Origin of the sequence: Maribacter luteus, from assembly GCF_009674825.1 — a bacterium.
Lineage (GTDB): Bacteria > Bacteroidota > Bacteroidia > Flavobacteriales > Flavobacteriaceae > Maribacter_A > Maribacter_A luteus.
In genome coordinates this window covers 173,014-230,684 of sequence record NZ_WKJH01000002.1, presented here as the reverse complement: position 1 = coordinate 230,684, position 57,671 = coordinate 173,014, and the positions used below count along the sequence as shown (strand labels likewise).

Below are 57,671 nucleotides of genomic sequence, written 5' to 3'. Positions count from 1 at the left end.
ACACTCCTTACCGCATTCGGTGTGTTTTGGGGTATTTTGATACTTATCATTCTTTTGGCTGCCGGAAAAGGATTCCAAAATGGGGTCATGGCCGATTTTGGTGATATTGCCACAAATACCATGTTCATGTGGTCAAGGAATACGACCAAGGAATATATGGGGTTGCCCAAGGGAAGACGTTATAATTTTAAGTTAGAGGATGTTCAGGCGATTCGCGATAATGTGCCGAACCTACGATTTGTTTCGCCAAGAAACCAATTGGGAGGTTTTCAAGGGGCGAACAATGTGACCAGGGGTATCAATACAGGGGCATTCAATGTTTATGGTGATTACCCGGAGATTATAAACCAAGATCCTATGACCATAACTTCGGGCCGTTTTATAAATCATTCCGATATTAATGAAAAGAGAAAAGTAGCGGTTATCGGTATCGGTGTCAAAAGCAGTCTGTATGACAAGGGGGAAGAAGCAATCGGGACGTATATCAAGATCCAAGGGGTAAATTTCATGGTCATCGGAACGTACAAAAAGAAGAGTAATGATGGCGATGGTGAAGAATCCCAAAATGAGATTTTCGTGCCTTTTACCACTTTTTCACAGGCATTCAATCGGGCCGATAATGTAGGTTGGATGGCGATTACCGCCCAAGATGGACATTCCATAACCTCATTAAAGGAAAGAATTGTATCTATCGTAAAGCAAAATCGAAAAATACACCCCGATGATAAAAGGGCCGTAGGGTACTTTGATCTTTATGAACAGTTCAATAGGGTAGAAAGTCTTTTTGCTGCTTTGAAGTTCATTGCCTATTTCGTGGGGATATTGGTGTTGATATCCGGTGTTATCGGAGTTAGTAACATTATGTTGATCGTGGTAAAGGAGCGTACTAAGGAAATTGGTATTCGCCGTGCTTTGGGAGAGGATCCAAAATCCATTAAACTACAGATTGTAATGGAATCACTTTTCCTCACGATAATTTCAGGTATGGCAGGTATTTCTTTTGGGGCATTTTTTATTTATGGCATTAATGCTTTGTTAGATTCCAGCGGACCGGTAGATATGTTTCTCAGTCCAAGTGTAAGCGTTGGGGTCGTTGCGGCGGCATTGGCCATTTTGGTCATTTCGGGACTTTTGGCAGGGTTCATTCCCGCACAAAGCGCTATAAAGGTCAGACCCATAGATGCTTTAAGAACAGAATAATAAATTCAATCAATCAATCATAAAATAGAATTTAGAATGAAAAAGTCAGTAACCTTAATTATTTTATTGGTACTCGTAGTAACCTTTGGTGGGGCTATGTACTATCTATATCAAAAAAACGCCGAGGATCCGGTGGTTTACGAAACCGAAGCGCCTAGTAAGAAGGATATAATCAAGAAAACGGTCGCAACGGGCAGCATTCTTCCTTTGGAGGAAGTACTTATAAAACCTAATATTTCAGGTGTTATAGAAGAGGTTTATGTTGAAGGTGGTGATTATGTAAAATCGGGGGATTTATTGGCCCGTATTAAAGTAGTGCCCAATCTTACTGCCTTGAACGATGCTAGAAATAGCATTGATGAAGCGCGGATTGATCTACAGGACCAGAAACGGAACCTTGATCGCCAAAAAAGCCTTTTTGATAAAGGAGTGATTTCTAAAGTGGACTTGGAAAGGGCACAAGTGAGTTTCGATCAGGCGCAACAGGCATACGGTGCGGCCAATAAACGTTATGATATTGTAAAGACCGGAACTACGAGCGGATTTGGCAATTCGGCCAATACAATGATAAGGGCAACGGTCAGTGGAATGGTTTTGGACGTACCCGTTGAGGTGGGCAATCAGGTGATTGAAAGCAACAATTTCAATGAAGGTACGACTATTGCTGCAATTGCGGATGTTGAAAAAATGATATTCGAAGGCAAGGTAGATGAATCCGAAGTGGGTAAAATATCGGAGGACCTTCCTTTGGAAATCACAGTGGGGGCTATTGAAAATAAGGTGTTCGATGCCGTGCTGGATTATATCGCACCAAAAGGTGAAGAGGAAAACGGAGCTATTCAGTTTGAGATCAAAGGAACGTTGAAAAAGCAAGATTCCGTGTTCATTAGGGCGGGGCTTAGTGCCAATGCATCTATTATTCTAGGGCGTGCCGATAGTGTTTTAGCCTTGAAGGAAGCCTTGGTGCAATTTGATCCGGATACTAAAAAACCATTTGTCGAAATAGAGACAGGGGAGCAGGACTTTGAGCGTCGGGATATTCAATTGGGTATTAGCGATGGTATTTTCGTAGAGGTGAAATCAGGTGTGTCGGATGGCGATAAAATCAAGGTCTGGAATGAAGTGAAACCCGATGAATTTAGCAATTAAGCCTAGCCACTTTATACACTATTAAGATTTAAAATATATTACCGTATATCGAGGTGGTCGATTAAGTTTTTAACATAATATTTGGAGTTATTGTTGTAACATTTTAACAACTTAGGTGTCTTATGGGGGTATTTGCATAGGGACGATTCCAAACAACAAACAAAACCAACATGATTGAAATAAAAGATCTTCACAAATCCTATAAAATGGGGAGCAATTCGCTTCACGTACTCAAAGGGATAAATTTTACGGCAGAATCAGGGGAATTGGTAGCGATTATGGGGTCTTCGGGCTCCGGAAAATCTACATTGTTGAATATCCTGGGAATGTTGGATGAGGCCGATTCTGGTGATTATACCTTGGATGGTGTTCCCATTAAGAATTTAAATGAGACCAAAGCGGCCAAGTATCGCAATAAATTTTTAGGATTCATTTTTCAGTCTTTTAATCTTATAAACTATAAAAGCGCCATGGAGAATGTCGCACTTCCGTTGTATTATCAAAAAATACCTCGTAAGGAGCGCCAAGAACGGGCTATGAAATACTTGGAACAGGTAGGTTTGAAAGAATGGGCTCATCACTTACCCAGTGAACTGTCAGGTGGGCAAAAACAACGTGTTGCGATCGCACGGGCCATGGCTGCCGAACCTAAGGTTTTGTTGGCTGATGAACCTACTGGGGCATTGGACAGTACCACTTCATATGAGGTAATGGATTTGATTCAAAAAATCAACGATGAAGGCAATACGATTTTGGTGGTAACCCACGAAGATGACATTGCCCATATGTGCAAGCGAATCATCCATTTGAAAGATGGCGTAATCGAAAAAGATGAAAAAGTTACCCAGGTAAGAGCTTCGCAATATGTTTAGTAGAGACAACTGGAAAGAAATATTCGAAACGATACAAAAGAACAAATTACGTACGTTCTTGTCGGGATTTACCGTAGCCTTGGGTATTCTCATCTTTGTGGTTTTGTTTGGCTTCGGAAATGGGTTGATCAATACTTTTGATGAGTTTTTCGGGGACGATGCAACCAATGTGTTCTATGTTTTTCCAGGTAGGACCTCAATGCCTTACAAGGGGTATAAATCCAATAGGCAGATAGAGTTCGATAATGACGACTTGGCCGAGATCAATAAAAATTTCGCGCCTTTTTTGGAATATTCAACACCTAGGATTTTTAGGAGTGGACTGGTAAAATACAAAGAGGAGTCGAATAATTACTCTACAAGGGGGGTAGGTCCTGCGCATCAATATGCCGAAAAAACCATTATGATGAAAGGGCGGTACCTTAATAAAGAGGATATCAAAAATAAAACCAAGTACGCCGTAATAGGTAGGTTGGTCGAAAAAGACCTATTCGGTGCCCATAAGTCCATAGGGGAGTACATTGATATTTCCGGTAGTGCATTTAAAGTAATCGGCGTTTTCCAGGATGATGGTGGGGATAACGAAGAACGGAATATCTATATCCCGTATACCACGCGGCAATTGATCGAAAAGAATACCGATAAAATAGATCAGATCGTATTGGCCTTTAAGCCCGAATTGGGCTATGCGGGGGCTATGGCCTTTGAAACGAGCTTGAATAAGTTTTTAAGGGAAAAAAAATACATAAACCCAAAGGATCGGAACGGATTGTTTATACGGAATGTAGCTGACCAATTAAAACAAAACCAACAGTTCGCAAGGGTGTTGCAATTGATTGTTGCTTTCGTAGCCTTTGGGACCATAATAGCTGGCATTATCGGAATCAGTAATATAATGGTCTTCGTGGTTAAAGAGCGAACCAAGGAATTGGGTATTCGCAAGGCTTTGGGGGCAACACCAAAATCGGTAATCGGGACAATACTTTTGGAATCTATTTTCATTACCACCATATCAGGGTTCATAGGTATGATGATCGGTATCGGTATCCTGAGTTCACTGGGTGAAAAATTAAAAGATTTTTTCATTACTAACCCTAACATAAACTTGGGTACGGCAATTTTTGCAACCGTGATATTGATAATTTTTGGAGCGTTGGCGGGTTATATTCCAGCACGACGGGCAGCGCGTATTAAACCGATTGTAGCATTAAGGGACGAATAAGATGAATTTCATATTTGATAAAAATACTTGGCAAGAGATTTTTGGTTCTATCGGAAAGAATAAGACCAGAACCGTCATCACCATAATCGGGGTGCTATGGGGAATCTTTATCTATATAGCACTTTCCGGATCGGCTAAAGGTCTGGACAATGGTTTTGAAAAGGCTTTTGAGACCGTGGCAATGAACAGTATGTTCGTTTGGGCCCAAAGTACAAGTATGCCTTATGAAGGGTTCAAGACCGGTAGGCAGCTCCAATTGAAAATGGGTGATGTGTCCGTTTTGGAAAATAGGGTGCCTGCCATTCAGAATATTGCTCCCAGAAATGCAAAAGGGGTATTTGGGGATGAACCGGCACTGGTCGTCAATGGTCAAAAATCCGGGAATTATGCCATTTATGGTGATTATCCGGTATTTACGAAAATCGCTACAAAGAAAATCTATGATGGCGGTAGGTTCATTAATGATGATGATATAGAACAGTCAAGGAAGGTATGTGTTATCGGTGAGCGAACCCAAAGCGAATTGTTCGATAAAGATGAAGACCCCATAGGGGCATATATCAGGGTAGACGATATTTATTTTCAAATAGTAGGTGTTCATAAATTCACTCCTGGGGGAGGGTTTGAAACCGATAGCGACATATTCATTCCGTTTACCACTTTTAGGAAACTGTATAATACAGGTGATAATGTAGGTTGGTTAACCATTGCCGCTTACGATGATGCTGATGTGGTACAGGCAGAGACCGATGTAAAGTCCGTTTTAAAAAGTATACATAGGGTGGATCCAGAGGATGAAAGGGCATTTGGTTCTTTTAACCTGGGAGAGGTTTTTAACCGAATCATGGGATTTGCAAAAGGAATGACTTTCTTATCCCTTGTAGTAGGTATCGCCACTATTTTGGCCGGGGTCATTGGTATTGGTAACATTTTATTGATATCTGTAAAGGAACGCACCAAGGAATTGGGCGTAAGACGGGCATTGGGAGCAACGCCTAATGAAGTAAAATCACAGATTATTCTCGAATCGGTGTTTTTGACCGTGATTGCAGGGATTATGGGTATAATCCTAGGGGCGGCGACCCTTAGTTTGATCAATAGTATAACAGAAGGAGGGGACTTTCCCTATGCGAACCCTACAGTTCCTATACCCTATGTTTTGGGCGCTTTGGTGATCATGGTCGTTTTAGGGACCTTGATCGGACTAATACCCGCCCAACGGGCAGTAAGTATAAAACCTATAGATGCCTTGCGCGAAGAATAATAGTAGAATAAACAATAAACCAGTATATAAATAAACACCTAATAAAATGAACAAAATTTTAAAATATTCGTTGATTGGACTTTTAGTGCTCGGGGCACTTTGGGCTACGGCATTTTTCATAAAATCCAATAGTAAGTCGGCCGTGACTTATGAAACCATGAAACCGTTCATTGCCAATATAGAAAAGAAAACCGTGGCCACTGGTAAAGTTGTTCCCGAGGATGAGATAGAGATCAAACCACAGATTTCCGGTATCATAGAGAAAATCTATATGGAAGAAGGTGCCAAGGTTAAATCGGGCGATTTGATTGCCAGGATCAAAGTTGTACCCAATGAGCAATCCTTGAACCAAGCTCGCGGTAGGGTCAGGAATGCGGAGTTGGCCTTGAGCAATACGACTATTGAATATAATAGAAATAAGGCATTGTTCGATAAAGGGGTCATATCCAGTCAGGATTTCAATAACCTTCAATTGCAATTTGATCAAGCCAAGCAAGAATTGAGTAATGCACAATCAGATTATCAAATTATACGTAGAGGGTCTGCTGGAGGATCTGCCACGGCAAACACCAATATTAGGGCTACTGTTGACGGTACTATTCTTGAAATCCCTGTTGAGGAAGGTGATCAGGTCATACAAAGTAATAATTTCAACGATGGTACTACCATTGCGACCATTGCCGATCTTACCAAAATGATTTTTGAAGGTAAGGTCGATGAAGGGGAAGTAGGCAAACTGCAAATAGGAACACCTTTGAAAATAAGTCTTGGTGCTGTGGAAGGGACCGAATTGGATGCAAAATTACGTTTTATCGCACCAAAGGGTATTGAAGAAACGGGGGCCGTACAGTTTAAGATCGAGGGGGATGTTGAGATTAATGACGATGTTTTCATTCGTGCAGGTTATAGTGCCAATGCTTCGATGATCTTGGAGAAAAAGGACAGTGTAATGGTCATACCCGAGGCCTTACTACAATTTGATAAGGAAACCGACAAGCCTTATGTCGAGGTTGCAGTTGGTAACGTTGATGATCAGAAATTTGAACGTAAGGATATTGAAATCGGAATTTCTGACGGAGTGAATGTTGAAATCGTATCCGGAATTTCGGAAGAAGATCAGGTAAAACAGTGGAACAAAACCGAGCCGATTAAAAAAGGAGAGGAAGAAGAAGGTTCCGAGGAAAGTGAAGAGTAAATCATCAATCAATAATCAAAAAATCAAGAAATGAAATTTAAACTAACCGCAATACTCCTGGTATTGACCATAGGATGGGCAACGGCCCAACAAAAAAAATGGACATTGGAAGAATGTGTTGCCTATGCCGTTGAGAATAATTTGAGTGTAGAGCAATTTGAGTTGGATCTGGAAAATGTAAAGATTGATAAGAAAGACGCTTTGGGAGATTTATTGCCGAGTCTAAATGCTTCTGCATCGGCTTCAAGTAATACGGGTTTCTCGATTAATCCGACGAACAACCTACCTACCAACAGCACGGCTTTTAATTTTAATGGTAGTATAACTGCCGGAATTACTTTGTACAACGGGTTGCAGAATATTAGGGCTGTGAACAGGGCGAAAATGGCTGCTATTTCGAGCCAATATAGATTGGACAATCTAAAGGACGATATTCGGTTGAACGTAGCCGATGCCTATCTTCAAATATTATCCAACAAGGAGGCTTTAAAAGTGTCAAAAGCGCAATATGCCGTTACCGAACAAGATTTGAAACGAACCAAGGAGTTGGTTGAGTCCGGAGTTGTTCCCAAAGGCGATTTATTGGAGATCGAGGCTACTGCAGCCAATCAAGAGCAACAAATCGTAAATAATGAGAGTTTGGTATTGATTTCTAGGATCAACCTTGCCCAGCTATTACAGATTACCGATTATGAGAATTTTGATGTAACCGATGGGGCCTTTGAAATACCACTTTCCGATGTTTTGAATAATTCTCCAAAAAGTATATTCGCAAAAGCATTGGAGTTTAGAAATGATATTAAATTCTCCAAATCCAATGTAGAGCTTGCGGAAAAAGACTTACAGATTGCCAAAGGGGCTTATGCCCCTACATTATCAGGTTTTTTTCAATACGGATCTAGATATTCGGATGTTACCGAAATTCCTGATTCAAACGGGGTTTATTATACCCCAAGTTTTAAAGACCAACTATGGGTTTTCGATGGTATTTCCTACGGGGTGCAATTAAGCGTTCCTATTTTTAATGGTTGGGGTACGCGCAATAACGTAACCCGGTCAAAAATCACTTTGGAAAAATCACGATTGCAGTTTGAGCAGGATAAATTGGATTTGGAAACGACCATAAACCAGGCTTATGTAGATGTGACAACCTTTTATAAGTCGTACGTGGCTGCGGAAAAAACCTTAGAGGCTAGAAGATTGGCCTTTGAATATTCCAAGGAACGTTTTGATGTTGGGTTGATGAATTCATTTGAATATAGCCAGGCGCAATCCCGAGTGGATAATGCAGAGGCCGATGTGGTTCGAACCAAGTATGCGTATATCTTTAGATTGAAGATCCTTGAATTTTACTTTGGTATTCCTATTACTTTGAATTAGGATCGTTAAAAGGATAAATAAGGCCCATTACGATTATAAGTAATGGGCCTTTTTATTTTTAAGGCTTTAGGTATATCTTTGCAAGCTATGGCTTTGATTCTGAATTTAGAGACCGCTACGACAAATTGCTCTGTTTCCATTGCTAAAGATGGAAAGATAATAGCGATAAAAGAGCATAATACCCCTAACTATTCACATTCTGAACAACTGCATGTCTTTATACAAGATGTTTTGAAAGCGGCAGCAATAAAAAAGAAAGACCTCGATGCCATAGCCATTAGCAAAGGACCTGGGTCTTATACAGGTCTGCGTATTGGGGTTTCGGCGGCAAAAGGTCTGTGTTATGCTTTGGATATTCCTTTGATTTCAGTCCCTACTTTGCGGAGTATGGCCGAACAAGCAACCAAAACAGACGTGGAATATATAATCCCTTTGTTGGATGCCCGAAGAATGGAAGTGTATTCCACTGTATTCGATAACTCATTCTCGGAAATAAGACCCACCAAAGCGGAGATTATAGAAGCAACTTCCTTTCAAGAATATCTAAGTAAAGGCAAGGTGCTCCTAATGGGTAGTGGCGCTGAAAAATGTATGGGGATAATTGATCATGAAAATGTCATGTTCAATACGACCACGGTACCTTCTTCCAGGGAAATGGGAAGCTTGTCCTTCAATAAATATAAAGATAACGACTTTGAGGATGTAGCTTATTTTGAACCGTATTATCTGAAGGATTTTGTGTTGCAACGTAAAAAGTCCTAAGCTTTCTCTTGGTGTAAGACCCTTTGTGGAAAAGGAATTTCTATTCCAGCTTCATCAAATCTGTTTTTTAATTCTTCCAGAACGTTGAAATGCGCTGCCCAGAATACTTCGTTTTCTGCCCAAAAGCGCAATGAGAGGTTAACAGAGCTGTCCGCCAATTCCCCAACATAAACTTCAGGTGCCGGATCTTTAAGGATGTCCTCGTTTTCAGCACAGATTTGGAGTAAGATATCTTTTGCTTGCTTTATATTGGAGCTATACCCAATACCTACCGTAATCTTGTCCCTTCGGGTACTTTGTGCGTTATAGTTAATGATGTTGTTGTTAGACAGTTGTCCGTTGGGTATTATGGCGATTTGGTTTCCAAAAGTGCTTAGTTTAGTCGTGAAAATGGTTATTTCCTTTACCGTGCCATCAACACCTTGGGCCGAGATGAAATCACCCAACTTAAAGGGTTTAAATACGAGAATAAGTACCCCGCCCGCAAAATTGGCCAAGGAACCTTGTAGGGCCAAACCAATGGCCAGACCTGCCGCACCAAGCATGGCTACCAACGAAGAGGATTGTACGCCCAGTTCGGTAATGACCAATACAAAGAGCACTATTTTAAGGCCAATATTGATAAAACTCTGAAGGAAAGACTCCAAAGACGGGTCGTAATCCGCCCTACTGAAGAATTTCCTGACCATCCTGTTGATGAATTTGATGAGCCATAATCCTAATATTAAAATCAATATGGCGGTAATGATAGAGGTGGCAAACCCTGGTAAAACTTCCCATAACCATTCTTGGGCTTTGGTAATACTTTCTTCGTAACCATTGATCATTTTCATGTATCTTAATTTTCATGCAAAAAAAATAAAATTCCAATCCCTTGGCAATTTATAAGAACTAAACAATTGTTAATCTTGTAGCGTGGTTGCGCTAACTGTCTTAGCAGGGGGCAGATATTGTATTCCATAAAAAAAGCGTCCCAATAGGACGCTTTCCATTATTCGTTTAAGCCGAAGGTTATTTGACTTCGAAAGTGATTTTCACATTGACCCGGAAATCGGATATTTCACCATCCTTGACACTGGCACTTTGGTCCTGAACATAGACAGAACGTATGTTTTTTACACTTTTGGATGCTTCTGCAACCGCTTTTTTAGTGGCATCTTCCCAACTCTTTTCTGAATTGGCCAATACTTCGATAACTTTTAAAACTGACATAATTAGTGTTTTTAAATTGTTCTCTTAAAGTTAACGAATAAAAAGAAGAATGACTAATCAAGTTGTGGAAAATCAACCGTTTAGGGCCACGACTTCATTCACCTTATCTCCCAACATGTTCTTAAGCATGGTTTCAATGCCATTTTTCAAGGTATAGGTAGAAGAAGGGCAACCGCTGCAGGCTCCTTGTAGGATTACGTTTACCGTTTTGCTTTCCGATTCATAGGATTGGAAAAGAATATTGCCTCCATCACTGGCCACGGCCGGTTTTACATATTCTTCCAGTATATCTATGATCTGTTTGGATGTGTCATCCATGAAATCTTCGGCGGAATACGTTTTTTCGGTCAGGGAATTTGCATTCGAAACACTATGCTCAGAGACTACCTCATTTCCGTCCGCTAAGAATTCACGTATCATTTCACGTAACTCCATGGTAATGTCTTCCCATTCGGCCACATCGTATTTGCTGACCGATACATAATTTTCATCCAAGAAGACTTCCTTTACAAAAGGAAATTGGAACAACTGTTTTGCCAATTTAGAGTCTTTGGCCTCATCTATGTTCTTGAACTCGAAAGTAGCGGGTACTATACGCTTGTTGCATACGAACTTCATTACCGAAGGGTTCGGTGTTACTTCGGCATATACAGTAATCGGGACTTTTTTACTTTTTTCCTCTTCGATGACCACAGGCTCACCGGAATTCAAATAATCGGTCAATTGCTGGGCGACCTCCTCCTCTACATCGGTCCATTCGATAATATTGTAGCGCTCTAGCCCAATAAAGTTTCCCGAAATATAAACGGTTTTTATAAATGGGAGATGGAACAGCTGCTGGGCCAAAGGGGAATTTTTGGCCTCATCTATATTTTTAAATTCGTAGTTATTGTTTTTTGTGATGAAATGGTTGGTCTCAAATTTTATAACCGCAGGGTTATTGGTTTGTTTAATAGTTATTGAGTACGCTTTCATAGAATTTGTTTTCCGCAAAAGTACGAACTTATTAGTACTTTGGTATATTATAATAATGTTGCGATTCAACCGTTATATGTAATGTTTGGTCGATTTTACATTAGCAATTCCCATTATCTATATGAAACTTCGTTTGGTTTTAATGTTTATCATCTTAACTTTTGGCCTTAAATCAATGGCACAAGAGGGTATTCCCGTATATTTTGATTATTTGTCGGACAATTACTATCTCGTTTACCCTTCAATGGCTGGTATCGGTGAAGGTGGGAAAATTAGGGGTACCATTAGAAAACAATGGTTTTCGGTTGATGAAGCTCCAAGCCTTCAGACATTAAGCGCTAATTTTAGATTAGGGGACAGCCCTAGTGGTGTTGGTGCCATATTCTTTAATGATGCCAATGGCTACCATTCCCAAACGGGACTTAAGTTGACGTATGCCCATCACTTGAAATTAGGGGGCGATGTCCGCTATTTGAACCAATTGTCTTTTGGGATCAGTGGGGGATTATTGCAAAGTAGTTTGGATGAAACCGAATTCCGTTCGGTTATTCCCGATCCCATTATAACGGGAGGTAAGAACAGTGTCAGTTATTTTAATGTGGACTTGGGCATGTCTTATAGCCTTATGGAATTTTATGCCCATTTTTCTGTATTGAATGCCTTGGGTAGTGGTAGGGATCTATATACGGCCATTGAGTTTGATAATCTGAGGAGGTACTTGATTTCTGCGGGATATGTTTTTGGTAAGAACGAATGGCAATACGAACCATCGGTCCTTTTTCAATTGACCGAGTTCACCGAGGAAAAAACCATGGATATCAATGCGAAGGTGTACAAAGATGTAGATTTTGGAAGAATCTGGGGAGGCTTGTCATATCGAAGAAGCTTCGACGGGGCACAGTTCTTGGTCGATGGGTCTTTTGGCGAACAACGTTTGCAATTGATTACACCGATCATAGGCGCGAACATCAAAAACTTCATGATTTCGTATAACTATTCCTATCAAATGGGCGATGTGCGTTTTGATAATGGAGGGTTCCATCAAATTACCTTAGGGTACGATTTTGGGCAATCTGAGCGTCGATACGATTGTTATTGTCCTGCAGCACAATAAAAAAAGGCCTATCCTTTTTAGAGGATAGACCCTTTACCAAACACCAACTAAATAAGTTCAAGAATTGACCACAGGTGATTAATCCCACTTATAGTTTTTCTTTTCTGCTTGTTTTTTAATGGCTTCCAGCATGGCGTTTTCCAATTCGCCTTTAGCATTCTCTTTTTGGTTTTCGGCAATATAAACCTCGCGTTTCGAATTGAGTTCCTGTATCTCTTTTTGGATATCGGCACGTTCTCTCTTTTTTGTTTCGATATAACGCTCTATTTCAGATGTTGATTTCCCTTGTAGTTCTGCGGGTAATTGTTCTTTTTTGATTTCTGAAACATCAAAATCCTTGTCATCCATAGCATCGACCAAGTCCCACGATGAATTCTTGTACATTCTAGAGCTTTTACTCACCGCTCTTTTAACGATGACCGTTTCTTCCAATGCTTCGGCATTAGCGTCCTGTTCGGCTTGCATGGCCATTTTAGAGGCGCCGAGACTACCATAGGATATATAGGTTTTGTTCAATTTACCGTTCAATTTAATTATGATGTCATCATAAGGTGTGTCTATATGCACTATACGCTTGTTATGGTCAATGGCCATGTATTCCCCTCCGGTCAAGGTGGCTCCTTTTTTCCAATCGCCATTTATGCCTTGTTCATAATTACCGCAGAAAATGGTATTGACCACCACATCTTTTTCAGTGGCATTGGTCACGGCATCCTTATAGTTTAATTTTCCTTGTGTAAAGGGTTCGTTTCCGGCAATGAAGATCATCTTTAAATTGTCGGGGTTTTTGCCCCAGTCCAATTGTTTTAAAGAAGTTTGTATCACCTGGCCGCAATATTCCTCACCTCCATTAGTGGTCAAGGAAAATAGTTTTTCCGAGATTTCATCCAGGTCATTGCTGAAATCCAACACTTGTTGAATATACCCTTCTTTTGAAGAAAGGTTATCATTGCCGTATTGGTAGAGTGCTATTTGCAGTTGCGGACGCGAATCATTGCCGCATTTGGCATGTGTAAACTTGTTTACGATATCCCAGAGTTGTGATTTGGCCTGATTTATCAATCCGTCCATACTGTTACTAGTGTCTAATAACAGGGCGATCTTAACGGTATTGTTGTCCGCTTTTTCCTTTTTATGGGTAATGGTCGCTTGGGCGATGATGGGTTCGATTTTACTTTTTTTCGGGGTCAATTCACAGGCATACGCCGTGTTGACCGTTGCTGCCAAAAGGCAAATTCCTAAAATGCGATGTACTTTTTTCATGATATTCTTTTTTGTTTTATTTCCCACGAAGTGGAAATCGGTTATGTTTCAATTATTTTTTTCTGAGTTTCTCTATGGTTGAAACAATTAAATAGGAGAAACCTGCTATTAATAGTAAGACGGTCATTAGTTGTAGGTAGGTGGACAGTGTCCATAAAAAGGCCGAGATTATCCTTTGTGATAAATCGGTATGGGTAACCTTTCTTTCGGTTAGTGAGAATTTTACGGTACAGAATTCATTTTCCTCATCAAAATTCCCCAAACTCACACCCAAGGCCTGTAGTTGTTGTTCTATTTCGAGTATCCTGTTCTCTAATTGAATGTATTCCTCGATTCGTCCTCCTTCTGCCTTAAGGTTGATCAAGGAGGTCCTTATCTTTTCGAGCGACAGTTTTTTGGCGCGTAGCTCCTTGTACTCATTGGTTTTGTCCTTCTTGGTAATTTGCTTGGCTTGTATGGTGCCTATCTGGATTAGTTGTTGGTAAATGGCATCGAAATGCTCTGGAGGTACGCCAATGGTGAGGTTTAAACTGCGATAACCGGAATTTCCATTTTTATTTTCGAACTGTATAAGTCCATTATAATCGGCTACATATTTACGTAACTGGTCTTCATCACGGTCAAAGACAGTTGATATTGATTGTATATCTGCGATTTTTTCGTATTTCTGGTCTACTAGCATAGGGGCTTGTCCCAGTGCTACACTATGTCTTTTGGTGGCGTAGTTTTTACGTATTTCAAGGTTTGACTCTAAAGATTCGGTTTGTTGGAAGATGGGTGTTGCAACAACGGTTTCTTCCTTTTCCGTAGTAAGACGAAATATGAACAGGATGATAAACCCTATGCTAAGTCCCAATGATAGTTTTCCGATTTTATTTTTCAAGGTTGTTTTCATGTCTGATTGTGTCATTTTATGGGATAAAAGTATTTCCTGATGTTTTGAAAAAAAATGGGGAATGAGTTAAATCGCCATTTCAATGAGTAAAGCGTCCCTTTGGTTTTGTAAAGGCTGTATTTTAGCCTTCATATTGCTTATTTTGGCTGTTTGGGCATTTTTTATTGCCGCATAAATCAGCTAAGTTTACGTTGTATTTCATAATAGATGAATAGAATAAACCACATACTTGCGATACTCCTTTTCGGGATCTTTACATGTATTCCCCAAATAGGATCTGCCCAAAACAAGATTGGGGTAAAGGGAACTGTTAAGGGATTCGAGGACGGTTCCCCGATAACTGGTGTAGAGGTGTCAACGAATTCAGGGGCCTATACGTTGACGAATGCCTTTGGGGAGTTTAAAATAGAGGTGACCATAGGTGAAGAACTGGTTTTTCAGAGCCCCCATTTCGAAACGGTAAGGTATCGTGTTCGCAGTAGTGAGGATGTAGATGTGAAGGTCAAAGGATATTCCGGGAAAAGGGAAAACAGCTACAGCAGTCGTAAAAGTACCAAAAGTGAGGTGTCGTTGCACGCCGTCTTTTTAGATTCGGCCAATTACTATAAAAAGACCGATATAGAAAAGAGTATAGATTTTATCACTAAATCCCTGGCACAATTGAATCAAAGGGGAGATAAGGCAGAACTCTCACAATCCTTGACCACTTTGGGCGAGGTCTATTATTTTCATAAACAGTACGATTTGGCCATTTCCAGTTATTTAGATGCCTTGGAGGCCCAAGAAAGCGACCGGACTTCCTTTTTGTTGGGTAGGGCCTATGTCGCGAACAAGGATTTTGAAAATGCCGAAAAAACGTTGACCCCGCTTTTAAAAGAGAGGAAAATAGTGCCCTATCAGAAAGTGCGGCTTTATGAATATTTGGGAGATGCTTATTTGGGAATGGGAAATAATGACAAGGCCGTGGCTTTTTATAGGGAAGGGTTGACAATTGCCGAAAAAAACCAAATTACACCAAAGGTGACCGACCTGAATTCCAAGATTGCCGATGCCTTTGTCAAGGACAATAGGAATGTAGAGGCGGAAGGGTATTACTCCAATTCGTTGAAATTGGCTAAACAACAAGCTCCACAGCGATCCATCCAGGAAAAGGAAAAAGTGGCCGATTTCTATAATAAAAAGAATAGGTACGATGAGGAAATTCAATTGCGGAAACAAAGTTTGAACGAGCTTGGGGAATTGTCGGTAGAATCAAAGGTCGCTGTAGACAAACCGGAATCTTTGGATTCCATCACCTCCCAGCGGATTAATTATAAGATCGCCAATGCCTATATTGCAAAGGATGATTATGACGAGGCCATTCCCTATCTTCAGAAAAGTATCGTTGAGGCAGATATTGACGATGACTTGGTCATTCAAAAAGATGCCACCCGAAAGTTATCGGAGGTGTATGAGTACAAAGGGGAATTCAACAAGGCCCTGGCGACGTATCAGGACTATGTGGCCGTCGTGGATACCTTGTATATACGTAAAGAGCAGGAAATTTCGCGGGCAGCGAGGCTGAATCGTGAAATCGCGTCAAAGCAAAGCCGTATTGACGGCCTGGAGCAAGAGCGGCAGTTGTCCCAAAGTAAATACGATTTGGCGGTAACCGGACAGCAATTGCAAGAGGAGAGCAACAAAAGAAAGAATTGGGTCATCTATTCCCTACTTTTCGGTTTGTTGTTGATGGGTTTGGCAGCCTTCTTTTTTTATAGGAGCAACCAGCAACAAAAATTGGCCAATAACCTTTTGGCCCTTAAATCCTTGCGGTCACAAATGAACCCGCATTTTATTTTCAATGCCTTGAACTCGGTAAACAGTTATATCGCAAAAAGTGATGAGCGAAGTGCCAATAGGTTCTTGAGTGAGTTTTCAACCTTGATGCGGGCCGTTTTGGATAATTCCGAAGAGGATTTCATCCCATTGTCCAAAGAGTTGGAACTACTTCGACTTTATGTGAAATTGGAACATTCCCGTTTTCCGGATAAGTTCGATTATAAGATAGATGTAGACAAGTCCATAGATATAGATAGTTACTGGATTCCGCCCATGCTCCTACAACCTTATATCGAAAATGCGATTTGGCACGGATTGCGCTATAAAGAGGATAAAGGCCATTTGAACATTCAAATACAACATCAAGGGAAAGATACTATTCAGATCAGTATTGAGGATGATGGGATCGGCAGGAAAAAATCAGCGGAATTAAAGACCCAAAACCAGAAAAAACAAAAATCGAAGGGAATGGGTAATATCAGAAAAAGAATCGCCATTCTCAATGAGATGTACAAAGACAAAGTAGATGTACATATTACCGATGTCAATAGCGACGGGCAAGGGACCAGGGTTCTCTTCACTTTAAAGAAAGATACATGAATTTAAAAGCACTTATTGTCGAAGATGAGGCCAATAGTAGGGAGATTCTTCAGAACTATTTGTCTAAATATTGTGAAAATGTAACGGTTTTGGGAGAAGCCGCATCAATAAAAGAGGCGCTGGCTTTTATTCAACAGAATGAGTTGGATCTGGTTTTTCTTGATGTAGAGATGCCCTATGGCAATGCTTTTGACCTTTTGGATCAATTACCCGATCGGGATTTTGAAACCGTATTCGTTACGGCCTACAACCAATATGCCATGGAAGCGTTGAATAATCATGCGGCCTATTATTTAATGAAACCCATCAATATTGATGAATTGATTAAGGCGGTAGCCTACGTTTCCGACATTAAAACAAAAGAAACCGCGTTGGAAGACCAAGTATTGAATGCCCAATTGCCAAGTGTTGAGGGTAAGATAACCTTGCCTCAGCAAGATGGTTTCCAGGTTTTGAACGTAAACGATATCCTGTATTGTAAGGCCGATGACAACTATACCGAAATCCATCTTGAAAAAAAGAAGATCCTGGTGAGCAAGACCTTAAAATATTTTGAGGAAGCACTTTCGCAGTATCCTTTTGCGAGAATCCATAAATCTTATTTGGTGAATGTAAACGAGGTCGTTAAATACCGGAAGGGAAAAGGGGGCAGTGTGGTGGTCTCAAATGGGAAGGAACTTTTGGTTTCAGCATCTAAAAAGAAGGAATTATTGGCGTATTTTTGAACTGTAAAATAAAAATACGATACAACCAATGTTAATTAAATCGGTTAGGGGCAAGACCCCGGTTATAGGAGAAGATTGCTTTATTGCGGAAAATGCGACCATAGTGGGCGAAGTGACCATGGGCGATCAATGTAGTGTTTGGTTCAATGCGGTTTTAAGAGGAGACGTGCATTTTATCAAAATGGGAAACAAAGTCAACGTTCAAGATGGTGCCGTGGTGCATTGTACGTACGAGAAATCGCCTACGACCATCGGGAACAACGTATCTATAGGCCACAATGCCCTGGTGCATGGTTGCACCATAAAAGATAACGTTCTGGTAGGTATGGGTAGCATCATCATGGATGATTGCGTGGTAGAGAGTAATAGTATCATTGCCGCCGGTGCGGTTTTGACCAAAGGTACCCACGTGCCAGAGGGTACTATTTTTGCAGGTATGCCTGCTAAAAAAATCAAGGATATTAGTCCGGAGTTGAGTTCAGGGGAAGTGGATAGGATTGCCAATGCGTACGTAAAATACTCAGGCTGGTTCAAAGAAGAATAGTCCTTCTTGAATTCAATACGGAACCTGTTATATGGTTTCGCCTGTACGTGAACCATTCATGGTACAACCATAAAAGGGAACGATCAAGGCAAATACTGTTTGCGTATTGCCGGCCAGGGTAGGTATTTTTAATGCCTACTTAGGGCTATGAGCTATTATTCCTTATTTTTGTCAATAAGAAATTAATCTAAAGGATTGGGTTTGGGCCACATAGGTGGTCATACGTAATCCATACTAAAAAATAAAAAAATGAAAGCATATATATTTCCCGGTCAAGGAGCCCAATTCGTAGGTATGGGTTTGGATCTTTATGAAAAATACCCATTGGCGCAAGAGTTGTTCGAAAATGCCAATGAGATTTTAGGTTTTCCCATTACCGATATCATGTTCGAAGGGGCGGCCGATGATTTAAAGGAGACCAAAGTGACCCAGCCAGCTATTTTTCTTCACTCGGTAATTTTAAGTAAGGTCATGGGCGATGCTTTTAAGCCCGAAATGGTCGCTGGCCATTCCTTAGGGGAATTTTCTGCCTTGGTGGCCAATGGCGCATTGAATTTTGAAGACGGATTGAAATTGGTGTCACAAAGGGCATTGGCCATGCAAAAGGCATGTGAGTTGCAACCCGGTACCATGGCGGCCGTATTGCGTTTGGATGATGAGGTCGTTGAAAGAATCTGTGGGGAAACTCAAGGTATTGTCGTAGCGGCAAATTATAATTGCCCTGGGCAATTGGTAATCTCGGGAGAGGTAGATGCCATTAACGCTGCCTGTGAAAGTTTAAAGGCTGCCGGTGCCCGTAGGGCCATGGTATTGCCTGTGGGCGGGGCGTTCCATTCCCCATTGATGAAACCTGCAGAGGAGGAGTTGGCCGCAGCTATCGAAGCTACGAAATTTTCCACACCGAATTGCCCAATTTACCAAAATGTGACCACGATTGCGGTTAGCAATGCGGATGAGATCAAAAAGAATTTGATTTCCCAATTGACATCCCCTGTAAAATGGACACAGAGTGTTCGTAATATGGTAAAAGATGGGGCAACTTTGTTCACCGAAGTGGGTCCAGGTAAGGTTTTACAAGGTTTGGTCAAGAAAATAGAGCCAACGGCAGAGGCTGTTTCAGCAGAAGTATCTTAAGGGGCATAGGTTCAATACATTGCATTTTAGCCAAAAAAGCCAGTTTTAATCTGAGTAAGTAAGGGGTTAGCTGTTTTTTTTAGTAATATTGACTCCCTATTTTTTGGTTTTAACATACGCAAGTGTCGATGATTTTGGCATAGTATGTGCAAAAAACAGTCTATGAAAAAGAAAATAAAGCGTACAATGGTTACCCCGTCATCTTCAATTACATCAAGGATTTTTAATAGGTTACTGCTATTGGTAACCTTTCTCTTCGTGTCTTTGAGTGGGTATGGGCAGACGGTCTCTATTTCAGCTTCTCAAGCAACTGCAGAGGAAGATGGGCCTGTGTCAGGTGAGTATACAGTAAGGGTAACTGGAGCTGGTGGTATTACTGGGTCAATAGAGGTTTTTTTATCTGTTGACCCAGCAAGCACAGCAACAGCTATTGATGATTATGCTGCTCTTCCAGCTTCTGTTACAGTACCTTTGTTTTTAGGTAGTGGTTCAATACTAGTATCTCTCGATGTAAACGATGACAACTTCATTGAGAACGATGAAAATGTAATTTGGGAGATAGATTCTAATATCAATTATACTATTGATCCAGCTAATTCTTCTGCTGAAGTTACTATTTTGGATAATGATTTTGCAGGGGTGAATGTGGATACTACCACAGGAACAACAACCGAAGCAGGAGGAACTGCAACGTTTACATTTACCTTGACGAGTGAGCCCACGGCCGATGTTACGATTCCCATAAATCAATATGATGCAACGGAGACATCTGGTCCCAATAGTGTTGTTTTGAACGCTGCAAATTGGGATACAGGCGTGGAATTGGAGATAAGCGGAGTTGATGATGATGTTGTTGATGGAGATATAACCTACACTTTAAATACGGGTAATATTACATCTTCAGATTCAAATTTTGATGCTTTGGTGAATGCCGATGTGGATCAATTAGTCGTTACTAATACTGATGATGATGTTGCGGGTGTAAATGTTACACCGGTTATAGGTACGACTACAGAAGCAGGTGGTACCACTACATTTACTTTTACATTGACAAGCGAACCCACAGATGATGTAGTTATCCTAATAAATAATTATGATTTAACGGAACATAGTGGTCCTTCTGATATTTCATTAGATGCTTCAAATTGGGATACGGGTGTGGAATTGGAAATTACCGGTCTTGATGATACAGTTGTTGATGGTGATATTACATACAATTTAAATACAGGTAATGTAACTTCACTGGATCCAAATTATGATGTTTTAACGGGGGCTGATGTTAGTCAATTAGCATTAACGAATACAGATAACGATTCCTTTACAGCTACAATATCGACAACAGATGATACTGGAGCGGAAGGGGGAAACAACAATGGTGTTTTTGAGATAGATTTAGGAGCAGTTAATGCTACCGGAAGCCCAGTGACGGTTAACTATTCCATTGGTGGTACAGCTACGAATACCGATGATTATGACACTTTAAATGGGTCGGTTGACATTGCAGATGGTGATCAAACAGCTACGGTAACCATTGATCCGGAGAATGATACTTTGGTTGAGGGTACAGAGACCGTTGTTCTTTCCTTGCTTGCAGATGCGGGGTATAATCTAGGACCAGTTGCCAATAGAACCGCCACGGTCAACATAACTGATAATGATACTTTTACTGCCACAATTTCTGCCACTGATGCTACTGGTACCGAAGCCGGGGATAACAACGGTGTTTTCGAGATTGATTTAGGACTAGAGAATGCTACCGGAAGCCCAGTAACGGTGAACTATACCATTGGTGGTACGGCTACAAATACTGATGATTATGCAAATTTAAGTGGGTCGGTGTCCATAGCGAATGGGGATCAAACGGCTACGGTAACCATTGATCCTGTAGATGATGTGATTGTTGAAGGTCAGGAATCGATTATTTTAACCTTAGTTGCAGGAGCGGGATATGATTTGGGGCCGGTGTCTGATAGGACAGCTACAGTAAACATCAATGATAATGACACCGCAGGCTTTACGTTATCTACAACAACGCTTTCCACAACGGAAAACGGAAGTAGTGAAACCTTTACGGCGGTATTGGATGCCCAACCCCAAAGCAATGTGGTATTGTTGGTCGCCTCCGGAGATACAGGTGAAGGTACTATTCCAACAGGTCAGGCAACGTTGACCTTTACACCTGTGAATTATAGTACGCCCCAAACGGTAACGGTGAACCCCGTCGATGATGACGAAGTTGATGGTGATGAAAATTATAATATTACGGTTAGTGTATCCGATAACGATAGTGATGATAACTTTGATGGTCTTGCGAACCAAACTATAGCGGTGACCAATGCCGATGATGATGTTGCTTCATTGTCCATCGCGAATGCGGCCAATAATGAGAATGCAGTAAGTGGTACTATAGTTTTTGACGTAACCTTAAGTAATGCCATTGTTGGTGGTACTACCGTTGCGTATACCCTTTCTGGTGTTACGGCCACTGCTGGAGCCGATTTTGACAGCACTGGAGGGTCGATTAATTTTGATGGTGATACTGGTGAGGTAGAGCAAATCACGGTTTCGATAGTCGATGATTCCATCTTGGAAGATTCGGAAACCTTTACGGTACAATTGGGAACGCCATCCAATGGAGTTATACTTACAGGTGGAGGTTCTGCTACGGGAACAATAAACGATGACGATAACTGCGTTGCGGCACCCATTTTAAATACCGATGTGCAAACCATATTTTGTGGCACGTTAACATATGATGACGGTTCTTTAATGAGTCTGAATGATTATACCGATTCTACTGCTCCGGCAGGTACCGTATTGACATGGAGTTTACTTTCCGATCCTTTGAACGAAAACGCACATTTAACTCCTGCAGAGGTAAATAACCCAACGAACGATGGTTCATATTTCGGTTTCTTTTATGATGCCGCTAATGATTGCGCCAGTGGTACCATAGAGGTCGAATTGACCTTGAACCCTATTCCTGTAATCGCCGAGACTTTGGGTGATGAACGTTGCGGAGCAGGGGAAGTGACCCTTTCGGCCAGTGGGGCACCGGATGCGGATCAGCCACCGACATTTACTTGGTATGATAGTGCAACCGGTACAACTCCTATTGCTACAGGGCCAAGTATAACCAGAAATATATCTAGTACCACTTCTTATTTTGTAGAAGCAGAGGCCAATGGTTGTGTGTCTGAACGAGAGGAAGTTATAGCAACGATTTACCCTACGCCCTCGGCAGGTACGGTTACGAATTCCTCAGCATGTAGCATAGCGGCCAATGGCACGTCAATTAGGGATTTGGATGATTTGATAACGGGGCAAAGTAGTGGTTCGTGGAGTGTGACCACAGACCCTTCCAACTCCATAGTCTTGGGTAGTGATAATATTATTGATTTTGAAGGTTTGACCGAAGGGAGTTATGTGTTTACGTATACCACCGATGATGCAACCCCGCCATTTTGTGAAAATGTAAGTTCGGAAGTGACCATTACGGTAAATGATTGTGATGTGGATACGGATGGTGACGGACTTTTTGATGGTGTAGAGTCAGTTTTGGGTACCGACCCGAATCTAGTGGATACCGATGGTGATGGAATTGACGATGCCACCGAAGTAGGTGATGATTCCGGGGATCCCTTAGACGGGGATGAAGATGGTATTATCGATGCCTTGGATTCCAATATTCTGGATACCGATATGGATGGGGTCGTTGATCAATTGGATCCGGCAAATACAAACCCGTGCTTACCGAACCCTGATAGTGAATTCTGTGAGGCTACCGTAGACTTGGAAATCCTAAAAACAACAAATTTAGAATACTTAAGGATTAATGAGCAATTGACTTTTACCGTCACACTAAACAATGTTTCCGACGAAATTGCGAGTGATATTCAGGTAAGTGAGATGCTAGATGCGACTGGTTTTGAATATGTTTCCCATTTTATCGCAAGTGGTGGTGGGGTGTATGATGAGGTTACGGGAATTTGGGATATTCCAGAATTGGGTGCTCGTGAAAGTGTAAGCCTTGTTATTTTGGTCAACGCCATTACGGCAGGTACTTTTGAAAACACGGTAACGATTACAGCGGTTTCCCCATTTGATATTGAGACTGGTAATAATGAGGCAACCGTAACCGTCGAAATAGGGGAACGTAGTAATAATGAATGTGGTTTCTTGTTCAACCAGTTTTCACCCAATGGCGATGGTACCAATGATTTTCTGTATATAAATTGTATTACCGATCCTGAATATGCCGATAATACGTTGGAAATCTATGATCGCTACGGCAATCAGGTGTTCGCCACCAAAGGCTATGATAATACATGGGACGGTACACGCAAGAACGAACAATTACCAAAGGGCACTTACTTCTATGTTTTGGATTTAGGTGATGGGTCCGAGGTTAAAAAAGGATGGATCCAAATCATAAGATAATACAATGATGAACTACAGAACACATATTTCTTCTTTTAAAACAGTCTGTTTAGTCTTTATATTGGCATTAACCGTATCCTTTACCGTACATGGGCAAAAAGAGCCCCAATATACCCAGTATATGTACAATATCGGCAGTTTTAACCCGGCCTATGTGGGTACGGTAGAGAAGCCGGAAATCATGGGAATGTACCGTGCACAATGGCTGGATGTTGATGGGGCACCCAGGACATTGCGTTTCGGGGTCAATGTTCCTTTCTCTAACGATAAGACGGGTCTGGGCTTTAACGTGGTCAGTGATCAATTAGGTCCGTCTACCCAAACATACGTAGATGTTGCCTATTCGTATCAAGTAAGTGTATCCGACGAAACCAAACTTTCCTTTGGATTGGATGTAGGGGGTTCTTTCTTGAATGTGGACTATAGTAAAGGGGATTTCGAAATCGAAAATGAACCCTTGGTTAATGAACAGACCGTAAATAAATTTTACCCTACCATTGGGGCAGGGGCATTTCTGTATGCAGACAATTGGTATACCGGTATTTCCATTCCAAATTTCCTGACCAATGGTATTTATGGTGATGAGGTTGCCGTTTTGGTCGAGGATAAAGTACAATTCAATTTTATTGGGGGTTATGTTTTCGATCTGTCGAAAAAATTGAAATTTAAACCCGCCTTTATGGTCAATTACCTTCAAGGGGCACCGGTTAATGTGAATGTGTCATCTAACTTCTTGATCAATGATGTGTTGACATTGGGCGCATCTTATAGGGTAGATAATGCGGTAAGTGGTTTGGCAGGTTTTCAGGTCTCTGAAAGCATGTTCGTAGGCTATTCATATGATTACAGTACCAATGGCTGGGGAGATTATAACAATGGTTCGCATGAGGTTATACTTAAATTTTATCTTGGAGGAGGAGCGGCACGTAGCAGGCAACCCAAGATCAACAAAGCCAAGGGCCAACCAAAACAAATAGACAGTCCACGATTCTTTTAACTGGTTTCGAGGTAAACCCTAATAGCCAAAGGTTGTAAAAGAAATCATCAATGGTTGTTTGTGATGGGAAAAAATATTGAAAAGAAATACATGAAAACAAAGGCTTTACTAGTATTCAGTTTTATGATCTTGGCCAATTTAATGGCCCAAGAAGAAAAGTCGAAGGCAGATATATTGTTTTATGGCTATGACTATAAAAATGCAATTGCGGAGTATCAACGGGAAATGTCAAAAGCACCCTTGAAGAACGATCAATTGTTGAATCTTGCGGATTCCTATTATAAGGTGGGTAATTATAAAGAAGCGTCCAGGATATATTTGGATGTGAACAAAAAAGATACCATTGCATCTACCCTTCGTTTTAATATGATGCTACAGAGTTTGGCAAAGACCTCCGATGTGGAAAGGGTTAAATCTTTTTTGAGCACAAAACGCGATGTATTTGCAAATGAATTGCTAGAAAATGCCGAATTTAATTATAGTTTATTGGCTTCCGGCGAGAGTGACAATGATGGGTTTCAGGCCATCAACATAAATGCCAATAGTCCGCAAGCTGATTTCGCCCCTAGTTTTTATAAAGACAGGTTGTTGTTCAGCAGCTCTAGGGGAAAAAAGTCAAAAGAAGTGTATAAACCTACTGGTGAGGCCTATTTGGATATTTATATCAGCAGGTTGCGTGCCGATGGCAATGTTCTGAATGCAAATCCTTTTGTCGGTATACCCAATAGCGAATTCCATGAGGCCACTCCTTATTATTCGGAGGAATTGGATAAGCTCTTTTTCGTTACTTCGAATACATATGAAGGAGAACTTCGTTTTGATGATAAGGGAAAAAATGCTTTGGCTATTGCCATGGCCGATACTGAGGGGGATGTGCGTTATTTGTTGATGGATTTCAGTATATCATTCTATTATCCATTTTATGATTCCAAAACAACAAGGTTGTATTTTGCCGCGAATTTTGAAGATGGGTATGGGGGAACCGATATTTATTATGTGCTTACGAACAATGGGCAGATAGTGAGTGCACCTCGCAATTTAGGCCCTAGCATCAATACCCCCGGAAACGAGATCGCACCTTATATTTTTAATAATAGCTTATATTTTTCATCCGATGTTTTCTACGGATTGGGGGGGATGGACATGTATAAGGCCAATATGTATGCAGATGGCACATATGGTATTCCCATTAATTTGGGTAAAGGTATCAATACCCCAGCTGATGATTTTGGACTTATTATCAAAGAAGATAGCTCTGGCGGTCTAATGGGGTACTTTTCTTCCAATAGGCCAGGAGGGAAAGGCAATGATGATATTTATGGGTTCAAGATTGCGGAAGAATTGGGTATGAAGACCCTTTCCTTGAAGGGTGTGGTCGCTGATTTAAGATACGATCAAGGAATAAACAAGGCGCAGGTACAGATGTTGAATAAGGCCGGTGAGGTGTTGAAAGAGGTGTATACTAATGAAAAAGGTGTGTTTAGGATTGAAATTCCATGGGAAGATCAAGTTACCATAAAAGCCACAAAAGAGCGGTATTCCATATTTTCGACTACATACACAGAAAGCCATTATTCTGAAATGGAAGGAAAAAATATAAACATAGCACTTTCGTTGATCGATGATCTTTTGACCGAGACAGAAGGTAAGGAAGTCCTAAGATTACAGAAGTTCTATTTTGCAAGGAACAAGGCGGATATTACCATGGAGATAGCTGCCGAACTTGATAAGGTAGTAGCGGCCGTACAACGTTTCCCTCAAATGAAATTGGCCATTGAAACCTATACGAACAGTAAAGGGGCTAAAACCACCAATTTAAAACTTTCGCAAAAGAGGGCAGACGCCATATATGCATATCTTATCGGTAAGGGTGTTGATAACTCCAATATCGTATCGAGTGTGGGTTATGGGGAGGAGAAATTGGTCAACAAATGTAGTGATGGAGTGTATTGCTTGGATTTTCTGCACAAACAGAATGATAGGTCACTTATCATAGTCACCAATGCCAGTGAACTTTAAACAGAGGCTTAAAGTGGTTTGTGTTTAAACCTGGAAAATGACCATCCAAAAATAGTAAACCGAAAAAAGGGCAAGGAAGAGAATGCCAGCGTAAGTCAATACCTGTAATCCTTTTGTAGGTCTTAGTTGTTTCGGAATTTCAGCGCTCATTACGTTTTTAAGGTTCATGTAGCCGATGATGGGAGCTACCACGAAAGATACAAAAGTCGCTAAGGCAACCAACTTCCCCATATTGGAACTAAAACCCAATACCACGGTCAAATTGATTAGTGATAAGAGAATGACAAGTAGGGCAAAAGGCCATTTTTTGTTCTTTAACTTCACTTTCGGTGCCAGGAGATCTATGATATCAACACTAACCCGGGCTATGGCATCATGGGCGCTCATGCAAGTACTGAACATGGTCGCAAAAGCTGCCGTTGCTATGAAGATATAGGCCCAGGCACCTATATGGGTGGTGAACAATTGAACTACTTGATCCGCAAAACTCACGGCATTACCACTTAATATCGTATTGGTACCATAAAGGGTAAACCAACCTATGATCATAAAGAAAATGGCCAATGTCCCGGTAAGGATATAACCGATGTTGAATTCTAAAAGGGAATCTTTTAAGGAAGGTTTCAATTTGCCGTTTTTCCATTTTTCAATACTCCATAAGCTCACCCAACTGGAAGCTTCAACCGTAGTAGGCATCCATCCCATTAAACCGATTAAAAATAAAATACCTACTTCATTGAAAATCGGGATAGGTTCAAATCCCGCAACCGGGGTAACCCTGCCATTTAACATCACTAGGACGGTCGTGACCATTAAGGCGATGAATAATAGGGAAACTACAAGTTTAAGTGAGATTTCCAAGAAACGATACCTGCCGATGATCAATAATCCCGAAATGAATAAAAACAATACCAATGCCACCATACTAATGGGGATATCGGTTATTTTAAATAGATTGATGAAAAGTCCGGCGGTAACTGTGTATAAAGCAGCGAGAATGGTAAACGTGGAAACGAAAGTGATCAAGGCGTAAAACCACAGGAAGACCTTGCCTCGCTTTAGATACCCTTCAATCAAGGATGTATTGGTGATATTGGTATAGCGTACCCCGAATTCAAAAAAAGGATATTTAAAAATATTGGCTAGAATAATGGGTATGACCATAATCCAACCATATTGGGCACCCGCTTTGGTAGATAACACCAAATGGGAAGTTCCAATGGCCATTCCGGCGAACAAAAGCCCGGGACCAAGGTTTTTGATAAGTAGTTTTAATTGGGTCATAATGCTAGGAAAAGTACACCAAAATACATTTTTTGCGCCAGTTGTTCTAAAGTGTTATTTTATTTCAATCGGATTTCCATAGAATTTAGGTTCCGTTTTCATAAGTAGGTCAATAAAGACCTTTACCCTGGCCAGGTATTCCCTTAGTTGAACCTTTAACCCTTGCTTTCTTGAAATATCCTCTGCGTTGTATCCTATGGCGTTCAGTCCCTTTTGGTTGGCGATGTAAATAGCGCGTTCGTTATGGAATTTCTGGGAGATTACAGTTACATTGTCCAAACCAAAGACCACATTGGCCCGTACCATGGAATCGAGGGTTCTAAACCCTGCATAATCCAAAAAGATACGTTCGGAAGGAATCCCTTCGGCGACAAGGTCTTTTTTTATGGTTGAAGGTTCGTTGTAGTAAATCGTTCCATTGTCTCCGCTCACCAATACGAATTCGATTTTATTGGCCTTATAAAGTTCAACGGTAGCATGTATGCGATTTGAATAATAAGGGTTGGGTTGGCCCCCAACAAGTTTTTTTGCGGTACCAAGAACCAGACCTACCTTGTTTTTGGGAATAGCGGTCAGATCGGAATAGGTTTTGCCCTTTGCCCCAGATTCAATTACAGCATTACAGGTAAGGATAAGTAAGAAACCAATAGCGAAGAGTCCGCCTATTTTCTTTGCCAATCCCTTTGTGAATATTTTTCGCATAGTGTGGTATAAAGGTAGCTAATTAGGAAAAGTAAGGGGAGTAAATGAAACAAAAAAGTCCCGACTTTTGTCAGGACTTTTTTGTTTATAGTATCGTCGATAGGTTTTATCGATGAAGTAAAACGATTTTATCTTTCTTTTTCGTCCGGTGTGCCGCGTTCATTCTTTCAGACAGCAATTTGGAATAGGCCAGTTGGTTCTGTGCTATTTTTTCAAGGTCCCTAGGAGAGGGTGAAGGGTAGGTCTCGCTTTTTCTCTTCGTAATGGCTTTTTGCCTTGGTTGGTCAATATCTGTCCTTTCAAATAATTTAATCGCTAATTCAACCAAAGATCGTTCTATATGGTAAGCATAAGAACGATGGCCAAGTTCTGACCATTTACTTAATGGGTTTTTTTTCTTTCTGGAATTTAGTGTAATAAGCATAGGCGTTCAATTTGGGATTGTTCATCAATAACGTAAAATATCGGCAATACGTATAATAATCCGATGAAATGCACAGAAAATACTTACAAATAGATGAAATACAGCAAATACAGTGTCAGAAATTTTAAAGGCCTTCGGATTTTTTTTGCAAAGAAGCCCGTCTTTCTGAACTTTTTATTTTTTTTGTAAATGAACGGTATGGGTCGTTACATGTGTTCCTGTTGAAAATAGGGAAAAGAAAACACTTCTATTGCTGTTTTCGTGCAGGGTTGGCCGTTAGAATAGTATTTTTATAGGAATAATTATGAAATTAATACGTTATTCTTGTACATGAAAAAATTTGAGCAACGCCTATGAAATGGTATGTTTTATATGTAAAACCGAAATCTGAAAAGAAAGTGGCCGAAAGGCTCCGGAAAATCGGGGTGGAGGTGTATTGTCCCCTGATTAAGGAAATTCGCCAATGGAGTGATCGAAAGAAAACCATTGAGAACCCCTTGTTCAAATCTTATGTATTTGTTCATATTAAGGAAAAGCACCGCCATATCGTATTTGATGTGCCTGGGGTTGTACGTTATTTGTTTTGGTTGGGAAAACCGGCCGTTGTTCGTGATGAGGAAATACTGGTCATAGAAAAATGGTTGAAAGATGAGGATATTGAGGATATAACACTTTCAAATTTGAATCCCGGTGATGAATTGTTCGTGAAGAATGGAATTTTAAAAGATCACAAGGGAATCGTTCAAGAGGTAGGTAAAAAACGTGTGCGTTTGGTAATTCCTGGTTTGGGGGTTGTGCTCAATGCGAGGATAAAAGATCTTGTCTAAATATATAGAACCGATATAAGTTGGTTTAGCCATTCGGGATGCCCACACCTTTGTAATGGTAATTATGTTGTTTATTAAATAGTTAGGACCGATTTTATTCGGCTGAATTCATAGTTGGTCATTGCCCAATAGATGATAATCATTCTTTTTTTCATTTTCCTAATGTATTATATCGATAAAAAGTTGCATTACGACTACGGTGCTTTTTTTTCCGGTTTTTATCCATTGGTTTTATCATAAAGTTTATAGATTGCCAATGGATTATATGCAATATGGCGTTTCAAAAATTAGATACTTCGTAAATCGAAAAGATTTTAGGGCAAATAATTGTGTTGATGCAATAAGCCCATTATTTTCGGCGTTTGAAAATCGCTTGTACTTTTATGGTACGGGAATTTTCGGGATTATTGTAAGTGTCCCATTATTAACAGTTTAGAGGGTAATTGTCGCCAGGGTTATGTGGCTGACAATGCGTAGCGCTTCTTGCTACTCAAGTTACAAAGTAAAAAAAGTCGATGTTCCCCCTCATTGGTTTTATCATTTATATCATTTAAAATTCCTAGTAAACCCATAATGTGTTGTGGGTCTCAAACAAATAAAAAAATAACCTTTAACATAATTCAACAATTAGTATGAAAGTAGCATTTATCACCGGAGTGACGGGACAGGATGGAGCTTATTTGAGTGAGTTCTTATTGAAAAAAGGATATGAGGTCCATGGTCTCAAAAGAAGGGCCTCCTTGTTCAATACGGATCGTGTAGATCATTTATACCAAGACCCCCATGTAGAACACCGTAATTTTATATTGCACTATGGTGATATGACGGATAGTACCAACCTTATACGGTTGATTCAAGAAATCCAACCCGATGAAATCTATAACTTGGCCGCAATGAGCCATGTTCAAGTATCGTTCGAGGTTCCTGAGTATACCGGTAATGCCGATGGTTTGGGTACGCTTCGTATTTTGGATGCCGTTCGTTTATTGGGCTTGGAAAAGAAAACACGTATTTATCAAGCATCCACATCGGAATTATATGGTAAGGTACAGGAAGTACCACAATCGGAAACCACACCTTTTTACCCTCGTAGTCCTTACGCTGTGGCCAAGATGTATGCCTATTGGATTACCGTCAATTATAGGGAGGCTTATGGAATGTATGCCTGTAACGGAATTTTGTTCAACCATGAATCGCCCATTCGTGGGGAAACTTTCGTAACCCGTAAGATTACACGGGCAGCATCTCGAATAGCTTTGGGACTTCAGGATAAGTTGTATCTCGGTAATCTTGATGCCAAAAGGGATTGGGGCCATGCCAAGGATTATGTTCGAATGATGTGGATGATCCTTCAGGCCGAGGAAGCCGAAGATTGGGTAATTGCAACGGGTGAGACCACCCCTGTTAGGGATTTTGTTAGAATGGCCTTTGCCGAAGTAGGTATTGACTTGGAATTTAAGGGTGAGGGCGTAAATGAGAAAGGGTATGTAAAAGCGTGCTCCAATCCTGAATTCCAATTGGAAATAGGAAAAGAGGTCTTGGCCGTGGATCCTAAATACTTTAGGCCTACAGAGGTAGATTTATTGATCGGGGATGCCACCAAGGCGAACACCAAACTAGGTTGGATTCCTGAATACGATCTTCAGGCACTTGTAAAGGATATGATGCAGAGCGATGTCAAATTAATGCAAAAAGACCAGCATTTGAAACAAGGGGGGTATAACACCTTTAACTATTATGAATAATGGCCTCCTGATAAAATTAATCAAGTCATGTATATGCCTATGGTTGTTGCCATAGGCATTACATGATCTTTAAAAGGTCTAAAAGTTAAAAATGAAAAAAGACGCTAAAATTTACATTGCGGGTCATAGGGGTTTGGTAGGTAGTGCCATATTAAAAAACCTTAAAGCCAAGGGCTATTCGAATTTTGTGACACGTACCCATAAAGAATTGGATTTGACCGATAGTACAGCTGTGGCACATTTCTTTACTTCGGAAAAACCGGAGTACGTGTTTTTGGCAGCGGCGAAGGTGGGGGGTATCGTGGCCAATAATACCTATAGGGGCGATTTTATCTATGCGAACCTGATGATACAGAACAATGTGATCCATCAGGCCTATGTACATGGGGTAAAGAAAATGATGTTTTTGGGAAGTACCTGTATTTATCCTAAAAATTGTCCACAGCCCATGAAAGAGGATTATCTGTTAACCGATGTTTTGGAGTACACCAATGAGCCTTATGCCATTGCCAAGATTGCAGGGATAAAAATGTGCGAGAGTTATAATTTACAGTATGGGACCAATTTTATTTCGGTAATGCCCACGAATTTGTACGGCCCCAATGATAATTTTGATTTGGAAAAATCCCATGTGTTACCTGCATTGATCCGTAAGATGCATTTAGGGAAGGCTTTGGAAAATAACGATTGGGACGCCATTCGTAAAGATCTGGATCAATTGCCGATTGAAGGTGTTGATGGTTCTGCCGACAAAGACGTTATCTACAGTGTCCTGGATAAGTACGGAATACAACAGAAAGAAGATAAAGTGCATCTGGAAATCTGGGGTACAGGTAACCCAATGCGGGAGTTTTTATGGAGCGAGGATATGGCGGATGCCTGTGTATTCCTGATGGAGAACAGGGACTTTGCCGATTGTTATGCCAATGACACCAAGGAAATCAGGAATACCCATATCAATATAGGTACAGGGGAAGATATCGCTATAAAAGATCTCGCCCAGCTCATTAAGGAAAGCATAGGTTTTAAGGGAACCCTCTTCTTTAATACCGATAAACCGGACGGCACCATGAAAAAACTCACCGATCCCTCTAAATTACATGGTTTGGGATGGAAACATACCATAGGCCTTCAAGAGGGTGTTCAAAAGGTGTATGCCTGGTATACTAAGTAAAATCAGAAAAGAGTTTTTTTCATATGCGCCCTGTTTACTCTATTTTGAAACTTTCACATAAGCCCGATACTTTGGTTTTATTGCGAAAAGATTTTGACCGGAAAAGGTCGACATTATTTTTAAAGGTTTTGTTACTGGTAGACTTGTTGTTCATAGCTGGTCATGTCTGTATACCCTTGTATTTGGGATATAAACCGGATAGGATTTTACTCGATGCAAAGTGGCTGGGTTTTCCCGAACTTTTTCAGTATGTGAAGTATGCTTTGCTCATTTATTTTGCCATACGTCTTGTTAGGCAGAAAAGAGAATTTGCATATGTACCTTTTGTAGTTTTGTTTTTGTTCCTTTTCGCCGACGATGCCTTTCAAATACATAATAGGGTAAGTGCTTTTTTTGCTCAAGGATTGAACTTTTCGGGTATTTTGGGGCTTAGGCCTTACGTTATTGGGCAATTAATGTTCGTGGTGGTCTTTGGTAGTGTTGTAGCTGCCTTTTTCTCTTATTTTTTCTTAAGGGCCCCCTCGAATATAAAACGTACGTTTATCGATATCTTTTTAGGGGTAGCATTATTCCTGTTTTTCGGGATAGGTGTGGATATAGTACACAGCCAATTGGATGGGATTCGTTTACTTTCACCCCTTTTGACACTGATTGAGGAAGGAGGGGAAATGCTTACCCTGAGCCTTTTGGTTTGGTATTTTTATTTTTTGGTGCTTAAGAAGGACCAAAAGGGCCCCTTCCTGTACCCTTATGTTTTTAAAAATAAAAGGCATTTTAGGTAATAGGGGAACTGCTGCTGATCAGGGGAAGAACTCTTTTGTTTTATAAGTATAAACCAAGAAGGTCATAATGACCCTATTGTTTTAAGGAAATGGTTTGTTTTAGACCGGTTTTAATGGTCAAGATAACTTTTTCACATTAATATATTAATCCGCCATATAGCATTTGGCATTTAAAATAGATAAAAAAGTCCCGGGCTTTTATAATATATGCAGCACGCAAAAAGAGTAGCAAAGAATACGGGTATATTGTATGTACAGATGGCCATAACAGTGGTTTTGTCCTTGTACACGACCCGTTTGGTATTGGCAGCTTTGGGAGCGGAGGATTTTGGCATTTTCAATGTTGTGGGTGGCGCCATTGCTATGTTGACTTTTCTAAATTCGGCCATGGCTTCGGCCTCCCAACGATTTATGTCATATGCCACAGGAGAGGGTAACCTTGACAAATTGAAAAAGATTTTTAATATCAGTTTTAAGCTGCATGTGGTTATAGCTTTTATATTAGTAATCGTACTGGAAATCGTTGGGTATTTTTTATTTCATGGTATTTTGGAAATTGAAACCAATCGTATAGATGTCGCTAAACTTATTTATCAATTTTTAATCGTAAGTACATTTTTTACGGTTGTGTCAGTACCTTATGATGCGGTAATCAATGCCCATGAAAATATGTTTTTGGTTGCAGTCTTACGTATTGCGGAAACGATGTTAAAATTGGTAATAGCAGTTTATATTACTTATGCTACAGGAGATAAGTTGTTTGTTTATGGTATGCTTATGGCTGCTCTTTCAATAACTTTGTTAGTTTTCAGGCAAGTTTACTGTCATAAGAAATATGAAGAGGTAGCGATTAATTTTAGTAAATATTCAGACAAAAAGCTTTTCAGGCAAATGACTGGTTTTGCAGGTTGGTCGTTTTTGGGGACGTCTACTAGTATGATTGCCAATTATGGACAAACTATTATAATTAACTCATTTTTTGGGACAAAAGTCAACGCAGCTCAGGGAGTTGCTGTTCAAGTAAGTGGCCAATTGTCTGCTTTTGCTACGGTGATGCTCAAAGCTTTGAACCCAGTATTGGCAAAAAGTGAGGGGGCTGGAAATAGGGGTTTAATGTTGAAGGCTTCCATGTTGGGAAGCAAGATTTCTTTTTTTTTGTTAATGTTGTTTTTTGTTCCAGTATTGATTGAAATGCCGTATATTTTTGATTTTTGGTTAAAAGTAGTACCCGAGTATACCATTGTATTTTGTACTTTATTGTTAATACGAAAATTGGTAGAACAACTTTTTTTCACATTGGAATCGTCTATTGCGGCAGTAGGCAATATAAAACAATTTCAAATGTATCGCTCTATTCTTAACGTTTTTCCCCTTATTGTCACTTATTTCTTCTATAATGCCGGTTATCCTCCTCAAACTATTTATATAATATTTATAGGGTATTCAATACTGCTTGCTTTAATTACATTGTTCTATGCAAAAAGGGATTGTGGGTTGTCTATATCTTATTTTATGAAAAATGTTTTCTTAAGATGTGTGTTGTCTTTCGGAATGGCCTTTGTTTTTAGTGCGATTCCTCTTTATTTTTTGGAACAAGGATTTACCCGTTTTATTTCCGTTGTTGTTCTGAGTTTTGTATTTTTTGTATTAACAGTTGGCCTTGTTGGTCTTGAAAGCAATGAAAGAACTATGTTCAAGAATATAATTGTAAGTTTTATTAAAAAAACAAAGGCGAATCATGGGTAATCGAATAAGTGTTAAAGAAGTAGAGAAAGGGGAAAAAGTGATTTTGCACGTTTCTGAACGCCCTCGTTTTGGTACCATTGAAAGTAAAATTCTAAAATTGAATAAGGTGCCGATTGTTAGAAACTTAAGGGTTGTTAAGAAAATTCTCTGTAAGATTTATGGTATCCCACTTTCATCTCATTTCAGTAATGAATTTTCATTATTACGACCAATCCTGAGGGTTGGTGAAAATACAGGATTGAATGATACGCTCATCACGGGTTGTGGTTTAATTAGAATAGGAGCCAACTGTTCTTTTTCTCATCGTAATATGATAGTATCAAGTGTGCATAATATTGATGATTTTGATAAAATAACCTTAAAACCAGTGACAATAGGTAATAATGTTTGGGTAACTTCTAATATTACAATTTTAGGAGGTGTTACGATCGGTGACAACACTATTATTGGAGCTGGAAGCGTTGTTACCAAAGATATACCCAGTGGTGTTTTTGCTGCAGGGAATCCGTGCAAAGTAATAAGGGAAATAGATTTTGTGAAATAACGATAGATTTCCAATTGCAAGCCTTCAAAATGATTGGTGAAATGAATAATACAATACTTTAGTAAAGAACGCACCAAACAACCTTGGATATTCTTATCTAGGCACTTTTTAAGCGATGAGTATTTGATTATATACCTATTTTTGTTATTCAAATTAAAACTCAATTAAGCATAATAGATAGTCTGTTTGCTTTTCTGAATTACATAAATAAAAACGGTATATCGATTTTGGTCGCACAATGTTATTTTATCATACTGTTGGCCGTTTACTTATAAAATACCATAAACATATATATGCCATTAATACAGATTGTGCGAACCGTAGGTGTTGTTTAGGTAGCAGCAACGTACTTCATCATAATCTCCTTTTGAAAACATGTTTGATTTTGTGCTTGGGACGCCAAAGTAAAAACGGACCTATTTAGTGAAAATAAAAAACAAATTAAATGAGTAATTACGCTATTTTAATTAATACCTGTGATAAGTTTGAGGAGTGTTGGAATCCTTTTTTTAAACTTTTTAAAGAATTTTGGCCAGACTTTGCTGGAACAATATACTTAAACACGGAATATAAAGATTTTAGCTATCCAGGTTTGCATATCAAAGCGGTTCAAGGGTGTTTAAGAAATGAATTTCCCAAAACTGAACGCGCCACTTGGAGCCAATGCTTAAAATGGGCCTTGGCATATATTGAAGAGGATCTTGTGCTTTATATGCAAGAAGATTATTTTCTTAAAGGACGGGTTCAAAATGAATGGGTGAAAAATTATGTCGAATTAATGAAGGGAAATTCCACAATAGATTGTATCCATTTAACGGATCAGGCGGTCGAAAACACTGGGCCATCGGAATTTAAAAATTTATATAATGTAAAAATAAAGCAACGTTATAGGTTGTGCTGTCAGGCTGCCATTTGGAAAAAGGAAGTTTTGGATTATTACTTGAGGAGTCATGAAAGTGCCTGGGAATTTGAAGAATTTGGGTCTAAAAGGGCGGCCTGGGAATCGCATAAGTTTTATGTGGTTGATCCTAACTGGATTAAAATCGGAGTAAATGAAATTATCCCTTATGTTTTTACAGGGATTATTGGTGGCAAGTGGAAAGAGGAAGTCGTTCCTTTATTTGAAAGTTTCGATATCAAGGTTGATTTTTCCAATAGAGGGTTTCATGAGTCTAGGAGGCCTACTACGATTAAAGAGAAAATAGACAATAGGATTAAGAAAATCCCAATTCAATTTAAACACTTTTTGGAGAGAATATCCCGAAAAAAATAAATGGTTGTTTTAGCTATTGCAGCTTATTATTTTATATCATAATATTGATAAAAGGAGAGTATGGTTAAAAAAGTACGTTGAAGCTTTGAAGAAATTTTTATCTTACAAAATAACGGTTATCACCATATTTTCAAATTAATTCTTCGAGGTCAAATTCTATTGTGGATCGAATGTTGATGATATCGAGACTAACGGATAAACGGTTTTATAAACTGAACGTGGAATAATTTATGTGAATCTAAAAGTATAAACTAACATTGTTCCTTATTCGGGTTAAAGATATCAATACTAAGTCATTTTTATATGATTACTGATTTACTTAAAAAGATAAAGCGAAAGCTATGGAATATAGTAATAAAAAAAACCAAAAAATGTAATTGGTACCCATCGATCTATAAGGCCTATTGGTTTACTAAGTTAAAGCATAAGCCAAAACATAACGGTGTAGTGCAATACTTCACGGCCATCCCTAACCCAGGAGCCGGTATCGGCCATCAAATGGCCAATTGGATCGCAGGGTATTGGTTTGCCCAAAAATTTGGATTACGATTTGCACATACCCCATTTCCCATGGGCCAATGGGATGCCTTTTTGGGCCTTGGTCAAGATGAGGTCCCCGTAGCTACCTTGGTAAACGAACATGGCTATAAAAAGGTGAGGATTCCCTTATTTGATGAAAATAAGGAAGCTGAAATAGTTCAAATAAAAAAAATATTTGAAGCCTATAGGGCACAAAAAGTGGTTTTTGTGGCTGAACAGGACCAGTTTTATTATAAGCAATTCGAGGTAAGGGAAGCGTTGCAGCAGAAGTTTTATAATGCTTTGTCGAGAAAGACGGATGCGTTGGTCTTTGATCCTCACTATTATAATATAGCCATTCATGTACGGCGGGGGGATATCACTATAGGGCAGTTGAACAAGAACCCCAATTTATTGATGCGGTGGCAAGACAATGATTATTTTATAAATACCTTATCTAAGGTCGTAGCGAATGTAAAGACAGATAAACCAATTAAGATTTATTTGTACTCACAAGGGAAACGGGCTGATTTTTCTGAATTTGAACAATTTGAAAATCTGGAATATTGCTTGGATATGGGAGCGCGGGATTCCTTTTTGCATATGGTCTATGCCGACATGTTGATAACCAGTAAAAGCTCCTTTTCCTATAAGGCTGCATTGTTAAGTAGGGGCATGGTGATTAGTCCCGAAAATTTCTGGCACGGCTACCCCAAAAGTGATCGTTGGATATTGGCAACGGAAGCTGGGGATTTCAATGCCGATATTTTAAAGGCTTAAAGGGCCTAAGTTTTAAGTGCAACATTTAAAAGACTTTAGCGTTTTACTTCAGAAAATCCCCGAAAAACGGAAGAATACCTGCAAAATTGTGATTGGGTATTTACGATGGAACACTTTGAACACTAAGCATGGCTCAACCCTTATACCTTACGTTTTTTCGGTTAAAACTAGGAAAACGGGAGTAATGGGCATATCCTAAATGGATTATAGAAACTAGAGAACAACTATATTATAAGAAATGGAATGTAAAAAATGAATATGGAAAACCTGGACTTTCTCTAGGAGGCATTTTTTTATAATATGATGGATAAGATAAAAGTAAGTATCATAGTACCGGTATTCAATGCAGGGCCTTATTTACAGAAAGTGGCCCAGAGTGTTTTTGATCAATCGTTTACCGACTATGAACTGATATTTGTAAACGATGGGAGTACCGACAACTCTTTATCAATTTTAAATGAATTGGCCCAACAGGATTCCCGGGTAATGGTGTTTGACCAAGAAAACAAGGGGGCTACGGCCGCGAGAAAAATGGGGTGGTTACGTGCCTCTGCGGAGTATATCACCTTCCTCGATGCGGACGATGTGTTCCTGGAAGGTGGACTCTTGGCCCTAATGCAGGAATGTGGGAATGGGGATTATGATATAGTCAATGGATCGTTCATTAGTGTGCCCAATAAAAGGGTCTGGCAGATTCATACGGTTGAGGAATTGGGTAAAACCGAATATCTGGACGCCTTAATGACCGGCAAAAATTTTGGGGTCATGTATGCTTCCGTTTATAAGAAGGCCCTATTCCAGGAATCCTCCTTTGCCTTCGATAAAACCATTAAAGTGGGAGAGGATGTGTTAATGAACCTGGAGCTTTGTAAAAGGGTAGATAAAGTCAAGAATGTAAAAGACATTGTATATCAATATACCGAAGATACGGCAGGTTCGGTAACGAGTGTCATCGTTAGACATCCGTCGTATTACATCCGGTTCAATAAAATCCGGGATTCGCTAATTAAGGCGTTGGATCCCGTGTACTATACAACTACCAAAGAACAGCAGGAAAAAAAGGACAATAATGAGATTATCAATTCCTTTTTTTCCCCTTTTATCGAATTTGACAAAGTGTATTACACTAAGGTCAAACCATTGAAAAATAAGGTGGTTAAAAAGAATATCTATGTGTATTGTTTGTCGAATATATGGTTAACGAAAATTACCAAAGTGTTGCTATCCCTACTGTTCGCTGTTAAAAATGGTGTAAATGGACGGTCATCGGAAAATCGGAAAATTTTGTTCTAATGCAAATGTAAGGGCATTAAGAATGGGTCAAGTAACGTTCCAAGGGAAATAGTATCTTACTTTTTCTCATTTTAATTCAATCATTCATGAAAAAGATATTAAAAGGTTTAAAGCATTTATATACGATTATCACCGGCAAGCCAGCGGAAGAAGGACGTAACTGGAAGTTGTTTTCCAATAAGGAGTATGCCAATGAACTCATGTATAAAACCTTGATGGCGGATGGCCCCTGTATGATCGCCCGTTACGGTTCTACTGAAATGGGAAATTTGATTAATTATATCGGGGTGAAAAAAAACAACCGGAGTAAAAAGGATTTTATCACCGGCAAAAGCCTTAAATGGTGGTGGGAGCCCTCGATCATGAAACAATTACAAGTATGGAGTGGTTTTTTCCCGGCTACGCAAAAGAACATTGAAGCATTTTGTGATCTAATGTTGAACGATACCCAAGAAGTTGATATCCTAGGCTCATGGCTGTTGGACGAACAATACCTGGCACAAGGATTGATCAAGGCCAAAAGGGTAATGTTGGAAGATCTGGAACCTTTTTTCTGTAGCAATCCTTGGACAAGGGCCCTGAAAGGGAAAAAGGTATTGGTGGTACACCCCTTTGCGGAGACCATAGAAAAACAATACCAAAAACGGGAGTTATTGTTCGAGAACAATTTATTGCCTGCCTTTGAGTTAAAAACCATAAAAGCCGTACAAAGTGTGGCGGGATCCGAAACGGCGTTTAATGATTGGTTCGAGGCTTTGGAGCATATGAAGCAACAGATAGATGCGGCGGATTATGATGTTTGTATCATTGGTTGTGGTGCCTATGGTTTTCCCCTGGCGGCCCATGTAAAACGCAGTGGGAAAAAAGCCATACATATGGCCGGGGCCACCCAGTTGCTGTTCGGGATCAAAGGGAAACGATGGGAAAATTATATCGTTTGGCCTTATATGAATTTATTCAATGAGCATTGGGTGCGCCCCGGAGACAATGAAAAGCCTAAAAACGCGAATGTGGTAGAAGGGGCCTGCTATTGGTAATATTGCTGCAATATGAAGTTCAAACAAAGAATAGCAAGAGTATTTTGGTTGCCACTGGGGTTGGTAAAAGGTGTATTGGAGGTAGCCAATGATAAGGCAAGGGATATTCAAAATAAACGACGATTTCCCCATGCCATCATTGATAAGGGGTCTAGTTTTACCGAAGATGTTACCATAGGACAAAATGCACATATTTGTGGGGATTGTACCATAAACCATAGTCATATAGGTTCGTATTCGTATATTAATTTTGGAACGTTGATTCAAAACACCACGATTGGCAACTACTGTTCCATAGCCCATGGTGTAAAAATGGGTTTAGGAAGTCATCCTTTACATTTATTTTCAACTTCCCCTATATTTTATAAAAAGCAAAATGCTTTAGGGGTACAGGTTCTAAATGAAGATGTTGAATTTCAAGAATATGCGCCTATAACCATTGGGAATGATGTATGGATTGGGGCAAACGCCATCATCATGGATGGTGTAAAAATTGGTAATGGGGCCGTAGTGGCGGCTGGGGCGGTTGTTTCTAAGGATGTTCCTGCTTATGCCGTTGTAGGGGGGGTGCCGGCCAAATTGATCAAATATAGGTTTGATGATGAATTGCGAAACAAGTTGGAATCTTCCAAATGGTGGCAAAGCCCCCCAGAGGTGGTAGTCCAGAAAAAAGATATACTGTTGCCATACTCATCTAAGAAGGATTTGAAAACATCAAAAAATGATTAAAAAGGCTTATAGCTTATTTTTTAAAGGGTTACGAAAGGTGTATTATATCATCCTTTCATTGTTGGATAAATTGAGATGTCAATTGCTTTTCTATGGCAATAGGGTAAACCATAGGGATTATAAAACAAAAGGACTTCCTTATTTAATGGTAGCAAGAGGGGGCGAGTTTCTTATCGGGGAGAACTTTAGAATGAACAATACGATTGCCTCAAATCCAATTGGTTGTGCCCAACCATGTATGTTTTTTGTTGATCGTAATGCTAAATTAATTATTGGGGATCATGTTAGTATGAGTCAATCAGCATTGGTCTGCCATGTAGGGATTACTATCGGTGATTATGTTAAGATAGGTGGGGGGGTTTGCATTTATGATACTGATTTTCATTCATTGGATGCGAAAATAAGGAGGGATTCCATGGCCGATATGGCGAATAAAAAAAAGTTACCGGTCGTTATTCATGATAACGTTTTTATCGGGGCTCATTCTAAAATACTTAAAGGGGTTACCATTGGGGAAAATTCGATTATCGGTGCTTCTGCCGTAGTGACCAAAGACATTCCCGCAAATGAAATTTGGGGGGGTAATCCGGCAAAAAAAATCAAATCAATAATTTAATTAAAGAGGAATTGTCAAAATCGACCAAACATATCCTACTATCGATGATGGTGGTCATCACCCTGTATTCGGTAAATGCTTTTTCAACAATGCCTATTAATAGCACCGTGGTCTGGTGGGCCCTATTGGGAGGGGTGTTGGTTTTTTTTGTAAAAGAAAAGAAACAATATTATAATTCTGATAATGATAGGAACATACACTTTGTAAAACTCTACCTGTATTGGAATATCATCTGTATTGTACGTGGGTTTTTTGTGGCCGCTGACTATTGGGAATGGAAATTTTTGATACAGTTCGGTATGGTCTTATTGCTTCCCCTTTGTATTTATATCGCAACCAACACCTATTGGGTACAACGGGTGTTACAACAATGGTTTCAATATATTCTCCCGGCTTTTTTGGGTATTTACTTCGTTTTGATGAATGAGGCGGTTGGGCATTATTTGGTGCCGGTAAGTATTATATTGCTCTTTTTTCCTTTTTTGACTAAAAAATGGAAAATAATAACGGTGGTATGCGCAGTGGTGGTTTTTGCGGCAAATTTAGGGGCCCGTAGTAATGTAATCAAATTTGTAATCCCCATGTTGCTTTCCTTGGTGTACTATTTTAAGGTATTGGCCAATACCAAAGTGTTGAAAGTAACACGATTTCTTTTTATGGTTTTGCCCTTTGTGTTATTGTATTTAGGGGTAACGAATACCTTTAATATCTTTAAAATGAACGAGTATATCGAGGGGGACTATGAAGCGGAGCAGGAACAGGATATCGGCGGCCCTGCAGATTTAACGGCAGATACTCGAACCTTTTTGTATGTGGAGGTGATTACCTCCGCCTTAAAATATGACTATATGTGGTTGGGGCGAACCCCGGCCAGGGGGAATGAATCTCAATGGTTTGGTCCTGGAATCGATCGTGATCTGGGGACCAATAAAATGGAACGCCCAAGTAATGAGGTGTCTATCTTGAATGTATTCACTTGGACAGGTGTCGTAGGAGTCGTCCTCTACTTTTTGGTGTTCTTTAAAGCCTCCTATTTGGCTTTGTATAAATCCAAGAGCCGGATCATGAAAATCGTAGGGGTCTATGTAGCTTTTCGGTGGACCTATGCCTGGGTAGAGGATTTTAGTATGTTCAATCTCAACTATTTCTTCTTATGGGTAATGATCGCCATGTGTCTATCCAATGATTTTAGGGCCATGAACGATCGGGAATTCAAAAATTGGGTGCGCGGCATTTTTGATAAACGCTATCGTGCGGCCATACTGAAAAAACAATGGGTAAAATCAGCTTCGTAAAACAATAAAATAATTTAAGTTCTAAAACATCATATGATTTATATCGTAATTCCCGTTTTTAACCGTTGGCAGTTTACAAAAGCCTGTGTGCAGAATTTGTTGGGGCAGTCCTATAAGGATTTTAAGATCGTCATCGTTGACGATGGTTCTACTGACGGAACTTCGGAAAAATTGACCGTGGAGTTCCCAGAGGTAAAGGTGCTTCAAGGGGATGGCTCCCTATGGTGGACAGGTGGTATTAATAAAGGAATATCCTATGCTTTAGAAAATGGGGCCACCCATGTGCTCTCTTTGAACAATGATACCTTGCCGACAGCTGATTATTTAGAACAGTTGGTATTGGCATCTAAAAAGAAACCTAACGCTTTGATCGGGTCAACAGGTATCGACGCTGAAACAAAAGAAATTAATTTTTGTGGGGAACGTATACAATGGCTTACGGATAGTATGTTGGTTTTAAAGGATAGTTTGGATGAAAAAGATGAAAAGGGTTTGCTCGAAGTGACCCATTTTCCCGGGCGGGGGCTATTGATTCCTATTGCCGTTTTTGAGGCCATAGGTCTTTTCGACAAAGAACATTTTCCCCATTATATGGCCGATTATGATTTTACCTTTAGGGCCCGTAAGGCCGGTTTTGCTATCTACTGCTGTCTAGAAGCGCGGTTGGGAACCTATCCCGAGGCCAGTGGGGCCAACCAATTGATGGCCCAAAAGAGTTTAAAGAACTATAAAGAGCATTTGTTCGGTATGAAAGGGGCGGCAAACCTCAAATACTACTATACCTATGTATTTCGGCATTGCCCTCTATATTTATTGCCGATAAGCGCCACTATCGGTACCTTAAAACGATTAACGAGTTATTGGGTAAAACCAAAGCATTCATAGTTGTGATAGAATTATTGTTGTTTTAGATCCTTTACAATTTTGGATTAAAAGGTGTGGTAAATTGTAAAGATTCACCATGGGACAATATAAAAATTTGTGTTCGTTAGGAACATAATAATGTTTTGGATTTTACTCAATTTATAACAATAAAATCTTCTAAACTTAGGTTGTTAAAACGGATTTAGGTCATGGTCATGAATGAATTTTTGGCCATCAGATTACGAAGCCGTGGAGGTATAAAGAATAGTGGATTGGAAGATCATAGTTCCCATAGGATAATAAAAGGATAAAGTTTTTATAAAGGTAATTTTCGAAAACCGGCAAATACGATCAATCATGGAAAAATCACCTATATTACTATTTACTTATAAAAGGCTCGAAGCCTTAAAAAATACCATTGGGGCGTTACAGAAGAACAACTTGGCGGAATCATCGGAGTTGTATATTTTTTCAGACGGGCCTAAATCGGAGAAAGATGCGGAACGAATTGGGGAGGTAAGGGCTTTTCTAAAAACGATCAGAGGGTTTAAAGCAGTACATATTAGTGAATCCATGGTTAACAAAGGGTTGGCGAATTCCATCATTGATGGGGTTTCCCAAATATTGAAGACTTCTGAAACGGTAATCGTATTGGAAGATGACCTGTTGACCACCCCCAATTTTTTAAAGTATATGAATGATGCACTGGCCTATTATAAAACAGTGGGAAAGGCATTTTCGATATCCGGATATTCATTTGATCTTAGGTGTAGCGAAGACCCCCAACATAGTACGTATTTTTTGAATAGGGGATGGTCCTGGGGATGGGCAACTTGGAGGGATAGATGGGAAAAGGTAGATTGGGAAGTGTCGGATTATAGTTCATTTGCGAGGGATAAAAAACTTCAAAAGAAGTTTGCCGAAGGTGGGTCGGACCTGAATAAAATGCTGAGAGAGCAAATGACCGGGCAGTTGGATTCGTGGGCCATACGATGGTTCTATCATCAATTCAAAGTAGGTGGGGTAACTCTCTACCCTTTGGGATCCAAGGTATACAATAATGGTTTTGATGAATTCGCTACCCATACCAGTGGGTCCGATAAACGATATGTACCATATTTGGACACTACCCATAAAATGGATTTTATTTTCCCGGAAGCCGCTGAAATACATCCAGAATACCAAAGGATGTTCAATAAAAAAATGGGGATAATCTCACGGGTGCGTTCTAAAATCGGGACTATCCTTAAAAAATTAGGGATATGATAAAAGGGGTCATTAGAAACCTTAGGTTTTATTACCTGAAAAATGTAAAATGGAAGCAGTACCAAATCGGTTCCAATTTTTATACCGGTATGCGGGTGAAATTATGGGCGAAGAATACCTTGCGGATCGGCAAGAATTTTTATATCGGCAGGGATTCCCAAATAGAAACGGATTGTGTTATTGGTGATAATGTGATTTTCGCGAACCAAGTTGCCGTCGTTGGGAAATATGACCATCATTTTCAGCAGCTTGGAACCCCGATACGCATGGCTTCAAGAATTAGGGACTATCATTATGATTGGAAAGGGTTAGATTGTTTAACGGTCATTGAAGATGATGTTTGGATCGGTTATGGGAGTGTTATTATGGGAGGGGTACACATTAAAAAAGGATCGATAATTGCTGCAGGGTCGGTCGTTACCAAAAATACGGAACCTTATGGCATATATGGTGGAAATCCAGCAAAGCGATTAAGGGACCGATTTGATTCGAAGGCCGATTTGGAGGAACACCTTTCGTTGGAAAAGGCCTTTCTCCAAAAGCATAAAAATTATAAGGGGGTATCCGGTATTCCTAAGAAGTAAGATGTTGAGGGAATAAGAAATAATATCAAATTCATTAAAAATTCGTTTCAATTTATGAAAGAAGCCAAAACAATAGCGTGTATGGGATATCCTGTTTTCGCGGATGATTTAAAGGTAATGGATCTTAATAAAAAGAGCGTTGTGAATACGATCAACCAATATTCGTATTGTGTGGCCGAGAAGGACCCGGCCTTTAAAGCTGCTTTAAAGGCTTCGGATATCCTCTTACCCGATGGGGTGGGTATAACCATTGCAGCGAAAATATTGCTTGGTGAAAAGGTGAAAAAAATTGCAGGGGCCGACCTTCATGCCCATCTATTGGAACAAATGAATGAAAAGAATGGTTCTTGTTTTTATCTAGGGGCTTCCCAAACCACCTTGGAAAAAATCGGGCAACGTTTGGCTACCGAATATCCGAACATCCGTGTGGGGTCATTTTCCCCCCCATTTAAGGCGAAATTCACAGCGGAAGACAACGAACGTATGATAAGGGAAGTAAATACCTTTGCTCCCGATGTATTGTTCATAGGAATGACCGCCCCAAAACAGGAAAAATGGAGTTTGGAACATAAAGATTCCTTAAACGTAAAGGGCCCTATTTGTGCGATCGGTGCCGTTTTTGATTTTTATGCGGGTACCGTAAAACGGCCCGGTAAGGTCTGGAGGGATTTAGGGCTCGAATGGTTGGGTCGTTTACTGAAAGAACCCAAACGCATGTGGAAAAGATATATCTATAATGGTGCGGTTTTTGGAGGGTATCTACTAAAGGAGAAATTTTTAAGCAAAAGCGCACCCGAACAGGGTTAGGAATACAAAGAAATAATAAAAAAGGCAGAAACAGATTAGGTGCGGTATACCTGGTTTTTATGTGCATATGATTGAAAAAGATGCTTCGCCTCAACATGATAAACACGTTTAATATATGAAGAATTCGTATTTCATTATTCCGATTTCCTTATTGGTTCATATAGTAACGTTGAACCTAACGTTCTATATCTTTACGCCACAGACCTACCTAAATGCCTTTAGCGTGGTATACTTGAACGTGACCTGGTTGGTGATCACACATACGTTGGATTTTTATCCTACGGCAAGGAGGGAAGGGTTTATGACCTATCTGAACAATTTCTTTCGGCTCTTTTTCTTTTATGCCTTGGCCTATTTTGCCTTGTTCGCCTTCTTGGGCTATAATCCGTATTCCATCGATTATTTATTGGGGGTCTATGTGTTGATCTGCGTGTTGTTGACCCTATATAGGTCCCTCTTCTTTTGGGCAAGGGATAAATACCGTACCCATGGGGGCAATAATGTGAACGTAGTGGTCATTGGTCGTGACAAAAACCTGAAGAAAATAAGGCACGTATTCGATAACTCGAATTTTGGGTATCGCTATTTGGGGTATTTTGATAATTATAAGTCCAAAAGCCCTACCTACCTCGGGGATATCCAAAGCTCATTTGCCTATATTTTCGAAAATAACATTGATGAGGTCTATTGTATGGCATCTCGCCTTTCCAAAGAGGAGGTAAAGCAATTGATGTCCATTGCGGACAATAGTTTAAAACGGATTAAGATCATTCCCGATAACAAGGAGTTGATTTCCAGGGCCATGTCCATTGAACTTTATGATACGGTTCCCGTACTGGATCTACGGGCCTCCCCCTTAGAACTACAATATTCGGAACGGGTAAAGCGTATTTTCGATATCGTATTCTCTAGTTTGGCCATCATATGTGTATTGTCTTGGCTTACTCCTTTGGTGTTTATCTTATTGAAGATCGATTCGAAAGGACCTTTGTTCTTTAGACAAAAACGGCATGGGGTAAACCGTAAGACCTTTTGGTGCTATAAGTTCAGGTCTATGACCCAAAGCGACGATAGCGATACCTTGATGGCGACCAAGAACGATATGCGTATTACCCGTTTGGGCAGGATATTGCGGAAAACAAGTATTGATGAACTGCCCCAGTTTTTCAATGTACTTATCGGGGATATGAGTGTGGTAGGCCCCCGCCCGCATATGGAGGTGCATACCCAGCAATATGAAACTTCCGTTGATAAGTATTTGGTACGTCATTTCCTAAAGCCAGGTATCACGGGATTGGCACAAGTAAAAGGGTATCGAGGGGAAATCGTGGAACGGTCGGATATCGTGAATCGTGTGCGTTATGACATTTTTTATTTGGAAAAATGGTCGTTGTGGTTAGATTTGCGAATCATATTCAATACCATCACCAATGCGGTCAAGGGGGAGGAAAGGGCCTATTGATACAGATAAGTACACTAGGTAAAAAAAAACAGGCTTTGAGTATATATGAATACCAAAGGGCAATTTAAATAGGCGGACTAAATAACGTAAGATAAAAATAAACAACACTATATATGGCAAAAGAGAAGTACAAATACTTGCCCATAGAGGCAGAAGAATCCGAATTCAATGTACGGGAGTTATTGGATCGGTATTTACGGTATTGGCCCTGGTTCATCATCGTGGGTGGTTTGGCCTTGGGGTTGGCAATGCTCTATCTCAAATATACCGAACCGATGTATAAGACAGTTTCGACCATCATTATCAAGGACGAGGATAAGGGTACGGGTTCGGACCCTTCAGCCCTTGTTGATTTGGGAATGATGGGCGGTATGGCCACCAACAGTATCAGTAACGAGTTGGGGTTATTGACCTCCAAAAGGATTATGTACAATACCGTTAAGGCATTGGATTTGAATGTACAGTATTGGAGTGATGAGGAGTTACTTTCCAAGGAACTCTATGACTTTAGCCCGGTGAAGGTAGAGATTTTTCGATTGGACGATCGGGGACTGGAGAAAGCCATTCTAAGCGAAAGCAATGTGTATAAGGTACATAACCTGGGCGGGGGCAAATTGAGCGTGGTCAACGAAACCACGGAAGAGGAGGTGCAGACCGACCTGGGACAAATGGTGGAACTGGATTTTGTCGATTTCAATGTTCAGGAAAAGGAAGGACAAGAAGCTGTACCACCTGAAGAGGCTTGGACATCCATACGTATCAAATTCGTATCCTTGGGAAGTGTGGTCGACAAATACAGGGGTAAAATGGTTGTCGAGATTATAGAGGAACAATCCACCCTGATCCAATTGAGTTTGGAAGATCCCGTACCGAAGAAGGCACAGGATATATTAAACCAAGTGGTTTTTGAATATAACAGGGATGCCATTGACGAGAAAAACCTGATCGCCAAGAATACGGCCGATTTTATAGATGAACGTTTGGCCATCATCAATCAGGAGCTGGATTCGGTTGAAACCGGTAAAGAGGAGTTTAAAGCGGCCAATAGCCTTACCGATATCGGGGCGGAATCCAATATGATCATCCAGAACGTAAGCGAATACAATAAGAGGCAACAAGAGGTACAGACCCAATTGGAACTAACTAATTCGATGTTGAATTATATGAATTCCGATAAATTGGTGCTGTTCCCTTCCAATCTGGGTATAGAGGAAACCAGTGTCAACCAGTTAATTGCGGAATACAATAGTATGGTGGTGCAAAGGAACCGGCTTATGGCCGGATCAACAGAAAAAAACCCGATCATCGTTCGTTTGGATGCCCAGATAGCTCAAATGAAGAACAGTGTACGAAGCAGTTTGCAGGGTAGGCGAGACAATTTGCTGATTTCGAGTGGCAACCTACGCAGGCAATCCGGCAGGTTGGGCTCCCAGATATCGGCCGTTCCTGGACAGGAACGTAAGTTCAGGGGCATAGAGCGCCAGCAAAGTATAAAGGAGTCCCTTTACCTATATCTATTACAAAAACGGGAAGAGAATACCCTAAAATTAACGGTAAGGGCCCCCAAGGCCAAACTGGTGGATCAGGCCTATAGCAATTGGTCCCCTATTTCACCCAATCCAAAAAAAGCATTGGCCATCGCCATGTTTTTGGGACTCATGCTACCGGTCTTGGTCATAGAGGGCAAGGAACTCTTGAACAATAAAATACGGAATCGTAGCGATTTGGAGAAAAAAGTGAAAGGCATACCGGTGTTGGGCGAATTGCCTAAATTGACCAAAAAAGATAAAGAATTCAATGCGAACAGCAATCGATCGTTATTGTCCGAATCGTGTAGGATCGTTTTGGCCAATTTGCAATATACCATGGTAAAGCACGATCCCAAAAAAGGGGGCGTCTGTGTTTTTGTTACGTCCACCGTAAAAGGGGAAGGCAAGACCTTTACAACCATGAACTTGGCCCATACCTTGGCAACGACCGGTAAGAAAGTGATCGTTGTGGGGGCCGATTTACGAAACCCACAATTGCAACGGTATAAAGAAGGGTTGAACAAGGTGTTGGGGGTCAGTGATTATTTGGTGAGCAGAACCCAAGAGTTAAAACATTTGATACAAGATTCCGAACAACATCCCAACCTGAAGTTTTTACCCTCAGGGAGCATTCCCCCGAACCCTGCCGAGTTGTTGCAGTTGGATAAAATGGGAGCCATGTTGAAGGAATTGGAAGAGGCCTACGATTATGTTTTCGTAGATACCGCCCCCTCCATGTTATTGGCCGATACCTTTTTGATCAGTAAATACGCCGATGTAACCCTATATGTGGTGCGTACCGGTTTTACCAAAAAGAACGTTTTGAATTTTGCCATGGATGCCAGTAAGGAAGGAAAATTAAAGAACATGAACTTTGTACTTAATGACGTAGGCTTGGCGAATTTAGGCTACGGCAGTAAATACGGTTATGTATATGGGGAAGATCAGCCCGGGTTCTGGCAAAGGTTAAAACATAGTTTTTAAAAAGGACTAATTGGGTTTGTTATAAACTCACTTTTTAACGGTTAAGGGTTTGGATAGGTATTATTGTACCGGCTAGACCCTTTTTTTGTGGTAATTTATATTGTTGTGTGTTTGGTTGTCAGTTCTTGTCGCGGGATGATCACATTTATAGTGAGGGTTGTTTTTGGGTTTAACGGATTGTTACTGTTATGTACTTTTGGTATATTTAAAAGGTTCCAAGTTAATCGAAAACATTTGTGGTAATAAAAGTAACCTAGTAAAGGAAATGATGGGCATGCCGATTTGCCTTTTTCCATTGATTTAGTTGATCTTAGCTCCCGGTGTCTCAGTTTACGAAATACGCTGTGGTAATTTCTGTAAATCGGCCCTCTATGCTAATCGTAATGATTTCTTGTATGGGTTTTCTTTTCTCTCTCTTAAAAAGAATCTAGGTTTTAATCAAAGAAATTATCTTCTTGTTCTAACCACGCAGCACCCATAATAAGATTGCCCCATGGCCCATAGTCTTCATTATATTGTGCAATTGCTAAAGCACCGGCAGAAATAGATGCCTTTGCAGGGTAACCTTCATTTATATTATATAAATAAAAATCCTTGAGTTCATTGTCTTTAAAATATAAGTTAGCTATTGCTGTTATTGAACTTGGTTGAGTATATCCAGTAGCATCTAATGTCGTTAATGTCAAACCATTTTCACTTTTATAAAACCTTATGTCGTTCCATCCGCCATTGTCCGAACTTCGGTAATATTTGGATAACGCTTTAATTACTCCGAGTATACTTTTATCTGAAACTCCATCGGTAGTGGAACTACCGGCATATCCTGAACTGGTCAGGTTGGTCGAGCCTTTCAATATGCCTTCTTTAGTTTTGTAGTCATATAACTTATCATTTGGAAAATGATTTGCCATTGCATCTACATGAGCCATTTCTATAACAGCACCTGTGCTTATCCACCCATACCACACTCCTTTAGCTGGTGCATCATCCGTGTTTCTCCACATTTCAGCCATAGTACCATCTGGAAAGGTGGCAAACTTTAGCCAGTTTTTAACAAATTCCCTTGCCCAAATTTCCATTGCTTCATTACTTGTGCTAATGGCATAGGAGTGGATATATTGGACTATATCGAAGTTCCTATTGTTAAAACTATCCTGTGCCCAAGACATGGTAAACTCAGTAAGATCATTACCCAATTTATCTTGTATTGGATTAGGTTTTCCATGTTCTGCTGGGTATAGGCCTTCAGGTTTAAAAGAGCGAATGCCATTCGTTTCCCAATTAGCCCCTAGGTAGCCTTCTAATCTCATTCTTACGGCGGTATAAGCTAGTTCTGCAAATTTTGAAAACCAGATTTCTATTTCTTCTTTTTCACTTTCAGTTAATACGGTTTGTAAATTTTCCAATAATTCATAGGAGTCAAGCATTTTTTTGGCCTTTCCGCATAAAATCCACCCGCCAAAATCCGAATCCCATCTTATTGAGGAAGAGTTGTTCCAAAAAGAAGTGTTCAAGTCATTTGAAGATACAATGCCTAAAATTTCTGTGATTACGGTATTTGCCATTTCAATATTATCTATCGCATAAGCATATAATGCCGTAGTATGAAGATTTTGACCTTCAAAAGCTATGGTGTTAACATTGCTAAATTGCGGCCTAAACTCACTTGGGTTGGCTAAGAAAATTTCTGAGTCATTAATGGCTCTCGTAATTTCGTCGGCAAATCCTGGGCCCGTGACGTACCCATTTTCAAATCTCGCTTTAAGGGTTTTTTTAGCTTGTGCCGAAAATAGGTGATTTCCATCCACTCCGGCTTTGATGATAACACTCCCCGTATCTGGAAGTGTTGATCCGTTGGTATCAGGAGCTTCGGTGTTGTACGTAAACGTATCTACCACTTCACCTTCCGCTACTTGCTCAGTAACTTCGGCGTTAGGGGTGTAAGTTAACGTGTTGTCGTCGTTTATGACCACCGTGCCGTTAATGGGGGTGGAAGTTTCGGTTATGCTAACCTCTTCTGGGTTTTCAAAAGTGTCATTCGACAAAACATCGAGGACCATAGCGGTATTGGAGAATACCTGAAAAGAGTCATCTACGGCCACGTTCGAAATGTCTATGGTATCTTGGGTTTCTGAAAGGACATAATCTGTAAGGAGGTCGGTGTCCTTAGAACAAGAAAAGTGAAATAAAACAATATATAGGAGTATCATACGATAAATTAGTGGGGTGGGGCGGTAGGTCATAATAATGTAGGTAATTTAAATAACGTATTAAGTTTATTTGGGAACATAAAACTATTTAAAAAATACACATTGTCGATGAAAAGATGTGTTTATTCGATGAACTACATTGATAAAACCAAAAAAAAGTGTTGTTTACCGATAAAATTTTAGTGGGGAGCCAGAATTCCAGTAGATTGGAAAGGAGTAAATAATCTCTCATATCATATAAAAAGTTGTAGTGCCCATTTAATTTATTACTTCCTGACCGTGTTTTTAGGTTTATAAAAACGTTTGGCCCAGAATTCGATTTACTTGTATTACGTAACGCTTGGGGAACAATTATTTATGATAGTAACGTAAATATATACGACCTAGTTTTATAAACGGTTTTTTTGAATTCACTTTTACCATAAATGTTTATTTTCAAGCCTTTTGGTGCGGATAATATAGAAAAATTTGCTCTCGTTTAAATATATTCACGGTTTCAATGATTTAGGGGCTAAATCATGCAATAGAATGGGGTTTTCTTAAAGTTTTTAGGTGCGTCCCATCCGAACCTATTGGAAAGAAAAGACCGGTCCTTTCGGGACTACAGTTTTATATACTTTGGCAGCTATACATTGAGGGGGAACGGCCTATTTTAAATTTCGTACGAAATCAAGGGTTTTCCACTAGGGCTTTTGGAATCCATCCAAAGAGCATTTCACGGTAGTGAAAGCGGCCTGGATGGTGCGGCCGTGGAAAGAATGTAGATTTCAAGAAATTCAAAATCAGCCTAGCGTTTTTTCGTTCTTTTTGGGGCGATGCAAAAAAGAACAGAAGACATAAAAAAGAATATTCCATGATTATATAATCAATGCACCTAAAAGATGGTTCTTTAGATTTTGGTTTAAGATCTAGTAAGGGAAAGAAATACCCCAAGTATGGGAATTACCTTCTTCGTCGGTGAGTCCCGTACGAACATGTTAGGAAGAAAAGGTCGGTCCTTTCTATATAATGTCGTAGCCATAAATAGATGTGAAACGGCCTATTTTTATTTTCGTAGTAAATCAAGGAGTTTTCAAATAGGGCAAAGGTAGGCGCCCAAAGAGCATTTCACCCAAGTGAAAGCGGTCTGGGCGCTGCGGCTGTGGAAAGTTAGGATACTTTGAAACTTTAATGTTAATCGACTGGCCAAGGCTACGGCTGGCTCCTCTTAAGTAAGGTACACCGTACCTTGCTTATTCGGCCCTGGTTCTTTTTTATTCATCGGCTTATCCATTGTTTTTTAAAAGTATTCATGAATGCTTTGCATTTGGGCGATGCAAAAAAGAACAGAAAACATGAAAAAGAATATTCTATTTTTTGATTAGACAATCGATATAACTTAAAGATAGATTCATTAGATTTTGGTTTAAGATATAGTAAAGGAAAGAAATACCCCAAGGATGGGAATTACCTCACTACGATCGGTGAGTCCCTTACGAACATGTTGAAGTTGAAAAAGTCCTCATTCCATGAGGCTTTTTTGTTTTCTGACCCCAAAAAAGAGGGAAAGATTCATGGGAATTTTAGTAGATGGGAATTACCTCCTTCGTCGGTGAGTCCCTTACGAACATGTTGAAGTTGAAAAAGTCCTCATTTCATGAGGCTTTTTTGTTTCGTCCACCTTCGCCCAAGCTAGCTTGGCTCGGTTACCGGAAACAAAAAAGTCCCGACTATTGTCAGGACTTTTTCAACTATCTGTACTCGAGATGGGACTTGAACCCATACGGACTAATGTCCATTGGATTTTAAGTCCAACGTGTCTACCAATTCCACCACTCGAGCCTTTAGGTCGGCCTTTTTAAGTTTTGGTTGATTCCCGAAAGCCTTCGGGGCCAATACTTAAGGCGAACTTAAATAAAAAAACGCTGACAAGCAGCGTTTTGAGCGAAAAACGGGATTCGAACCCGCGACCTCCACCTTGGCAAGGTGATGCTCTACCAACTGAGCTATTTTCGCATTTTAAAGAACGTCACATCGTTTGTGATGCGGATGCAAATTTAATACAATTCTATAAAACGCAAAGAAAATTCTTTTTAAAATGTTCAAACTTGTTAAATCCTAGAAACAGGTGGGGTTATCACTCTTAAAATACCAAAACTGCTCGATTTTAAAAGTTATGTAGGTTTGTTTCTATTATCCAAATTATTTAGGAAGTAGCTTTTTTGTTTTTGGTGAGCAATCGTTTAATTTCATTCAGTTTCATCAAAGCCTCGACCGGAGTAAGGGTGTTGATGTCCAAATGGATTATTTCCTCTTTTATCTGTTCCAGTAGGGGGTCGTCCAAATTAAAGAAACTCAATTGCATCTCATCTTGTACGGCATGCAGCTTATCGGTCAGCTCCTCACTGGAATGTGATTTTTCCAGTTTTTTAAGGAGTTTGTTCGCTTTGAGGATCACTTGTTGGGGCATGCCGGCCATTTTTGCCACATGGATCCCAAAACTATGTTCACTTCCTCCCGGGGTAAGTTTGCGTAAGAAAAGGACCTTGTCTTTCATTTCCTTGACCGATACGTTGAAATTCTTTATGCGATCGAATGTAGAGGCCATTTCATTCAGTTCGTGATAGTGTGTGGCGAAAAGTGTTTTTGCACGGGCAGGATGCTCATGTAAATATTCCGATATGGCCCAAGCAATCGATATGCCGTCGTAAGTGCTCGTACCACGGCCAATTTCGTCTAAAAGGATAAGGCTTCTCTCGGATAGGTTGTTTAAGATAGAAGCGGTTTCGTTCATTTCGACCATAAAAGTTGATTCGCCCATGGAAATATTGTCACTGGCGCCCACCCGGGTGAATATCTTGTCCACATAACCGATTTTCGCACTTTCCGCCGGTACGAAACTACCCATTTGGGCCAACAACACGATTAAGGCCGTTTGCCTCAAAATGGCCGATTTACCACTCATATTGGGTCCTGTGATCATAATGATCTGTTGGTTGTCCCTATTGAGCACCACATCATTGGTGATATATGCTTCCCCGAGGGGTAATTGTTTTTCAATAACTGGGTGGCGACCCCCTATGATTTCCAATTCGGTGGAATCATTGAGTTGAGGCTCGTTATAGTTATTGCTTTTGGCCAGTTGGGTAAAACCGCAGAGGCAGTCCAAAGTTGCTATTTGATAGGCATTGTTCTGCACGGGTACGATATATTCCTGCATCCAAACGACCAGTTGGGAGAACAATTGCTGTTCCAATTGCAAGATGCGTTCTTCGGCCCCAAGGATTTTGGCTTCGTATTCTTTAAGTTCTTCGGTTATATAACGCTCGGCATTGACCAAGGTCTGTTTGCGGATCCACTCTTCCGGTACTTTGTCTTTATGGGTGTTCCTGACCTCGATATAGTAACCGAAAACATTGTTCGATGCTATTTTCAATGAGGTTATACTGGTTCTCTCGGTCTCCCTTTCGAGCATTTTGTCCAAATATTCCTTGCCGGAAAAGGCCAAGCCACGAAGTTCATCGAGTTCTTCGGAATACCCTTGTGCAATGGCATTGCCCTTTAGTACGTTGACCGGGGCTTCCTCATTGACCATTTCCTTGATTTTATTGCGGAGCATATCACAGGAATGCAATTGGTCCCCAATGAGCTTTAACGCCTCATTGTCGCAATTGGCCGTAAGTTGTTTTATGGGTAGGATGGCTTCCAAGGAATTTTTAAGTTGGATGACCTCCTTCGGGTTTATTTTTCCCGTTGCCACTTTGGATATCAAACGCTCCAGATCACCCATTTGTTTCAGGTGGTGCTGCAGTTTCTGAAATCCGGATTCATCCTTGGTCAGATAAGAAATGACCTGATGGCGCCTTCTTATTTTTGCAATATTCTTTAAGGGTAGGGCCAACCAACGTTTCAACATTCTACCTCCCATCGGGGAAATCGTATGGTCTATAACTTCCAATAGGGTTACCGCATTGGTATTGGTAGAATGGTATAGCTCAAGGTTTTTGATGGTAAAACGGTCCATCCATATGTATTCTTCCTCGGCAATACGTTTTATGGTATTGATATGTTGTAACTGTCTATGTTGTGTTTCCGACAGATAATGGAGTACCACGCCCGAAGCAATGATGCCATTGCTCAATTGGTCCACGCCGAAACCTTTTAAGGAATTGGTCTTAAAATGATTGGTGAGGGTTTCCAAGGCATAATCTTCCTGAAACAACCAATCTTCAGTAAAAAACGTATGGAACTGCTTGCCGAATATGGATTGGAATTCGGTTTTATGGGCCTTGGATACCAAAATTTCATTGGGCTCCAGGTTTTGGAGTAATTTATCTATTTGTTCCTCATTGCCTTCGGCGACCAAAAATTCGCCGGTAGAGATATCCAAAAAGGAAACCCCTAATAATTTTCTCCCGAAATGTACGGCGCAAAGG

Annotated in this window: 45 protein-coding genes and 2 tRNA genes (2 of these 47 only partly in view); 35 read left to right on the top strand and 12 right to left on the bottom strand. The window is 40.2% G+C overall.

Annotation, left to right across the window (positions count from 1 at the left end; translation table 11 throughout):
- The 8 genes from GJ691_RS04210 to tsaB form a co-directional block, all read left to right on the top strand.
- Positions 1-1,200: the 3' portion of an ABC transporter permease gene (locus GJ691_RS04210; protein WP_154364089.1), read on the top strand. It extends 60 nt beyond the left edge of the window; 1,200 of the gene's 1,260 nt are visible here — the last part of the coding sequence; the start codon falls outside the window, past its left edge; the stop codon is at positions 1,198-1,200.
- A gap of 36 nt (positions 1,201-1,236) precedes the next feature.
- Positions 1,237-2,349 (top strand): efflux RND transporter periplasmic adaptor subunit, encoded by a 1,113-nt coding sequence (locus tag GJ691_RS04205; RefSeq protein ID WP_154364087.1) that lies wholly within the window; start codon positions 1,237-1,239, stop codon positions 2,347-2,349.
- A 170-nt stretch (positions 2,350-2,519) separates the two neighbouring features.
- On the top strand, positions 2,520-3,221 hold the full coding sequence (locus tag GJ691_RS04200; protein WP_154364085.1) for an ABC transporter ATP-binding protein: 702 nt from the start codon (positions 2,520-2,522) through the stop codon (positions 3,219-3,221).
- Positions 3,214-4,443 (top strand): ABC transporter permease, encoded by a 1,230-nt coding sequence (locus GJ691_RS04195; protein ID WP_154364083.1) that lies wholly within the window; start codon positions 3,214-3,216, stop codon positions 4,441-4,443. The genes GJ691_RS04200 and GJ691_RS04195 overlap by 8 nt, the downstream gene beginning before the upstream one ends.
- A gap of 1 nt (position 4,444) precedes the next feature.
- Positions 4,445-5,707, top strand: coding sequence for an ABC transporter permease (locus GJ691_RS04190; protein WP_154364081.1), 1,263 nt, complete (start codon positions 4,445-4,447; stop codon positions 5,705-5,707).
- Positions 5,708-5,753: 46 nt separating this feature from the next.
- Positions 5,754-6,902 (top strand): efflux RND transporter periplasmic adaptor subunit, encoded by a 1,149-nt coding sequence (locus GJ691_RS04185; RefSeq protein ID WP_154364079.1) that lies wholly within the window; start codon positions 5,754-5,756, stop codon positions 6,900-6,902.
- Positions 6,903-6,932: 30 nt separating this feature from the next.
- A complete protein-coding gene (locus GJ691_RS04180) occupies positions 6,933-8,282 on the top strand; it encodes a TolC family protein (protein WP_154364077.1) in 1,350 nt (449 codons plus the stop codon).
- Between the two features lie 87 nt (positions 8,283-8,369).
- Positions 8,370-9,044, top strand: coding sequence for a tRNA (adenosine(37)-N6)-threonylcarbamoyltransferase complex dimerization subunit type 1 TsaB (tsaB, locus tag GJ691_RS04175; protein ID WP_154364075.1), 675 nt, complete (start codon positions 8,370-8,372; stop codon positions 9,042-9,044).
- Here tsaB and GJ691_RS04170 read toward each other — a convergent pair.
- From GJ691_RS04170 to GJ691_RS04160, 3 genes are all read right to left on the bottom strand, one after another.
- A complete protein-coding gene (locus GJ691_RS04170) occupies positions 9,041-9,877 on the bottom strand; it encodes a mechanosensitive ion channel family protein (protein ID WP_154364073.1) in 837 nt (278 codons plus the stop codon). The two genes, tsaB and GJ691_RS04170, sit on opposite strands and share 4 nt — an antisense overlap.
- A 178-nt stretch (positions 9,878-10,055) precedes the next feature.
- Positions 10,056-10,256, bottom strand: coding sequence for a dodecin family protein (locus GJ691_RS04165; RefSeq protein ID WP_109651298.1), 201 nt, complete (start codon positions 10,254-10,256; stop codon positions 10,056-10,058).
- Between the two features lie 72 nt (positions 10,257-10,328).
- On the bottom strand, positions 10,329-11,231 hold the full coding sequence (locus tag GJ691_RS04160) for a NifU family protein (protein ID WP_154364071.1): 903 nt from the start codon (positions 11,229-11,231) through the stop codon (positions 10,329-10,331).
- Positions 11,232-11,352: 121 nt separating this feature from the next.
- On the opposite strand from GJ691_RS04160, the gene GJ691_RS04155 reads away from it, so the two are divergent.
- Entirely contained in the window at positions 11,353-12,345 is a 993-nt protein-coding gene (locus GJ691_RS04155; RefSeq protein WP_154364069.1) for a PorP/SprF family type IX secretion system membrane protein, read from the top strand.
- Positions 12,346-12,423: 78 nt separating this feature from the next.
- On the opposite strand, the gene GJ691_RS04150 is transcribed toward GJ691_RS04155, so the two are convergent.
- Positions 12,424-13,608 (bottom strand): VWA domain-containing protein, encoded by a 1,185-nt coding sequence (locus GJ691_RS04150; RefSeq protein WP_154364067.1) that lies wholly within the window; start codon positions 13,606-13,608, stop codon positions 12,424-12,426.
- Positions 13,609-13,660: 52 nt separating this feature from the next.
- Positions 13,661-14,503 carry a DUF4349 domain-containing protein gene (locus GJ691_RS04145; protein ID WP_179955024.1) on the bottom strand — a complete coding sequence of 281 codons (843 nt, stop codon included), beginning with the start codon at positions 14,501-14,503 and terminating at the stop codon, positions 13,661-13,663.
- A gap of 207 nt (positions 14,504-14,710) precedes the next feature.
- Here GJ691_RS04145 and GJ691_RS04140 point away from each other — a divergent pair, with 207 nt between their 5' ends.
- From GJ691_RS04140 to GJ691_RS04110, 7 genes are all read left to right on the top strand, one after another.
- A complete protein-coding gene (locus tag GJ691_RS04140; protein ID WP_154364063.1) occupies positions 14,711-16,921 on the top strand; it encodes a histidine kinase in 2,211 nt (736 codons plus the stop codon).
- Entirely contained in the window at positions 16,918-17,646 is a 729-nt protein-coding gene (locus GJ691_RS04135; RefSeq protein WP_154364062.1) for a LytR/AlgR family response regulator transcription factor, read from the top strand. Before GJ691_RS04140 ends, GJ691_RS04135 begins: the two co-directional genes overlap by 4 nt.
- A 28-nt stretch (positions 17,647-17,674) precedes the next feature.
- Positions 17,675-18,190, top strand: a complete 516-nt coding sequence (locus GJ691_RS04130; protein ID WP_154364059.1) for a gamma carbonic anhydrase family protein — start codon at positions 17,675-17,677, stop codon at positions 18,188-18,190.
- Positions 18,191-18,439: 249 nt separating this feature from the next.
- Entirely contained in the window at positions 18,440-19,324 is an 885-nt protein-coding gene (gene fabD / locus GJ691_RS04125) for an ACP S-malonyltransferase (RefSeq protein ID WP_154364057.1), read from the top strand.
- A gap of 162 nt (positions 19,325-19,486) precedes the next feature.
- Positions 19,487-23,764 carry a Calx-beta domain-containing protein gene (locus GJ691_RS04120; protein ID WP_179955023.1) on the top strand — a complete coding sequence of 1,426 codons (4,278 nt, stop codon included), beginning with the start codon at positions 19,487-19,489 and terminating at the stop codon, positions 23,762-23,764.
- A gap of 4 nt (positions 23,765-23,768) precedes the next feature.
- Positions 23,769-24,761 carry a PorP/SprF family type IX secretion system membrane protein gene (locus GJ691_RS04115; protein WP_343033454.1) on the top strand — a complete coding sequence of 331 codons (993 nt, stop codon included), beginning with the start codon at positions 23,769-23,771 and terminating at the stop codon, positions 24,759-24,761.
- 90 nt (positions 24,762-24,851) lie between these two features.
- Positions 24,852-26,780: an OmpA family protein gene (locus GJ691_RS04110; RefSeq protein WP_154364054.1), complete on the top strand. Its 1,929-nt coding sequence runs from the start codon at positions 24,852-24,854 to the stop codon at positions 26,778-26,780.
- Positions 26,781-26,804: 24 nt separating this feature from the next.
- Here the strand turns inward: GJ691_RS04110 and GJ691_RS04105 are convergent, their stop codons facing one another.
- The 3 genes from GJ691_RS04105 to GJ691_RS04095 form a co-directional block, all read right to left on the bottom strand.
- A complete protein-coding gene (locus tag GJ691_RS04105; protein WP_154364052.1) occupies positions 26,805-28,064 on the bottom strand; it encodes an NRAMP family divalent metal transporter in 1,260 nt (419 codons plus the stop codon).
- 54 nt (positions 28,065-28,118) lie between these two features.
- Positions 28,119-28,766: a SanA/YdcF family protein gene (locus tag GJ691_RS04100; RefSeq protein ID WP_154364050.1), complete on the bottom strand. Its 648-nt coding sequence runs from the start codon at positions 28,764-28,766 to the stop codon at positions 28,119-28,121.
- Between the two features lie 106 nt (positions 28,767-28,872).
- Positions 28,873-29,190, bottom strand: a complete 318-nt coding sequence (locus GJ691_RS04095) for a hypothetical protein (RefSeq protein WP_154364048.1) — start codon at positions 29,188-29,190, stop codon at positions 28,873-28,875.
- 353 nt (positions 29,191-29,543) lie between these two features.
- Here GJ691_RS04095 and GJ691_RS04090 point away from each other — a divergent pair, with 353 nt between their 5' ends.
- From GJ691_RS04090 to GJ691_RS04000, 19 genes are all read left to right on the top strand, one after another.
- Positions 29,544-30,017 carry a UpxY family transcription antiterminator gene (locus tag GJ691_RS04090; protein WP_154364046.1) on the top strand — a complete coding sequence of 158 codons (474 nt, stop codon included), beginning with the start codon at positions 29,544-29,546 and terminating at the stop codon, positions 30,015-30,017.
- A gap of 632 nt (positions 30,018-30,649) precedes the next feature.
- Positions 30,650-31,762 carry a GDP-mannose 4,6-dehydratase gene (gene gmd / locus GJ691_RS04085; protein WP_154364044.1) on the top strand — a complete coding sequence of 371 codons (1,113 nt, stop codon included), beginning with the start codon at positions 30,650-30,652 and terminating at the stop codon, positions 31,760-31,762.
- Positions 31,763-31,853: 91 nt separating this feature from the next.
- Positions 31,854-32,936 (top strand): GDP-L-fucose synthase family protein, encoded by a 1,083-nt coding sequence (locus tag GJ691_RS04080; RefSeq protein ID WP_154364042.1) that lies wholly within the window; start codon positions 31,854-31,856, stop codon positions 32,934-32,936.
- A 23-nt stretch (positions 32,937-32,959) separates the two neighbouring features.
- The gene (locus tag GJ691_RS04075; protein ID WP_154364040.1) at positions 32,960-33,718 is read left to right on the top strand and encodes a hypothetical protein; all 759 of its coding nucleotides are present in this window, start codon (positions 32,960-32,962) and stop codon (positions 33,716-33,718) included.
- Between the two features lie 207 nt (positions 33,719-33,925).
- Positions 33,926-35,464: an MATE family efflux transporter gene (locus GJ691_RS04070; RefSeq protein ID WP_154364038.1), complete on the top strand. Its 1,539-nt coding sequence runs from the start codon at positions 33,926-33,928 to the stop codon at positions 35,462-35,464.
- Positions 35,457-36,008 (top strand): acyltransferase, encoded by a 552-nt coding sequence (locus GJ691_RS04065; protein ID WP_154364036.1) that lies wholly within the window; start codon positions 35,457-35,459, stop codon positions 36,006-36,008. The genes GJ691_RS04070 and GJ691_RS04065 overlap by 8 nt, the downstream gene beginning before the upstream one ends.
- Positions 36,009-36,453: 445 nt before the next feature.
- Positions 36,454-37,281 carry a hypothetical protein gene (locus GJ691_RS04060; RefSeq protein WP_154364033.1) on the top strand — a complete coding sequence of 276 codons (828 nt, stop codon included), beginning with the start codon at positions 36,454-36,456 and terminating at the stop codon, positions 37,279-37,281.
- A gap of 303 nt (positions 37,282-37,584) precedes the next feature.
- A complete protein-coding gene (locus GJ691_RS04055; protein WP_154364031.1) occupies positions 37,585-38,580 on the top strand; it encodes an O-fucosyltransferase family protein in 996 nt (331 codons plus the stop codon).
- Between the two features lie 300 nt (positions 38,581-38,880).
- Positions 38,881-39,873: a glycosyltransferase family 2 protein gene (locus GJ691_RS04050; protein WP_154364029.1), complete on the top strand. Its 993-nt coding sequence runs from the start codon at positions 38,881-38,883 to the stop codon at positions 39,871-39,873.
- Between the two features lie 86 nt (positions 39,874-39,959).
- Positions 39,960-40,910 (top strand): hypothetical protein, encoded by a 951-nt coding sequence (locus GJ691_RS04045; RefSeq protein ID WP_154364027.1) that lies wholly within the window; start codon positions 39,960-39,962, stop codon positions 40,908-40,910.
- A gap of 12 nt (positions 40,911-40,922) precedes the next feature.
- On the top strand, positions 40,923-41,639 hold the full coding sequence (locus tag GJ691_RS19890) for a CatB-related O-acetyltransferase (protein ID WP_154364025.1): 717 nt from the start codon (positions 40,923-40,925) through the stop codon (positions 41,637-41,639).
- A complete protein-coding gene (locus GJ691_RS04035; RefSeq protein WP_154364024.1) occupies positions 41,632-42,255 on the top strand; it encodes an acyltransferase in 624 nt (207 codons plus the stop codon). The genes GJ691_RS19890 and GJ691_RS04035 overlap by 8 nt, the downstream gene beginning before the upstream one ends.
- Positions 42,256-42,266: 11 nt before the next feature.
- Positions 42,267-43,550 carry a hypothetical protein gene (locus GJ691_RS04030; protein ID WP_154364022.1) on the top strand — a complete coding sequence of 428 codons (1,284 nt, stop codon included), beginning with the start codon at positions 42,267-42,269 and terminating at the stop codon, positions 43,548-43,550.
- 33 nt (positions 43,551-43,583) lie between these two features.
- Positions 43,584-44,435, top strand: a complete 852-nt coding sequence (locus GJ691_RS04025; RefSeq protein ID WP_154364020.1) for a glycosyltransferase family 2 protein — start codon at positions 43,584-43,586, stop codon at positions 44,433-44,435.
- Between the two features lie 336 nt (positions 44,436-44,771).
- Positions 44,772-45,680 (top strand): aldo-keto reductase family protein, encoded by a 909-nt coding sequence (locus GJ691_RS04020; RefSeq protein ID WP_154364019.1) that lies wholly within the window; start codon positions 44,772-44,774, stop codon positions 45,678-45,680.
- On the top strand, positions 45,677-46,264 hold the full coding sequence (locus tag GJ691_RS04015; RefSeq protein WP_154364017.1) for an acyltransferase: 588 nt from the start codon (positions 45,677-45,679) through the stop codon (positions 46,262-46,264). The genes GJ691_RS04020 and GJ691_RS04015 overlap by 4 nt, the downstream gene beginning before the upstream one ends.
- 54 nt (positions 46,265-46,318) lie before the next feature.
- Positions 46,319-47,071: a WecB/TagA/CpsF family glycosyltransferase gene (locus GJ691_RS04010; protein WP_179955022.1), complete on the top strand. Its 753-nt coding sequence runs from the start codon at positions 46,319-46,321 to the stop codon at positions 47,069-47,071.
- A gap of 115 nt (positions 47,072-47,186) precedes the next feature.
- Positions 47,187-48,533, top strand: coding sequence for an undecaprenyl-phosphate glucose phosphotransferase (locus GJ691_RS04005; RefSeq protein WP_154364015.1), 1,347 nt, complete (start codon positions 47,187-47,189; stop codon positions 48,531-48,533).
- A 113-nt stretch (positions 48,534-48,646) separates the two neighbouring features.
- The gene (locus GJ691_RS04000; RefSeq protein ID WP_154364013.1) at positions 48,647-51,046 is read left to right on the top strand and encodes a GumC family protein; all 2,400 of its coding nucleotides are present in this window, start codon (positions 48,647-48,649) and stop codon (positions 51,044-51,046) included.
- 434 nt (positions 51,047-51,480) lie between these two features.
- Here GJ691_RS04000 and GJ691_RS03995 read toward each other — a convergent pair whose 3' ends face one another.
- From GJ691_RS03995 to mutS, 4 genes are all read right to left on the bottom strand, one after another.
- Entirely contained in the window at positions 51,481-53,256 is a 1,776-nt protein-coding gene (locus GJ691_RS03995) for an Ig-like domain-containing protein (protein ID WP_154364012.1), read from the bottom strand.
- Positions 53,257-54,993: 1,737 nt separating this feature from the next.
- Positions 54,994-55,077, bottom strand: a tRNA-Leu gene (locus tag GJ691_RS03990).
- Between the two features lie 101 nt (positions 55,078-55,178).
- Positions 55,179-55,251, bottom strand: a tRNA-Gly gene (locus tag GJ691_RS03985).
- Between the two features lie 190 nt (positions 55,252-55,441).
- Positions 55,442-57,671: the 3' portion of a DNA mismatch repair protein MutS gene (gene mutS / locus GJ691_RS03980; RefSeq protein ID WP_154364729.1), read on the bottom strand. It continues 353 nt past the right edge of the window; 2,230 of the gene's 2,583 nt are visible here — the last part of the coding sequence; its start codon lies beyond the right edge, outside the window — the gene reads right to left on this strand; its stop codon occupies positions 55,442-55,444.

Coding starts and splice junctions, on each gene's coding strand:
- GJ691_RS04025 (WP_154364020.1), top strand. CDS start 43,584: ATGATTTATATCGTAATTCCCGTTTTTAACCGTTGGCAGTTTACAAAA.
- GJ691_RS04145 (WP_179955024.1), bottom strand. CDS start 14,503: ATGAAAACAACCTTGAAAAATAAAATCGGAAAACTATCATTGGGACTT.
- GJ691_RS04010 (WP_179955022.1), top strand. CDS start 46,319: ATGAAAGAAGCCAAAACAATAGCGTGTATGGGATATCCTGTTTTCGCG.
- GJ691_RS04075 (WP_154364040.1), top strand. CDS start 32,960: ATGCGCCCTGTTTACTCTATTTTGAAACTTTCACATAAGCCCGATACT.
- GJ691_RS04095 (WP_154364048.1), bottom strand. CDS start 29,190: ATGCTTATTACACTAAATTCCAGAAAGAAAAAAAACCCATTAAGTAAA.
- GJ691_RS04050 (WP_154364029.1), top strand. CDS start 38,881: ATGATGGATAAGATAAAAGTAAGTATCATAGTACCGGTATTCAATGCA.
- GJ691_RS04015 (WP_154364017.1), top strand. CDS start 45,677: ATGATAAAAGGGGTCATTAGAAACCTTAGGTTTTATTACCTGAAAAAT.
- GJ691_RS04165 (WP_109651298.1), bottom strand. CDS start 10,256: ATGTCAGTTTTAAAAGTTATCGAAGTATTGGCCAATTCAGAAAAGAGT.
- GJ691_RS04070 (WP_154364038.1), top strand. CDS start 33,926: ATGCAGCACGCAAAAAGAGTAGCAAAGAATACGGGTATATTGTATGTA.
- GJ691_RS04150 (WP_154364067.1), bottom strand. CDS start 13,608: ATGAAAAAAGTACATCGCATTTTAGGAATTTGCCTTTTGGCAGCAACG.
- GJ691_RS04005 (WP_154364015.1), top strand. CDS start 47,187: ATGAAGAATTCGTATTTCATTATTCCGATTTCCTTATTGGTTCATATA.
- GJ691_RS04155 (WP_154364069.1), top strand. CDS start 11,353: ATGAAACTTCGTTTGGTTTTAATGTTTATCATCTTAACTTTTGGCCTT.
- GJ691_RS04115 (WP_343033454.1), top strand. CDS start 23,769: ATGATGAACTACAGAACACATATTTCTTCTTTTAAAACAGTCTGTTTA.
- GJ691_RS04055 (WP_154364031.1), top strand. CDS start 37,585: ATGATTACTGATTTACTTAAAAAGATAAAGCGAAAGCTATGGAATATA.
- GJ691_RS03995 (WP_154364012.1), bottom strand. CDS start 53,256: ATGATACTCCTATATATTGTTTTATTTCACTTTTCTTGTTCTAAGGAC.
- GJ691_RS04000 (WP_154364013.1), top strand. CDS start 48,647: ATGGCAAAAGAGAAGTACAAATACTTGCCCATAGAGGCAGAAGAATCC.
- GJ691_RS04130 (WP_154364059.1), top strand. CDS start 17,675: ATGTTAATTAAATCGGTTAGGGGCAAGACCCCGGTTATAGGAGAAGAT.
- tsaB (WP_154364075.1), top strand. CDS start 8,370: ATGGCTTTGATTCTGAATTTAGAGACCGCTACGACAAATTGCTCTGTT.
- GJ691_RS04160 (WP_154364071.1), bottom strand. CDS start 11,231: ATGAAAGCGTACTCAATAACTATTAAACAAACCAATAACCCTGCGGTT.
- GJ691_RS04105 (WP_154364052.1), bottom strand. CDS start 28,064: ATGACCCAATTAAAACTACTTATCAAAAACCTTGGTCCCGGGCTTTTG.
- GJ691_RS04140 (WP_154364063.1), top strand. CDS start 14,711: ATGAATAGAATAAACCACATACTTGCGATACTCCTTTTCGGGATCTTT.
- GJ691_RS04110 (WP_154364054.1), top strand. CDS start 24,852: ATGAAAACAAAGGCTTTACTAGTATTCAGTTTTATGATCTTGGCCAAT.
- GJ691_RS04120 (WP_179955023.1), top strand. CDS start 19,487: ATGAAAAAGAAAATAAAGCGTACAATGGTTACCCCGTCATCTTCAATT.
- GJ691_RS04170 (WP_154364073.1), bottom strand. CDS start 9,877: ATGAAAATGATCAATGGTTACGAAGAAAGTATTACCAAAGCCCAAGAA.
- GJ691_RS04135 (WP_154364062.1), top strand. CDS start 16,918: ATGAATTTAAAAGCACTTATTGTCGAAGATGAGGCCAATAGTAGGGAG.
- GJ691_RS04020 (WP_154364019.1), top strand. CDS start 44,772: ATGGAAAAATCACCTATATTACTATTTACTTATAAAAGGCTCGAAGCC.
- GJ691_RS04195 (WP_154364083.1), top strand. CDS start 3,214: ATGTTTAGTAGAGACAACTGGAAAGAAATATTCGAAACGATACAAAAG.
- GJ691_RS04060 (WP_154364033.1), top strand. CDS start 36,454: ATGAGTAATTACGCTATTTTAATTAATACCTGTGATAAGTTTGAGGAG.
- GJ691_RS04080 (WP_154364042.1), top strand. CDS start 31,854: ATGAAAAAAGACGCTAAAATTTACATTGCGGGTCATAGGGGTTTGGTA.
- fabD (WP_154364057.1), top strand. CDS start 18,440: ATGAAAGCATATATATTTCCCGGTCAAGGAGCCCAATTCGTAGGTATG.
- GJ691_RS04190 (WP_154364081.1), top strand. CDS start 4,445: ATGAATTTCATATTTGATAAAAATACTTGGCAAGAGATTTTTGGTTCT.
- GJ691_RS04065 (WP_154364036.1), top strand. CDS start 35,457: ATGGGTAATCGAATAAGTGTTAAAGAAGTAGAGAAAGGGGAAAAAGTG.
- gmd (WP_154364044.1), top strand. CDS start 30,650: ATGAAAGTAGCATTTATCACCGGAGTGACGGGACAGGATGGAGCTTAT.
- GJ691_RS19890 (WP_154364025.1), top strand. CDS start 40,923: ATGAAGTTCAAACAAAGAATAGCAAGAGTATTTTGGTTGCCACTGGGG.
- GJ691_RS04100 (WP_154364050.1), bottom strand. CDS start 28,766: ATGCGAAAAATATTCACAAAGGGATTGGCAAAGAAAATAGGCGGACTC.
- GJ691_RS04205 (WP_154364087.1), top strand. CDS start 1,237: ATGAAAAAGTCAGTAACCTTAATTATTTTATTGGTACTCGTAGTAACC.
- GJ691_RS04035 (WP_154364024.1), top strand. CDS start 41,632: ATGATTAAAAAGGCTTATAGCTTATTTTTTAAAGGGTTACGAAAGGTG.
- GJ691_RS04090 (WP_154364046.1), top strand. CDS start 29,544: ATGAAATGGTATGTTTTATATGTAAAACCGAAATCTGAAAAGAAAGTG.
- GJ691_RS04200 (WP_154364085.1), top strand. CDS start 2,520: ATGATTGAAATAAAAGATCTTCACAAATCCTATAAAATGGGGAGCAAT.
- GJ691_RS04180 (WP_154364077.1), top strand. CDS start 6,933: ATGAAATTTAAACTAACCGCAATACTCCTGGTATTGACCATAGGATGG.
- GJ691_RS04185 (WP_154364079.1), top strand. CDS start 5,754: ATGAACAAAATTTTAAAATATTCGTTGATTGGACTTTTAGTGCTCGGG.
- GJ691_RS04045 (WP_154364027.1), top strand. CDS start 39,960: ATGAAAAAGATATTAAAAGGTTTAAAGCATTTATATACGATTATCACC.